At 65.0% G+C, this 53,967-nt stretch carries 41 protein-coding genes, 4 tRNA genes and 1 riboswitch; of the genes, 11 read left to right on the top strand and 34 right to left on the bottom strand.

The genetic code is table 11. From position 1 onward, the window contains the following. Positions 1-58: 58 nt before the first annotated feature. The 18 genes from ACFDR9_RS07470 to ACFDR9_RS07385 all read right to left on the bottom strand — a co-directional run bounded on the left by ACFDR9_RS07470 (position 59) and on the right by ACFDR9_RS07385 (position 20,459). On the bottom strand, positions 59-445 hold the full coding sequence (locus ACFDR9_RS07470; protein WP_409030582.1) for a hypothetical protein: 387 nt from the start codon (positions 443-445) through the stop codon (positions 59-61). Then, complete coding sequence (locus ACFDR9_RS07465; RefSeq protein WP_409030581.1) at positions 379-642, bottom strand: hypothetical protein; 264 nt, start codon at positions 640-642, stop codon at positions 379-381. The genes ACFDR9_RS07470 and ACFDR9_RS07465 overlap by 67 nt, the downstream gene beginning before the upstream one ends. 564 nt (positions 643-1,206) lie before the next feature. After that, positions 1,207-5,445 (bottom strand): DNA-directed RNA polymerase subunit beta', encoded by a 4,239-nt coding sequence (rpoC, locus tag ACFDR9_RS07460; RefSeq protein WP_017877896.1) that lies wholly within the window; start codon positions 5,443-5,445, stop codon positions 1,207-1,209. 105 nt (positions 5,446-5,550) lie between these two features. After that, positions 5,551-9,657 (bottom strand): DNA-directed RNA polymerase subunit beta, encoded by a 4,107-nt coding sequence (gene rpoB / locus ACFDR9_RS07455; protein WP_409030580.1) that lies wholly within the window; start codon positions 9,655-9,657, stop codon positions 5,551-5,553. Positions 9,658-9,895: 238 nt separating this feature from the next. After that, entirely contained in the window at positions 9,896-10,267 is a 372-nt protein-coding gene (gene rplL / locus ACFDR9_RS07450) for a 50S ribosomal protein L7/L12 (protein WP_017877898.1), read from the bottom strand. Between the two features lie 69 nt (positions 10,268-10,336). Next, positions 10,337-10,882, bottom strand: coding sequence for a 50S ribosomal protein L10 (rplJ, locus tag ACFDR9_RS07445; protein ID WP_026133145.1), 546 nt, complete (start codon positions 10,880-10,882; stop codon positions 10,337-10,339). A 321-nt stretch (positions 10,883-11,203) separates the two neighbouring features. After that, entirely contained in the window at positions 11,204-11,899 is a 696-nt protein-coding gene (rplA, locus tag ACFDR9_RS07440) for a 50S ribosomal protein L1 (RefSeq protein ID WP_017877900.1), read from the bottom strand. After that, the gene (rplK, locus tag ACFDR9_RS07435) at positions 11,899-12,330 is read right to left on the bottom strand and encodes a 50S ribosomal protein L11 (RefSeq protein WP_017877901.1); all 432 of its coding nucleotides are present in this window, start codon (positions 12,328-12,330) and stop codon (positions 11,899-11,901) included. Before rplK ends, rplA begins: the two co-directional genes overlap by 1 nt. Positions 12,331-12,448: 118 nt before the next feature. Further along, the gene (gene nusG / locus ACFDR9_RS07430) at positions 12,449-13,063 is read right to left on the bottom strand and encodes a transcription termination/antitermination protein NusG (RefSeq protein WP_017877902.1); all 615 of its coding nucleotides are present in this window, start codon (positions 13,061-13,063) and stop codon (positions 12,449-12,451) included. After that, entirely contained in the window at positions 13,064-13,447 is a 384-nt protein-coding gene (gene secE / locus ACFDR9_RS07425; protein ID WP_026133146.1) for a preprotein translocase subunit SecE, read from the bottom strand. 35 nt (positions 13,448-13,482) lie between these two features. After that, positions 13,483-13,558 (bottom strand) — tRNA-Trp (locus ACFDR9_RS07420). Between the two features lie 69 nt (positions 13,559-13,627). Further along, positions 13,628-14,818: an elongation factor Tu gene (tuf, locus tag ACFDR9_RS07415; RefSeq protein ID WP_017877864.1), complete on the bottom strand. Its 1,191-nt coding sequence runs from the start codon at positions 14,816-14,818 to the stop codon at positions 13,628-13,630. Between the two features lie 99 nt (positions 14,819-14,917). Next, a tRNA-Thr gene (locus tag ACFDR9_RS07410) sits at positions 14,918-14,992 on the bottom strand. Positions 14,993-15,033: 41 nt separating this feature from the next. After that, positions 15,034-15,107: transfer RNA gene (locus ACFDR9_RS07405), tRNA-Gly, on the bottom strand. A gap of 43 nt (positions 15,108-15,150) precedes the next feature. Continuing rightward, positions 15,151-15,235 (bottom strand) — tRNA-Tyr (locus tag ACFDR9_RS07400). 225 nt (positions 15,236-15,460) lie between these two features. After that, positions 15,461-16,993: an HDOD domain-containing protein gene (locus ACFDR9_RS07395; RefSeq protein ID WP_409030579.1), complete on the bottom strand. Its 1,533-nt coding sequence runs from the start codon at positions 16,991-16,993 to the stop codon at positions 15,461-15,463. Between the two features lie 121 nt (positions 16,994-17,114). Next, positions 17,115-18,761, bottom strand: coding sequence for a response regulator (locus ACFDR9_RS07390; RefSeq protein ID WP_409030578.1), 1,647 nt, complete (start codon positions 18,759-18,761; stop codon positions 17,115-17,117). A 111-nt stretch (positions 18,762-18,872) separates the two neighbouring features. Beyond that, entirely contained in the window at positions 18,873-20,459 is a 1,587-nt protein-coding gene (locus tag ACFDR9_RS07385) for a DUF3369 domain-containing protein (protein WP_017877905.1), read from the bottom strand. A 269-nt stretch (positions 20,460-20,728) separates the two neighbouring features. On the opposite strand from ACFDR9_RS07385, the gene ACFDR9_RS07380 reads away from it, so the two are divergent. After that, positions 20,729-21,232 carry a chemotaxis protein CheW gene (locus tag ACFDR9_RS07380; protein WP_409030577.1) on the top strand — a complete coding sequence of 168 codons (504 nt, stop codon included), beginning with the start codon at positions 20,729-20,731 and terminating at the stop codon, positions 21,230-21,232. Positions 21,233-21,256: 24 nt separating this feature from the next. Here ACFDR9_RS07380 and ACFDR9_RS07375 read toward each other — a convergent pair whose 3' ends face one another. Together ACFDR9_RS07375 and ACFDR9_RS07370 are read right to left on the bottom strand one after the other, a co-directional pair. Continuing rightward, the gene (locus ACFDR9_RS07375; protein WP_409030576.1) at positions 21,257-22,204 is read right to left on the bottom strand and encodes a J domain-containing protein; all 948 of its coding nucleotides are present in this window, start codon (positions 22,202-22,204) and stop codon (positions 21,257-21,259) included. 101 nt (positions 22,205-22,305) lie between these two features. Next, the gene (locus tag ACFDR9_RS07370; protein WP_017877908.1) at positions 22,306-23,457 is read right to left on the bottom strand and encodes a class I SAM-dependent methyltransferase; all 1,152 of its coding nucleotides are present in this window, start codon (positions 23,455-23,457) and stop codon (positions 22,306-22,308) included. Positions 23,458-23,547: 90 nt separating this feature from the next. Between ACFDR9_RS07370 and ACFDR9_RS07365 the strand changes: the two genes are divergently transcribed. Genes ACFDR9_RS07365 through ttcA form a run of 3 tightly spaced genes read left to right on the top strand, consistent with a single transcriptional unit; the run spans position 23,548 to position 25,715 of the window. Continuing rightward, the gene (locus ACFDR9_RS07365) at positions 23,548-24,336 is read left to right on the top strand and encodes an SDR family oxidoreductase (protein ID WP_409030575.1); all 789 of its coding nucleotides are present in this window, start codon (positions 23,548-23,550) and stop codon (positions 24,334-24,336) included. A 45-nt stretch (positions 24,337-24,381) separates the two neighbouring features. After that, positions 24,382-24,780, top strand: a complete 399-nt coding sequence (locus ACFDR9_RS07360; protein WP_409030574.1) for a dihydroneopterin aldolase — start codon at positions 24,382-24,384, stop codon at positions 24,778-24,780. Beyond that, positions 24,777-25,715 carry a tRNA 2-thiocytidine(32) synthetase TtcA gene (gene ttcA / locus ACFDR9_RS07355; RefSeq protein ID WP_409030573.1) on the top strand — a complete coding sequence of 313 codons (939 nt, stop codon included), beginning with the start codon at positions 24,777-24,779 and terminating at the stop codon, positions 25,713-25,715. The genes ACFDR9_RS07360 and ttcA overlap by 4 nt, the downstream gene beginning before the upstream one ends. A 130-nt stretch (positions 25,716-25,845) precedes the next feature. Here ttcA and ACFDR9_RS07350 read toward each other — a convergent pair whose 3' ends face one another. The 3 genes from ACFDR9_RS07350 to ACFDR9_RS07340 all read right to left on the bottom strand — a co-directional run bounded on the left by ACFDR9_RS07350 (position 25,846) and on the right by ACFDR9_RS07340 (position 31,604). Further along, a complete protein-coding gene (locus tag ACFDR9_RS07350; RefSeq protein WP_409030572.1) occupies positions 25,846-27,609 on the bottom strand; it encodes a M14 family zinc carboxypeptidase in 1,764 nt (587 codons plus the stop codon). A gap of 148 nt (positions 27,610-27,757) precedes the next feature. Further along, entirely contained in the window at positions 27,758-28,930 is a 1,173-nt protein-coding gene (locus tag ACFDR9_RS07345) for an ATP-binding protein (RefSeq protein ID WP_035788817.1), read from the bottom strand. Then, positions 28,911-31,604 (bottom strand): ATP-binding protein, encoded by a 2,694-nt coding sequence (locus ACFDR9_RS07340; protein ID WP_409030571.1) that lies wholly within the window; start codon positions 31,602-31,604, stop codon positions 28,911-28,913. The genes ACFDR9_RS07345 and ACFDR9_RS07340 overlap by 20 nt, the downstream gene beginning before the upstream one ends. Before the next feature lie 195 nt (positions 31,605-31,799). Here ACFDR9_RS07340 and ACFDR9_RS07335 point away from each other — a divergent pair, with 195 nt between their 5' ends. Continuing rightward, entirely contained in the window at positions 31,800-32,489 is a 690-nt protein-coding gene (locus ACFDR9_RS07335; RefSeq protein ID WP_409030570.1) for a helix-turn-helix transcriptional regulator, read from the top strand. A 151-nt stretch (positions 32,490-32,640) separates the two neighbouring features. Then, positions 32,641-33,024, top strand: coding sequence for a VOC family protein (locus tag ACFDR9_RS07330; protein ID WP_017877916.1), 384 nt, complete (start codon positions 32,641-32,643; stop codon positions 33,022-33,024). 62 nt (positions 33,025-33,086) lie between these two features. On the opposite strand, the gene ACFDR9_RS07325 is transcribed toward ACFDR9_RS07330, so the two are convergent. Together ACFDR9_RS07325 and ACFDR9_RS07320 are read right to left on the bottom strand one after the other, a co-directional pair. Next, entirely contained in the window at positions 33,087-35,777 is a 2,691-nt protein-coding gene (locus ACFDR9_RS07325) for a TonB-dependent receptor plug domain-containing protein (protein ID WP_409030569.1), read from the bottom strand. Between the two features lie 260 nt (positions 35,778-36,037). Continuing rightward, positions 36,038-39,607 (bottom strand): indolepyruvate ferredoxin oxidoreductase family protein, encoded by a 3,570-nt coding sequence (locus tag ACFDR9_RS07320; RefSeq protein WP_409030568.1) that lies wholly within the window; start codon positions 39,605-39,607, stop codon positions 36,038-36,040. A 328-nt stretch (positions 39,608-39,935) separates the two neighbouring features. Here ACFDR9_RS07320 and ACFDR9_RS07315 point away from each other — a divergent pair, with 328 nt between their 5' ends. Next, positions 39,936-40,454: an Lrp/AsnC family transcriptional regulator gene (locus ACFDR9_RS07315; protein ID WP_017877919.1), complete on the top strand. Its 519-nt coding sequence runs from the start codon at positions 39,936-39,938 to the stop codon at positions 40,452-40,454. 137 nt (positions 40,455-40,591) lie between these two features. Here ACFDR9_RS07315 and ACFDR9_RS07310 read toward each other — a convergent pair whose 3' ends face one another. From ACFDR9_RS07310 to ACFDR9_RS07290, 5 genes are all read right to left on the bottom strand, one after another. Beyond that, positions 40,592-41,251, bottom strand: a complete 660-nt coding sequence (locus ACFDR9_RS07310; RefSeq protein WP_017877920.1) for a GNAT family N-acetyltransferase — start codon at positions 41,249-41,251, stop codon at positions 40,592-40,594. 292 nt (positions 41,252-41,543) lie between these two features. After that, on the bottom strand, positions 41,544-42,791 hold the full coding sequence (locus ACFDR9_RS07305; protein ID WP_409030567.1) for a multifunctional CCA addition/repair protein: 1,248 nt from the start codon (positions 42,789-42,791) through the stop codon (positions 41,544-41,546). A 5-nt stretch (positions 42,792-42,796) separates the two neighbouring features. Next, on the bottom strand, positions 42,797-43,513 hold the full coding sequence (locus ACFDR9_RS07300; protein WP_409030566.1) for a glutathione S-transferase family protein: 717 nt from the start codon (positions 43,511-43,513) through the stop codon (positions 42,797-42,799). Between the two features lie 46 nt (positions 43,514-43,559). Next, on the bottom strand, positions 43,560-44,555 hold the full coding sequence (locus ACFDR9_RS07295) for a complex I NDUFA9 subunit family protein (RefSeq protein ID WP_232429728.1): 996 nt from the start codon (positions 44,553-44,555) through the stop codon (positions 43,560-43,562). A gap of 40 nt (positions 44,556-44,595) precedes the next feature. After that, a complete protein-coding gene (locus ACFDR9_RS07290; RefSeq protein ID WP_409030565.1) occupies positions 44,596-46,542 on the bottom strand; it encodes a transglycosylase SLT domain-containing protein in 1,947 nt (648 codons plus the stop codon). 55 nt (positions 46,543-46,597) lie between these two features. Here ACFDR9_RS07290 and ACFDR9_RS07285 point away from each other — a divergent pair, with 55 nt between their 5' ends. Then, on the top strand, positions 46,598-47,197 hold the full coding sequence (locus tag ACFDR9_RS07285) for a 5-formyltetrahydrofolate cyclo-ligase (protein ID WP_409030564.1): 600 nt from the start codon (positions 46,598-46,600) through the stop codon (positions 47,195-47,197). 171 nt (positions 47,198-47,368) lie between these two features. Here the strand turns inward: ACFDR9_RS07285 and metF are convergent, their stop codons facing one another. The 4 genes from metF to metK form a co-directional block, all read right to left on the bottom strand. Next, on the bottom strand, positions 47,369-48,196 hold the full coding sequence (gene metF, locus ACFDR9_RS07280; protein WP_409030563.1) for a methylenetetrahydrofolate reductase [NAD(P)H]: 828 nt from the start codon (positions 48,194-48,196) through the stop codon (positions 47,369-47,371). Then, positions 48,183-48,539 carry a phage holin family protein gene (locus tag ACFDR9_RS07275; protein WP_017877927.1) on the bottom strand — a complete coding sequence of 119 codons (357 nt, stop codon included), beginning with the start codon at positions 48,537-48,539 and terminating at the stop codon, positions 48,183-48,185. The genes metF and ACFDR9_RS07275 overlap by 14 nt, the downstream gene beginning before the upstream one ends. Positions 48,540-48,631: 92 nt before the next feature. Further along, positions 48,632-50,056, bottom strand: a complete 1,425-nt coding sequence (gene ahcY, locus ACFDR9_RS07270; RefSeq protein WP_409030562.1) for an adenosylhomocysteinase — start codon at positions 50,054-50,056, stop codon at positions 48,632-48,634. A gap of 26 nt (positions 50,057-50,082) precedes the next feature. Beyond that, positions 50,083-50,157: riboswitch (S-adenosyl-L-homocysteine riboswitch) on the bottom strand. A 154-nt stretch (positions 50,158-50,311) separates the two neighbouring features. Next, positions 50,312-51,478: a methionine adenosyltransferase gene (metK, locus tag ACFDR9_RS07265; protein ID WP_017877929.1), complete on the bottom strand. Its 1,167-nt coding sequence runs from the start codon at positions 51,476-51,478 to the stop codon at positions 50,312-50,314. 184 nt (positions 51,479-51,662) lie between these two features. On the opposite strand from metK, the gene ACFDR9_RS07260 reads away from it, so the two are divergent. The 3 genes from ACFDR9_RS07260 to dapF all read left to right on the top strand — a co-directional run. Continuing rightward, a complete protein-coding gene (locus ACFDR9_RS07260; RefSeq protein ID WP_051068328.1) occupies positions 51,663-52,544 on the top strand; it encodes a lysophospholipid acyltransferase family protein in 882 nt (293 codons plus the stop codon). Continuing rightward, positions 52,541-53,413, top strand: coding sequence for a lipid A biosynthesis acyltransferase (locus tag ACFDR9_RS07255; RefSeq protein WP_017877931.1), 873 nt, complete (start codon positions 52,541-52,543; stop codon positions 53,411-53,413). The genes ACFDR9_RS07260 and ACFDR9_RS07255 overlap by 4 nt, the downstream gene beginning before the upstream one ends. Before the next feature lie 20 nt (positions 53,414-53,433). After that, a partial coding sequence (dapF, locus tag ACFDR9_RS07250; protein ID WP_409030561.1) for a diaminopimelate epimerase occupies positions 53,434-53,967 on the top strand: 534 nt, incomplete at its 3' end.

The raw sequence follows: 53,967 nt of genomic DNA, 5'->3' as shown, positions 1-53,967 counted from the left end.
CTACGCAAGCAAGGCCATGGCATGCTTGAGGTTCTGCTCCGGGCCTTCAACGGTAATCCTATCCCGCTTGCCGCATAGCGGCTGAACAGTCACCATATATTTTAGGTTGCTGCAATACCTGCGTCAAAAACGGTTGTTCCTCGCGCAGGCGCCGTTTAAAGTCGGCAATCGAATACAGATTGGGATTAATCTTCCGCCTCAACATCCGTTCCCCGGGCGCAAGGCTAGACAGCAAATCACCATAATTGGTATCGTCGCCTATCAACAACAAATCGATATTACTGCCCGCCGCATCCTGTCCTTTTGCGGTTGCGCCATAAACAAAAGCGATCCGAATCTGTTTCGACAAGGGTGCCAAGGTTCCATGCAGCACGCCAATCAGGCCGAAGGTTTTTGCACCAGTCCGCTTAACTCTGGATACACCAAGCTTTCCTTGTTCGGCCAAAAACGCCGCACATTGCCGATACGCTCGGACGTGATCAAGCCGGAGTCGTGCAGGCGCCGCAACTCGCGCTGGGCCGACGCGCTGCCCAAACCGGTCAGGCGCATAATTTCGTTCAAGTGGAAGCCCTCGTTGACGCGCACGAAGAGCAGCCCGAGGAGTTTTTGCTGTGCTGGAGTGAAGAGGGCTTGGGCAATCATGAACCAAATCTTAGCACAGTTATGCCAAATATTGACTTACACGCCACGTCCCGACAGGGCGTGGATACCACACCTTCCAGCCGATCGTGGCAGCGTAGGTCATCACCACGCCGGAGATCGCCGAACCCCGTAAGGAGGCGAGCGGTGGTTCAGCAACGTTAAAGAAGGGTCAGCAACAACATATATATATGTGGCGAATATTTTGGTGCGTTAAGCAGAAATATGGAAACCATCCTCAAATAAAGCTTCCGCCATATATTCCAGTAATTTTTGTTTATTCGCGAAAATTCTATCCTACCTGCCGGAAAAAACTAATGGCTTTAAGGATCGCAGTTCGATTTCGATATTCTTACATTAGCGGGCCGGCGACTTTAAACATCAACCCAAGGCAAAGAGCCGGGGTCAGAGTTTAAGGTCTCCCCCCCGGATTACGCCGTGGGTTTTAATGATTCCACCGCCGAAGCCGCGTGACGTAACGTCCACCATTCCAGAATATGTTCAGGCATAAAAAAACGGCACCGAGGATTGCTCCCTGGTGCCGTTTTCTATGCGATTAAAGCTGGATTACGCTTCGCCGCCGTGTTGTTGCTCTTCGATGTCCTGCAAGGCTTCCGCCGCTTCGCCGGCCATTGCGGCCTTCTCGGCGAGCAACAGCGCATTGCGCTCTTCGACTTCCCACGCTTCTTTTTCCTTGCGGGCGCGATGGAAGGCCAGACCGGTACCGCCTGGTATCAGGCGGCCGACGATGACGTTTTCCTTCAAGCCGCGCAGACCGTCGCGCTTGCCCATGATCGCAGCTTCCGTCAGCACGCGGGTGGTTTCCTGGAACGAAGCGGCCGAGATGAACGAATCGGTCGACAACGATGCCTTGGTAATACCCAGCAGTACGTTTTCGTAGGTTGCGGCGATCTTGTTGCCGGCGTTCATACGGTCGTTTTCGTCCAGCAGTTCCGAACGCTCAACCTGCTCGCCAACGATGTAGTTGGTGTCGCCGGCGTTGACGATCTGAACGCGACGCAGCATCTGACGCACGATCACTTCGATGTGCTTGTCATTGATCTTCACGCCCTGCAGACGATACACGTCCTGCACTTCGTCGACGATGTAACGCGCCAACGCTTCGATACCCAGCAGGCGCAGGATGTCTTGCGGATCGGCCGGGCCGTCCACGATCATCTCGCCCTTGTTCACGACTTGGCCGTCATGCACCAGCACTTGTTTGTCCTTGGTAATCAAGAACTCATGCTTGTTGCCGTCCATGTCCGTGATTTCCAGACGCTGCTTACCCTTGGTTTCTTTACCGAACGCAACCGTACCCGTGACTTCCGCCAGCATACCGGCGTCTTTCGGCGAACGCGCTTCGAACAGCTCGGCAACCCGCGGCAGACCCCCGGTAATATCGCGCGTCTTCTGCGATTCGGTAGGGATACGCGCCAGCACTTCACCGACCGACACTGCCTGGCCGTCTTTGACCATGATCAGCGCGCCGACTTGGAAGCCGATCGCCACCGAATGTTCGGTGCCGGCGATCTTCACTTCTTCGCCCGCTTCGTTCAACAGTTTGACCTGTGGACGCAGCGTTTTGGTCAAGGAACCGCGACGTTTCGCATCGATCGCGACCAAAGTCGACAGACCGGTGACTTCATCGACCTGACGGGCCACGGTGACGCCTTCTTCCACATTCTCAAAGCGCACCAGACCGGCGTACTCGGTAATGATAGGACGGGTCAGCGGATCCCATGTTGCCAGGGCGGTGCCGGCCTTGATGACCATGCCGTCCTTGACGATCAGGGTCGCGCCGTACGGCACTTTATGACGCTCGCGCTCACGACCGTGGTCGTCGGTAATCAGCACTTCGCCCGAACGGGAAATGACGATTTGCGCGCCCTTGCCGTTGGTAACGTAACGCATGGTTGCCGTGAAGCGGATGGTACCGTTCGATTTCGCTTCCACCGACGATGCCACCGCCGCACGCGACGCCGCACCACCAATGTGGAAGGTACGCATGGTCAGCTGGGTACCCGGCTCACCAATCGACTGCGCCGCCACCACACCGACGGCTTCGCCGGCGTTGACCATCGAGCCGCGGCCAAGGTCGCGGCCGTAGCACATTGCGCACAAGCCGAAGCGGGTGTCGCAAGTGAGCGGGGTGCGGACTTTGACTTCGTCGATCGACAGGCGCTCGATTTCCTCGACCATGTCTTCGTCCAGCAGCGAGCCGGCTTCGTACAGGGTTTCCTGGGTTTCAGGATGGACGACATCGTGCACGGTAACGCGGCCCAGGATACGGTCGCGCAGCGCTTCGATGACTTCACCACCTTCAACCAGCGCCTTCATCAGCGCGCCGTTCATGGTGCCGCAATCGTCTTCGATCACCACCAAATCTTGCGTCACGTCGACCAGACGACGGGTCAGGTAACCCGAGTTCGCGGTTTTCAGCGCGGTATCGGCCAGACCTTTACGCGCACCGTGGGTCGAAATGAAGTACTGCAAAACGTTCAGACCTTCGCGGAAGTTCGCGGTAATCGGCGTTTCGATAATCGAGCCATCCGGTTTCGCCATCAGACCACGCATACCGGCCAACTGGCGAATCTGGGCTGCGGAACCGCGCGCGCCGGAGTCGGCCATCATGTAAATGGCGTTGAACGATTCCTGCGTCGACTTGGTGCCGTCGCGGCGGATCACGTCTTCGACTTTGAGCTGGTCCATCATGGCCTTGCCGACTTCGTCCGAGGTTTTGCCCCAGATATCGACGACCTTGTTGTAACGCTCGCCGGCGGTGACCAGACCGGACGCGTATTGCTGTTCGATCTGTTTGACTTCTTGTTCGGCGGCCGCGATCAGCGTGACTTTTTGCGGCGGTACCAGCATGTCGTCGACGCAGATCGAGATACCGGCGCGGGTTGCCAGGCGGAAGCCCGACTGCATCAGCTTGTCGGCGAACACCACCGTCGCGCGCAGGCCGCACTTACGGAAGGATGTGTTGATCAGCTTGGAAATTTCTTTCTTTTTCAGCGCGCGGTTCAGCACCGAGAAAGGCAGGCCCTTCGGCAGGATTTCCGACAGGATGGCGCGGCCGATGGTCGTTTCGTAGCGGGTGATCGTTTTCACGAACTCGCCCGTTTCGGCGTCCTTCGGGTACTCGGTGATACGCACGGTCACGCGGGTCGTCAGTTCGACTTCCTTGTTGTCGTAGGCGCGGATCACTTCGGACACGTCGGGGAACATCATCCCTTCGTTCTTCGCGTTGATCGCTTCGCGGGTCGCGTAGTACAGACCCAACACGATATCCTGCGAAGGCACGATCGACGGTTCGCCGTTCGACGGGAACAGAATGTTGTTCGACGCCAGCATCAGCGTACGCGCTTCCATCTGCGCTTCGATCGACAGTGGAACGTGGACCGCCATTTGATCGCCGTCGAAGTCGGCGTTGAACGCGGCGCAGACCAGCGGATGCAGCTGGATCGCCTTGCCTTCAATCAGCACCGGCTCGAAGGCCTGGATACCCAGGCGATGCAAGGTTGGCGCGCGGTTCAACATGATCGGATGTTCGCGGATCACGTCTTCCAGGATGTCCCAGACCACCGGTTCCTGGATCTCGACGAGCTTCTTGGCGGCCTTGATCGTGGTCGCCAGGCCCATCAGTTCAAGCTTGTTGAAAATGAACGGTTTGAACAGTTCCAAGGCCATCAGTTTCGGCAAGCCGCACTGGTGCAGTTTCAATTGCGGACCCACGACGATGACGGAACGACCCGAGTAATCGACGCGTTTACCCAACAAGTTCTGACGGAAACGGCCGCCCTTACCCTTGATCATTTCAGCCAGCGATTTCAGCGGACGCTTGTTGGCGCCGGTCATCGCTTTGCCGCGACGGCCGTTGTCCAGCAACGAATCGACCGCTTCTTGCAGCATGCGCTTTTCGTTGCGCGTGATGATCTCTGGAGCGCGCAGCTCCATCAGGCGTTTCAGGCGGTTGTTGCGGTTGATGACGCGGCGATACAGGTCGTTCAGGTCGGAGGTCGCGAAGCGGCCGCCGTCCAGCGGTACCAGCGGACGCAGCTCGGGCGGCAGCACCGGCAGCACTTCCATGATCATCCAGTCCGGCTTGATGCCCGAACGCTGGAACGCTTCCAAGACCTTCAGGCGCTTGGCGTATTTCTTGATCTTCGCTTCGGACTTCGATTCCTTCAGTTCCACGCGCAGGGTTTCGGCATCGCGGTGGATGTCGATCGAGCGCAGCAGTTCACGGATACCTTCGGCGCCCATGAAGGCGGTGAAGTCGTCGCCGTACTCTTCGTACTTGGCGGCGTAGTCGTCTTCCGACATGATCTGGCATTTTTTCAGCGGGGTCATGCCGGGATCGGTCACGACGTACGCTTCAAAGTACAACACGCGTTCGATGTCCCGCAGCGTCATGTCCAGCACCATACCCAGGCGCGACGGCAGCGACTTCAGGAACCAGATGTGGGCGGTCGGCGAGGCCAGCTCGATGTGGCCCATGCGCTCGCGGCGCACTTTCGCCAGCGTCACTTCGACGCCGCACTTTTCGCAGATCACGCCGCGGTGTTTCAGGCGCTTGTACTTGCCGCACAGGCACTCGTAGTCCTTGATAGGACCAAAAATCTTGGCGCAGAACAGGCCGTCGCGCTCAGGCTTGAAGGTGCGGTAGTTGATGGTTTCCGGCTTTTTTACTTCGCCGTAGGACCACGAACGGATTTTCTCGGGCGACGCCAGACCAATTTTGATCGCGTCGAACGTTTCGTTTTGCTGAACTTGCTTGAATAGATCGAGCAGTGCTTTCATGTATCACTCCAGGTGATTAAATTTCATTTCTGAGACGAAGTTGCCCGGCGAGGTTTCCCTGCCGGGCGGCTCCATCACAAACCAATAGTCGAGGGTTTCTCGTTATCAGTTTCTTTCGAGGTCGATATCAATACCCAGCGAACGGATTTCCTTCACCAACACGTTGAAGGATTCCGGCATACCGGCGTCGATCACATGGTCGCCCTTGACCAGGTTTTCGTACACCTTGGTACGGCCGTTCACGTCATCTGACTTGACAGTCAACATCTCTTGCAGCACGTACGATGCGCCGTAAGCTTCCAGGGCCCACACTTCCATCTCACCGAAACGCTGGCCACCGAACTGGGCTTTACCGCCCAGTGGCTGCTGCGTTACCAGCGAGTAAGGGCCGGTCGAACGGGCGTGCATCTTGTCATCAACCAAGTGATGCAGTTTCAACATGTGCATCACGCCAACGGTAACCTTGCGCTCGAACGCTTCGCCGGTGCGGCCGTCATACATCGTCACCTGGTTCTTGGACGGTGTCATGCCCAAGTTCTTGGCGATGTCGTCCGGATACGCCAGGTCCAGCATGCGGCGGATTTCCTCTTCATTGGCGCCGTCAAACACCGGGGTCGCGAACGGCACGCCCTTTTTCAGGTTTTCCGCCAGCTTCATGATCTCTTCGTCGTCGAAGGCGTCGAGGTCTTCGGCGCGGCCGTTTTCATTGTAGATCACGGTCAGGTACTTGCGCATTTCCACGGCCTGCGTGTGCGCCTTCAACATTTCGCCGATGCGGATACCCAGACCCTTGGCTGCCCAGCCCAAGTGAGTCTCGAGGATCTGACCGACGTTCATGCGCGAAGGAACGCCCAACGGATTCAGCACCACGTCGGCCGGCGTGCCGTCGGCCATGTACGGCATGTCTTCCACGGGAACAATACGGGAAACCACACCCTTGTTACCATGGCGACCCGCCATCTTGTCGCCCGATTGCAGGCGGCGTTTCACGGCCAGATACACTTTGACCATTTTCTGCACGCCAGGTTGCAGTTCATCTCCCTGGGTCAGCTTCTTGCGCTTCTCTTCGAAGGCCAGGTCGAACTGGTGGCGCTTCTCGTTGATCGATTCTTTGATCGCTTCCAGCGCTACCGCCGCGTCGTCGTCCGCCGGGCGGATGTCGAACCAGTGGTATTTGTCCAGATCGGCCAGGTATTCCTTGGTGATCTTGGCGCCCTTGGCCAGCTTTTTAGGGCCGCCGTTGACGACTTTGCCGATCAGCATTTTTTCCAGACGCTGGAAGGCATCGCCCTCGACAATACGCATCTGGTCGTTCAAATCGAGGCGGAAACGCTTCAATTCGTCATCGATAATCTGCTGGGCGCGCTTGTCGCGGACGATGCCCTCGCGGGTGAACACCTGGACGTCGATGACGGTGCCGATCATGCCGGAAGGCACGCGCAGCGAGGTGTCTTTCACGTCCGACGCTTTTTCGCCGAAAATCGCGCGCAGCAGCTTCTCTTCAGGCGTCAGCTGGGTTTCGCCTTTTGGCGTCACTTTGCCGACCAGGGTGTCGCCAGCCTGGACTTCCGCGCCGATGTAGACGATACCGGACTCGTCCAGACGGGCCAGTTGGTTCTCGGCCAGGTTCGAAATGTCGCGGGTGATTTCTTCCGCGCCCAGCTTGGTGTCGCGCGCAACCACCGACAACTCTTCGATATGAATCGAGGTGTAGCGGTCGTCCTTGACGACGTTTTCCGAGATCAGGATCGAATCTTCGAAGTTCAGACCATTCCATGGCATAAACGCCACGGTCATGTTCTGGCCCAGGGCCAACTCGCCCAAGTCGGTCGATGCGCCGTCGGCGATGACGTCGCGCTTCGAGACGCGGTCGCCAACCTTGACGATAGGACGTTGGTTGATGTTGGTGTTCTGGTTCGAACGGGTGTACTTGATCAGGTTGTAGATATCCACACCGACTTCGCCGGCGGTCGCTTCGTCATCGTTGACACGAATGACGACGCGGCCCGCATCGATGTAGTCGACGATACCGCCGCGCAGGGCCTGCACGGTGGTACCCGAGTCGACCGCCACGGTGCGTTCGATACCGGTACCGACCAGCGCCTTTTCAGGACGCAGGCAAGGCACGGCCTGGCGCTGCATGTTGGCACCCATCAAAGCGCGGTTCGCATCATCGTGTTCAAGGAACGGAATCAGCGACGCGGCGACGGAGACGATCTGGCCCGGCGCAACGTCCATGTACTGGATGCGCTCTGGGGATACCAAGATCGTTTCGCCGGCTTCACGCGCGGAAACCAGTTCATCGGACAAGGTGCCGCTCTTGTCGATGGTCGCGTTCGCCTGGGCGATGATGTAGCGGCCTTCTTCAATGGCGGACAGGTAATCGATCTGGTCGGTGATCTTGGAGCCTTCGACCTTGCGGTACGGGGTTTCCAGGAAGCCGTATTCATTCAAGCGGGCGTACAGTGCCAGCGAGTTGATCAGACCAATGTTCGGACCCTCGGGCGTCTCGATCGGACAGACGCGGCCGTAGTGGGTCGGATGCACGTCGCGCACCTCGAAGCCGGCGCGTTCGCGGGTCAGACCGCCGGGTCCCAGCGCCGATACGCGGCGCTTGTGGGTAATTTCCGACAATGGATTGGTCTGATCCATAAACTGCGACAACTGCGACGAACCGAAGAACTCGCGGATCGCGGCCGAAATCGGCTTCGAATTGATCAGGTCGTGCGGCATCAGGTTGTCGGCTTCGGCTTGGCCGAGGCGTTCCTTGACGGCGCGCTCGACGCGCACCAGGCCGGCGCGGAACTGGTTTTCGGCCAGTTCGCCGACGCAACGTACGCGGCGGTTACCCAGGTGATCGATATCGTCGACTTCGCCGCGGCCATTGCGCAGTTCCACCAGGATCTTGATCACGGCCAGCACGTCTTCGTTCGACAGCGTCATGGCGCCGGTCAGTTCATCGCGGCCAATGCGGCGGTTGAACTTCATGCGGCCCACGGCCGACAGGTCGTAACGGTCCGAATTGTAGAACAGGCCGTTAAACAGCGCCTCGACCGAATCTTCGGTCGGCGGCTCGCCTGGACGCATCATGCGGTAGATCGCCACTTTCGCGGCCATCTGGTCGGCGGTGTCGTCGATGCGCAGGGTTTGCGAAATGTAGGCGCCCTGGTCCAGGTCGTTCGTGTACAGCGTCTGGATTTCGCTGATGTGCGCTTCGCGCAGACGACCCAACAGGTCTTCGGTCAGCTCGTCGTTGGCCGAGGCGACCACTTCGCCGGTGTCGGCGTCGACGATGTTCTTGGCCAGCACGCGGCCCAGCAGGTAGTCTTCAGGCACGGAGATGTGCTTGATGCCAGCCGCTTCGATATCGCGCACGTGCTTGGCGTTGATACGCTTGTCTTTCAGCACCAGCGTCTTGCCCGACTTGTCGACGATGTCGAAACGCGCCACTTCGCCGCGCAGACGCTCGGAGACGAATTCCATTTCCGCGCCTTCGGAGCGCAGGTTGAAATTGTCGAAGACAAAGAAGTTGGCCAGGATCTGCTCGTGCGACATGCCGATTGCCTTGAGCAAGATCGTCACGGGCATTTTGCGGCGGCGGTCGACGCGGAAGAACAGGATGTCTTTCGGGTCGAACTCGAAGTCCAGCCACGAACCGCGGTAAGGAATGATACGCGCGGAGAACAACAGCTTGCCCGACGAGTGGGTCTTGCCGCGGTCGTGTTCGAAGAACACGCCCGGGGAGCGGTGCAACTGCGACACGATGACGCGCTCGGTGCCGTTGATAACGAAGGAACCGGTGGTCGTCATGAGCGGCAATTCGCCCATGTAGACTTCTTGTTCTTTCATTTCCTTGACGACCGGCTTGGTCGGCGATTCCTTGTCCAGAATCACCAGGCGCACCTTGGCGCGCAGCGGCGAAGCGAAGGTCAGTCCGCGCTGTTGGCATTCTTTGACGTCAAAGGCGGGGTCGCCCAGGACGTACGACAAGAATTCGAGGCGCGCAAAACCATTGTGCGACACGATAGGGAAAATCGAGGTGAAGGCGGACTGCAAGCCATCGTTTTTACGGGTAGACGGTGCAATGTCTTCCTGCAAAAAGCTATGATAGGACTCGAGCTGGGTCGCCAGCAGGAACGGAACGTGGTGAACGTTGGCGCGCTTCGCGAATGACTTGCGAATGCGTTTCTTCTCAGTAAATGAGTAGTGCATGGACACTCCGTGAGTGACAGAAAGGATAGAAAATTCAGGTTTTGCAAGTGCTCAGAAGCAACATCGCGGCTGCGTGTGACACAGACGAAACCTCAAGGCTCTACTTTCCGGCTTGAATCGAAACAACATGACGAATACAAATACGACAAAGACGACAAAGGAGCCAAAGCCGGGTTTTTCCCTTTAACAGGAAAACCACAGACTTTGACTCGGGCGCGAACTGCCGCCGGTAATACTATTACTTGATCGAAGCGGTTGCGCCGGCTTCTACCAGTTTCTTCTGTGCTGCTTCAGCGTCCGCTTTCGACACTGCTTCTTTCACAGTTTTTGGTGCGCCATCGACCAGGTCTTTAGCTTCTTTCAAGCCCAGGCCGGTGATTTCGCGAACTGCTTTAATGACGCCAACTTTGTTAGCGCCGAAGCTGTCCAGGATGACGTTGAATTCGGTCTGCTCTTCAACAACGGCCGCTGGGCCAGCTGCTGGGCCGCCCGACGACATTGCTGCTGCCGACACGCCGAATTTTTCTTCGAATGCTTTAACCAGGTCGTTCAGGTCCATTACGGACATGGCGCTAACTGCTTCCAGGATATCGTCTTTGCTAATTGCCATTTTGAAACTCCTAAATTTATTACGTAAGTTACATCAGATTGGTACTGCGAGAAAAAAGCGTCGAGGCAATTAAGCTTCGACTGGCGCTTCTTCCGCTGCGGCTGCTTCAACGGCAGGGGCGGCGGATTCAGCATCTTTTTTCGCTGCCAGGGCAGCCAGACCACGTGCAAAGCCCGACACCGGAGCCAGCATAACGCCCAACAACTGCGCGATGAGGACTTCACGGCTAGGAATGCTAGCCAACGCTACGACAGCCGCTTTATCAAGCGGTTTGCCGGCGAAGTTACCTGCCGTGATGACCAGTTTGTCGTTGGTTTTAGCGAAGTCAGCGATGACTTTGGCTGCTGCAACGGCGTCTTCCGAGATCGAGTAGATCAACGGACCGGTCATGGAATCGGCGAGGCTAGCGAACGCGGTGCCTTCGACGGCGCGACGAGCCAATGTGTTTTTCAACACACGCAGGTATACGCCTTGGGCACGCGCTTTAGCACGCAGTTGCGTCAAGTGACCAACCTGGATGCCACGATATTCGGCCACGACGATAGTTTGCGCTGCTGCTACTTGCGCGGAAACTTCGGCGACTACGGCCTTTTTGTCATTCAGATTGAGACTCACGGTCAACCTCCTTAAATGATGTTCGGCAATCACAACCGAGTGGTTGAGCGCCTCGCATCGGTTCGAACACGGCGTCCGAAGTTAAGAAGTTCAAAAACTGAGCGGTTACATTCACGCAGCATGAGGACTACAAAACTTGTTCGGGTACACCATCTGCGTTGGGCGCCCCCGCTTGCGCGGCGGCGATTAACCTCATGCACGTGTTGTCACACTCGGCCCAACGGTCTTTGATTGTCCGGCGCCGCCGTGCGGAACACGACGACACCAGCCCAAAGATTCGCCGGCCGTGTCGCGGGGACACGGCCGGACTTCATTTCTTACTTAAGCAGCCAGGCTAGCCTGGTCGACACGGACGCCAGCGCCCATGGTCGACGACAGCGAGACCTTGCGCAGGTAAACACCCTTGCTCGATGCTGGCTTGGCTTTGTTCAGCGCTTCGATCAGTGCGACCAAGTTCGATTTCAGGTCCGCATCAGCGAACGACTTGCGGCCGATCGTTGCGTGGATGATACCGGATTTGTCGGTACGGTATTGGACTTGACCGGCTTTCGCGTTTTTCACGGCGGTAGCGACGTCAGGAGTAACAGTACCAACCTTCGGGTTAGGCATCAGGCCGCGTGGGCCCAGGATCTGACCCAGGGTACCGACGATACGCATGGTGTCTGGCGAAGCGATGACGATATCGAAAGGCATGTTACCGGCTTTGATCGACTCGGCCAGGTCTTCCATACCAACGATGTCGGCGCCGGCGGCTTTAGCCTGCTCGGCTTTTTCGCCGGTTGCGAACACAGCAACGCGAACCGATTTGCCGGTGCCAGCTGGCAGCACGACGGAACCGCGGACGACTTGGTCCGATTTCTTCGGATCCACACCCAGTTGTACCGATACGTCGATCGATTCATTGAACTTGGCGGTAGCGCACTCTTTGATCAGAGCGACGGCGCTGTCGAACTCGTAAGCCTTGGTGCGGTCGACTTTGGCTTTGAAAGCCTTGATACGTTTGGATAACTTAGCCATTACACACCCTCTACCGTGATGCCCATCGAACGCGCGGAACCGGCGATGGTGCGCACTGCGGCATCCATGTCGGCAGCGGTCAGATCCGGCGATTTCAATTTAGCGATTTCTTCAGCTTGTGCGCGGGTCAACTTACCGACTTTGTCGGTATGTGGCTTCGGCGAACCTTTGGTGATCGCTGCAGCTTTTTTGATCAGGTACGTTGCAGGAGGCGTCTTCATCACGAAGGTGAAGGACTTGTCTGCGAACGCGGTGATCACGACTGGGATTGGCATGCCTGGCTCAACGCCTTGGGTCTGCGCGTTGAACGCTTTGCAGAATTCCATGATGTTCAGACCGCGCTGACCCAGTGCTGGACCGATTGGTGGGGATGGGTTTGCTTTACCAGCTGGAACTTGCAGCTTGATAAAACCAATGATTTTCTTTGCCATGATGGCTCCTATCTTGGATTGAGTAGTAGCGCCCCGCCGATGTTGCCCTGGCGGGGCTCCTCTGACCGGATTTCGCGGAACCTTGCGACGCTCCGGATGGGCGCTTGCCGCACACTACTTATACTTTTTCGACTTGGCCGAATTCCAGCTCTACCGGGGTGGCGCGGCCGAAAATGGTGACCGAGACGCGCACCTTGGATTTCTCGTAGTTGACTTCTTCGACGTTGCCGTTGAAGTCGGTGAACGGACCATCCTTGATACGCACCTGCTCGCCCACTTCGTACAGCGTCTTCGGACGCGGCTTCTCGATGCCCTCTTGCATTTGCTGCATGATCTTGTCGATTTCGCGCGCGGGAATCGGCGTCGGCTTGTTCGACTTGCCACCGATAAAGCCGGTGACCTTGCTGGTGTTCTTGACCAAATGCCAGGTCTCGTCCGTCATTTCCATTTCAACCAGCACGTAGCCCGGGAAGAAACGACGCTCGGTGACCGACTTGACGCCGTTCTTGACTTCGACCACTTCCTCGATCGGCACCAGGATCTGGCCAAACTGGTCTTGCATGCCGGCGCGCTCGACGCGCTCGGTCAACGCGCGCATCACACTTTTTTCCATACCGGAATAGGCGTGCACGACATACCAGCGCTTGTTGCTGACTGGCACGCTCAGCGGTGCCGCACCAACATCGGATGCCGGGACATCGCCCGGCACATCGTCTTGCACGTTTTCGCTCATTTATTTACCTACACCCAGAATCAAGTCGTACAACAAAAACTCAAGCAACTTATCCGTGCCCCAGAGGAAGATTGCCATCACCAAAACGAAGGCAAATACGATAGCCGTAATTTGCGACGCTTCTTTGCGTGTAGGCCACACCACTTTTTTCGTTTCGCGCACTGCTTCTTTGGCGAAATTCAGGAATTCACGGCCGGTCGTCGAAGTCCACAAGATGCCGACAGAAATAGCCAAACCAGCTACGAGTGCGGCTGCGCGCACCAGAGCTGGCTGGTTGTTCAGGTAATAAAACCCGACTACTCCTGCAATCGCGGCCACTACTGCCAATACGATTTTCATCTTGTCATTCGACGTGCTAACGGTTTGCACGGATTGATTAGACATACTTTTTTTACTTTCGGTGCCCTGCACCAGAACGGTGGCAGGGACGGAGGGCATCGAACCCCCAACCTTCGGTTTTGGAGACCGACGCTCTGCCAATTGAGCTACGTCCCTACGTAAAACTTGAGAAGAATCCCGCTATTCTACCACCCGGGACACCCCGAGTGGAAGGACAGAGTATTCTTAAGCGAGAATTTTTGCAACCACGCCGGCGCCGACGGTACGACCACCTTCACGAATAGCAAAGCGCAAACCTTCTTCCATGGCGATCGGGTTGATCAACTTGACGGTGATCGACACGTTATCGCCTGGCATGACCATTTCTTTGTCTGCTGGCAACTCGATCGAACCGGTCACGTCCGTTGTACGGAAGTAGAACTGGGGACGATAGTTGTTGAAGAACGGCGTATGGCGGCCGCCTTCGTCTTTCGACAAGACATAGATCTCGCCGGTGAAGTGGTTATGTGGCTTGATCGAACCCGGCTTGGCCAACACTTGACCGCGCTGCACGTCTTCGCGCTTGGTACCGCGCAACAGCAAACCAACGTTGTCGCCGGCCATACCCTGGTCCAGCAGCTTGCGGAACATTTCCACGCCGGTGCAAGTGGTTTTGACGGTGTCGGTGATGCCGATGATTTCGATTTCTTCGCCGACTTTGACGATACCGCGCTCGATACGACCGGTCACAACGGTGCCGCGACCCGAGATCGAGAACACGTCTTCGACTGGCATCAGGAATGCACCGTCGACTGCGCGCTCTGGCGTAGGGATGTAGGTGTCGAGCGCATCGGCCAGACGCATAACCGCGTCAACGCCCATTTCGCCCTCAACGCCTTCCAGCGCCATACGTGCCGAACCTTTGATGATAGGCACGTCGTCGCCTGGGAAGTCGTATTTCGACAACAGCTCGCGCACTTCCATTTCAACCAGTTCCAGCAACTCGGCGTCATCGACCAGGTCGCATTTGTTCAGGAACACGATGATGTATGGAACGCCAACTTGGCGGGCCAGCAGGATGTGTTCGCGGGTCTGTGGCATTGGGCCGTCAGCTGCGGAGCACACCAGGATCGCGCCGTCCATCTGCGCTGCGCCGGTGATCATGTTTTTGATGTAATCGGCGTGGCCTGGGCAGTCAACGTGAGCGTAGTGGCGCGCTGCGGTTTCGTACTCGACGTGGGCGGTGTTGATGGTGATACCGCGCGCTTTTTCTTCCGGCGCCGCATCGATCTGGTCGTATGCTTTGGCTTCGCCGCCGAATTTCTTCGCCAGCACGGTTGCGATAGCAGCCGTCAGGGTGGTTTTACCGTGGTCGACGTGGCCAATGGTGCCGACGTTGACGTGCGGCTTGGTCCGTTCGAATTTACCTTTTGCCATTTTGAACTCCTAATGATTTGATTAGATTGCTCAGGCACACGCCCGACGGTCTGGTTGAATATGCTGCTGTTGCTATTCTGTTGCTGATACTACGAATTCTGGTGCCCTTGACGTGGATCGAACACGTGGCCTCTCCCTTACCAAGGGAGTGCTCTACCACTGAGCTACAAGGGCTTTGTCATGCGCGCGATGCAAACCGAGCATCTGAAGGGCACTGGAGCGGGTGAAGGGAATCGAACCCTCGTCGTAAGCTTGGAAGGCTTCTGCTCTACCATTGAGCTACACCCGCGAGTATCGTTCACTTCCACTACTCAGTCTGCCTTGCAAAAACTTGGTGGAGGGGGCTGGATTCGAACCAGCGTACACATAGTGAGCAGATTTACAGTCTGCCGCCTTTAACCACTCGGCCACCCCTCCGCGAGGAACCGCAGAGTATGAAGCATTCAAACACATCTGTCAACCAACTCCGCTGATGCTGCTGCGGAGTAAGAAGAAGTTGGCTGCTTCGGGGCGTGATTATAAGCCTCGGTTCGGCGAATCTGCAAGGGCAAGATTAAAAATATTACTATTTCTTTTTTGCGCGGCTTTTCGCAGGCCGGCTTACTTAGCCCATCGGGCCTGGCCCGACCTGCGACACCTCGCTCACGGCGCCAGCGCCACCAGCACCTGCCCCTTCAGCGCGCGGATCAGCGAGGCCTCGTCCGGCGGCACACCCTCCGGCGCCGGGTGGATGCGGTCGGCGTAGAACAGCCCCAGTTGCACCGACTGCACCACCAGCGGCAGCACGATGAAGCTGCGGGCGTCCGGCAGCAGCGCCCGGTGCCACGGCGGCAGCAGGTCGCGGATCTTTTGCGCGCCGGCGTCGGCGATCATCAGGTCGGCCTCGTTTTCCATCGCCAGGTGGAACAGGTCGTTGGCCGGGGCGATCGGGAACTGGAAGCCGGCCTGGCGTTCGGCGTGCCGTTCGCCAAACGACAGGCGCGCGCGGTACAGGCCGCTCCTGGCGTCCTTCAGGCACACCGTGGCGTAGCGGAAGCCCATGCTGCGGTACAGCGTCTCCAGCACCGTCTGGATCAGCTCGTTCATCTTGCACTGGCCGCCGGCGCGCATCTGCGTCACCTCCTGCACCCCGGCCAGCAACAGTTCGCGGGCGTTGGTCGGCTTGCCGCTCGGATAGGCGGCGTCCTTGCCGGCGTCGCCGGCGTCCATCGTCGCCAGCACCAGCACGTTGGGCAGGCCGCCCTCGCCGTCGTCTTCCGCCTGCGGCGCCAGGTTCATGCTTTCGAGCAGGCTGGCCATTTCCGCGCGCACCGTCTCGAACAGCTTGCGCAGCAGCGCCTGGTCAACCGCCAGCGCCACGCCGAAGCGCGCCAGCAGCGCGCGCGCCTCCGGCGTCTCGGCCGCCTCGCCCGGCCGCCCCAGCAGCTTGGCGGCGTCGATGCTGAAGGTGGCCACCTGGCGCATCCACTCCTGGCGGTTGACGGCGAGCTTCTGCGGACCCGGTGGCAGCGTGCTCAGCGAGCGGACGATGACGTCGGGGATCTTCCATTCGCGCAGCACGGCCGCCGACAGCACGTCGTAGCTGCTGCCCAATATCATCTGCGAGGCCTGGCTCTGGTTGTGTTCGCCGGCCGCGACCAGCGCGCAGATCTCGCGGAAGCGTTCGTGCTCCTGCGAGGCGATCAGCAGCGGGCCGATGTTCTTGAACAGCGCGCCGATCGAGGCTTCCTCGGCGCCCTGGTAAAAGCTCAGGCGCGCCAGCTCGCGCCCCAGCAGGCTGGCGCACAGCGCCGCCTCCAGTTCGGCGCGCACGCTGTGGGCGTGCTTACTGTTGAGCAGGGTGTCGACCAGCAGCATCGCCAGCGCGGTGGTTTTGACGTTGTTAAAGCCCAACAGCGAGATCGCCCGCGAAATCGTCGTCACGGCGGTGCCGTTGGCGGTGCGGTAGGTCGGCGTGTTCGACAGGCGCAGAATCTTTTGCGTCAGCGCCACGTCCGACAGCACGTAATAGGCCAGGCTCTGCGTCCCCTCGTCGTCCGACGAGGCCAGTTGCACCACCCGCGCGACCGAGGCGCCGAGCGCGAACAGGCCCTCGTCGCCGCAGAGTTTGTGCAGCAACTGGCCGCGCACCGGGCGCTCGGCGCCGCCGGACCCGCTGGATGAAGCTGTAAACATAGGCGTGACTCCCGTTCGATATGGTAGGTCGGACGCGGGGGCCGCCGGGGCGAACGCGCGATTCGACGCCGCGCCGCCGCCGCCGACGCCGGCCCGGTTACGCCGTTCCGGCCAACCCGAGCTACGCGCCGGCGCCGGCGTCGCGCCAGCGGCCGGCGCGGATGTTGTATTTTTGCAAAATCTGCTGGTGCAGCCCGGCCAGCGCCGGCAGCTTGGCGTTGAGCGGGTCGAGCCGCCGCACCGCGCCGATGTAGTCCAGCGCCAGCTGGCCCAGGCGCTCCTCCCAGCCGGTGTTTTCCAGGCATTTGAGCACCGCGACGGCGGCGTTGAATACCACCTGCGGGTTGTCGGGCAGTGTCACGGCGGCTTCGACCATCAAGTCGACGGCGGCGCGGAAGTCGCCCTCCTTGGCCTTGGCGGCGCCGGCGGCGACCATGTCGGCCACCTGCTGCCGGCTTTCGTGCGCCAGCGCCACGGCCAACTCGGCGCGGCCGGCGTTCTCGAACACCGCCATCGCCCGGGCCATCTCGGCGCTGCTGCCGGCGTTGCGCATGACGTCGCGCATGACGTCGGCGGCGCCGTCCTCCTTGCCGTTGTCGAGGCAGTTGCGCGCCAGTTCGATCTTCAGGCCGCTCGACACGCCCACGCTGTGGCGGCAGGCCGTCAGCGCGGCGTCGAGCGACTCGCCCAGGCGCGCCTCGTTGCCGGTGAACTCGTGCAGCATGGCCGAGGCGACCGCGCTGCACAGGCCGCTGTTCTTTTGCCCCGCCATCGACTTGTCGAGGTCGCGGATCACCGCCGCCGCCTGCACCGGGTCGCCCTTCAGCACCAGGCTCTGCACCAGCCGCGCGTGGTCCTCCGGGTCGCGGAATTCGGAGTACTTGGCCTTGCTGACGACCTGCTTCAGCGCCTTTTCGGCGGCGTCGACGTCGCCCGCCTCCAGCGCCACCTGGCCCAGCCGGCGCAAGCGCCGCAGCGCGTGCGGCGACAGGGCCACGGCCTCGCTCAGCGCCGCCTGGGCGCGCGCCGGCTGGCCCAGCGCCTCGTGGGTGCGGGCCAGCCAGTCGTAGGCGTCGAGGAATTTCTTGTTGTGTTCCAGCAGCGACTCGAGCATCTCGCGGGCCTGCTCGAACTGGCCGCGCATGAACAACGTGCGGGCCTGGCCCAGGCGCGCCCAGCCGATCGCCTTGCCGCTGTACAGCTCGGCGTAGATCGGCTCGGCCTCGGCCGGCTCGCCCAGCAGCACGTGCAGCTCGGCGCGCAGGCGCAGGAAGTCGGTGGCGTAGCGCGGCGCGGCGACGGCGGCGCCGACGCAGGCGGCAATGGCGCCGCGCTCGTCGCCCAGCTCGATACGCTGGTATACCGGCAGCAAGGCGTTGCGCTTGTCGAGCGCGCGGCCTATGCGCTCGAGCATGTTATCGGCCGTGAAAGGTTTCAGGATATAGTCGGTGGGCGCCAGTTCGACCGCGCTGACCACCTTGTCGAAGCTGCCCTCGCCGGTGACGATGATAAACATCGTGGTGGCGTGGATCAGCTTGTGGTGGCGCAGGTCCTCCAGCAGTTGCTGGCCGTCCTGGCCGCCCTCGAGGTCGTATTCGCACAGGATCAGGTCGAAGCTTTTGACGCCGAGCTGGCGGATCGCCTGGCTGGAGTTGGCGGCGTCGTCGATGCGCGCCAGGCCGCACAGGTTGAGCATATTGTGCAGGCTGGCGCGCATGCCCGGGTGCGGCTCGACGATCAGCGCGCTCAGGCCCTTGAATTGGTTCATGTCATCGGTTCCGAAAAAGCCGCCGGCGCCGCGCCGGCGCCCTCCCCTCCAGTGTATAGGAGCGCGCCGCGCCCGGCTGCATTTTCCGTCATGGCCGGGACCGGTAGCGACCTATTGGCGCTCGGGATGCCACAGCGCCGGTTCGCCGTCGATCAGATGCGCCAGCGCCGCCACCACCTCCGGATCGAACTGCGTGCCGGAACGCTCCTCGATATAGCTGCGCACCTGCGGGTACGGCCACGGTTCCTTGTAGGGGCGTTCGTGCAGCAGCGCGTCGAAGACGTCGACCACGGCGACGATGCGCGCGGCCACCGGGATGGCGCGCCCCTTCAGACCCTGCGGATAGCCGGCGCCGTCGAAGTGCTCGTGGTGGTTGCCGGCGATTTGCGCGCCGTAGCTCAGGTAGCTGACGCCGTCGACCATGCCGGCGGCGCGCTCGAGGATGGTCTGGCCCACGCGCGCGTGCAACTGCATCTGCGCCCGCTCCTCGGCGGTGTGCGGGCCCGGCTTGAGCAGGATGCGGTCCGGCGTGGCGACCTTGCCGACGTCGTGCAGGATGCTGGCCAGGCCGATCATGTCGACCAGCTGCGGCGTGACCTCGTCCTCGTAGACGGCGCGCGCGCGCAGCACGCCGGCGATGGCGCTCGAGAGCGCCTGCACCCGGCGCACGTGGCCGCCGGTGTCGCCGTCGCGGAACTCGGCCAGGTCGGCCAGCGCCACCACGGTCGCCTCCTGCGCCTTGCGCAGCTGGCCGAACATATACAGGTTGTCGAAGGCGGCGGCGATGCGCTGGCAAAACACTTCAAGCAGGTCGCGCTGGATCTGCGCCAGCGGCCACGGCGGCGTGACCGAGATGGCCAGCTCGCGGTCGCCCTCGGTGTGGATGAACAGCACGTTGGCCGGGTGCTCGAACTGGCTGCACTTCTCGGCGAAGGCCTTGTTGATGGTCGGCGCCAGCGGATGCTCGGGCGGCAGGCGCTCGGCGTCGGCCAGCGCGGCGTAGCCGCCGGTGGCGGCGACCACGGTCGGCACCCCGGTGCCGCCCTGCATCAGGCACAGCACGCCGTCGGCACCGACGTCGAGGATGGCGCTGACCTGGTTCAGCACGCCGGAGGCGAATTCGCGCAGCGAGTGGATCTGGTACAGATTGGTGGCGCCGGCCAGGATCTTGCCCAGGCCGATGCGGCTGCGCTCGAGCATCATCAGGCTTTCATAGGCGCGCAGCGCCGAGATCACCGTGGTAAACAGCTTCTGCGTGGTCAGCTCGGTTTTCGCCTTGTAGTCGTTGATGTCGTATTCGATGATGACGCGCTGCTCCGGCGCCTGGCCCGGCTGGCCGGTGCGCAGCACCACGCGGACGATGGCGTTGTTCAAGTCGGCGCGGATGCGCTTGGCCAGGATCAGGCCGGCGTCGTCGGTTTCCATCACCACGTCCAGCAGCACCAGCGCGATGTCGGCGGTGTCGCGCAGGATCTCGAAGGCTTCCTTGCCGCTGTAGGCCGAAAACAGCTCCAGCTCGCGGCCCTTGAAGCTGACGTTGCGCAGCGCCAGCCGGGTCACCGCGTGCACGTCGACGTCGTCGTCGACGATCAAGACGCGCCACAGGCGTTGGTCCGGCGCGGCCAGACCGACTGGCTTTTGCTGCTCGTCGTCCTCGTCAAGCAGCCAGTTCTCGTCTGCGGCGTTGGGGTCGGTCATCACTGCTCCTTAGGGGTGAACGCGGCGTCTGCGACTGCACGCTCTGGCACCCCAGCATAATCAGATTTTGTCAGGGTTACAACCCCCATTCTATTGGATCGGCGCGCGCGCGGCCGAACTGGCGCGGCGCCGCCTATTTTTTCGCAAAGCGCCGCCGCCGGCCTCGTAATATGCTGGATACTCTGCTACCCTTTTACAACCATGAGCCAGCCGCGCCGGCGGCGCCGGCGCGACGCCCCCACCGGCGTTTTTTACAAGGACACCACACTATGCAAGAAAGCGCATCCGCCGCGTCCCACGCGCGCCCGGGCAAGGACATCGCCGGCCAGGAATACCTGGCCTTCACGCTCGGCTCCGAAGAGTACGGCATCGACATCCTGAAGGTGCAGGAAATCCGCGGCTACGAGCAGGTCACGCGCATCGCCAACGCGCCCGACTTCGTCAAGGGCGTCATCAACCTGCGCGGCATCATCATCCCGGTGGTCGACATGCGCATCAAGTTCAAGCTGGGCACGCCGGTGTACGACCAGTTCACCGTCGTCATCATCCTCAACATCGGCGGGCGCATCGCCGGCATGGTGGTCGACAGCGTCTCCGACGTCACCACGCTGACGCCGGACCAGGTCAAGGCGGCGCCGGAAATGGGCGCCGCCTTCAGCAGCGACTTCCTGATCGGCCTGGGCACCATCGACGAGCGCATGCTGATCCTGATCGACATCGACAAGCTGATGTCGAGCGACGAGATGGGCTTGAGCGACACCATCGCGGCCTAGACCGGCCCCGGCCCCGCGGCCGGCCTATTGCGCGGCCGCCTTGTCGCAGCCGCCGCCGTCCTGGGCGATTTCCTGGTAGCGCACCTCGTACTTGCCGAAGGCCAGCTGGTCGACGACGAGCTTCTCGTGCGCCAGGATAAACAGGTAGCGCACGTTCGAGCGCCGCTCCAGGTCGTACAATTTGATGAACACCGGGACGTCGTTGTTGCCGTTGTCGAGCGTCAGTTGCAGCTCCGCGCCCTTGTTGGCGACCGGGAAGCCGTCGAGGTAACCCGACTTGCGCGGCCACGGCTCGCCGTTCGGCGCCGTCTGCGCGCGCGGGTCGGCGTCGCAGGCCGGCGCGGCGCTGGCGGCGGCCGGCAGCACCAGTTGCGACACCGCCATGATCTTGATGTCGGCCGGCCGCGGCGCGGCCGGCTCGGGCGCATAGGGTTTGCCGACGGCCCAGCGGTCGACCGCCGCCGCGTCCTTCGCCGCGTCCTTCGCCTCGTCCTTCGGCTCGGCCTTGGCGGCGGGCGTCGGCCCGGCCGCGCCGGCGCCGCGCGCGGACGCGCCCCACGGCGCCGCCTCGCCGCGCTGCAGCATCAGCATCGCCCCCAGCCAGCCCAGCGCCAGGCACAACGCCAGGCTGAGCCACCAACTCCAGGCGCGCCACAGCGGCGCCGGCGCGGCCGCCGCCTCCCCGGGCGGCGCGGCGTCGTGGCGGTGCTCGTCCTGGTGGGTGCTTTCCAGCCAATTGATCTCCCACTCCTCGGCGGCGATCCACTCGTCGTGTTCCTTGCGGCGCTGCGGATCGGCCAGCGTGCCGTAGGCGCTGTTGAGGATGGCCATAATGCGCGCGGCCTTCTCGTCGCCGGGATTCTTGTCGGGATGGTATTTCTGGCTGAGCGCTTTGTAGGCGGCACGTATGACTTCCTGCGGCGCCATGCGCGCCACCTTCAGGTTGTCATAGTGAGTGTGTATCTTTCCCATCGTTCCAATGTGTAAGCAAGCACAAGCGCGTCGCGACGGCTGGTCGCGCCCAGTCAGTCATCATAGCCGATTTGGCAAGCCAACAGCGCCATTGGCTGGTCCTACAGCCGGTGGCTGCGGTCGCCCGCCAGCAGCGCCGCCGGCAGTTGCACGCCGCGGCCCACCGCCAGCACCTTGAACAGCTCGCCCATCTCGGCCGGCGAGACCAGTTTTTGCAGCGCGTTGGCCTGCGGCAGATAGGCCATCGCGTCGGCCGGGTCGGTGCGCAGCAGCAGCTCGCCGACGCCGGCGCCGAGCAGGAAGGCGGCCTGGCTCATATACCCGAGCACGTCCAGGCCGGCGTCCTGCGCCGCCAGCGCCATCGCCGTGAAATCGACGTGGGCGGTAATGTCCTGCAGGCCCGGCAGGTAAAACGGGTCGGCGTGGGCGTGGTGGCGGTAATGGCACATCAGGGTGCCGGCGGCGCGCTGGCCCAGATAGTATTCGTGCGCCGGGAAGCCGTAGTCGAGCAGCACCGCCGCGCCGCCCGCGCCGGCCCCCAGCATCCGCGCCAGCGAGCGCATGAAGCCGCAGGCGACGCCGTGGATTTCGCTGACGTAGCCGACCGGCAACGCCTCCGGCTGCGGTATCTGGGCGGCGATCTGCGCCAGCGCGGCGGCGCCGGCCGGCCGCTCGACGAAGGCGAAACGGCCGTCCTCGATACCGACGTCGAGTTCGCACCAGCCGGCCGGGGTCTTGCTGACCAGGTCGACCGGCATCGCGTCGAGCACCTCGTTGCCGAACACCGCGCCGCTGAAGGCGTCGGGGAAGTTGTCCAGCCAGCGCACCTGCGGGAAGGCGGCCAGCGCCAGCTCCTGGCGCGCCCGCAGCTCGCCCGACAGCTCGACGATGGCGTACTGCTCGACGTGCACGCCGGCGCGCGCCAGCTCGGTCAGCATGTCGTGCGCCAGCTTGCCGGTGCCGGCGCCGAATTCGAGAATGCGCGGCGCGCTTTGCGCCATAATAGCGGCTGCGACCTGGGCCAGCGCCGCGCCGAACAGCGCCGTCAGCTCGGGCGCCGTTGTAAAATCGCCATCCTTGCCGAGCTTGGCCGCGCCGCCGCTGTAATAGCCGAGGTCGGGCGCGTACAGCGCCAGCTCCATGAAACGGCGGAAGGGGATGGCGCCCGATTGCCGCTCGATCTCGGCGGCGATCCGGTGCTGCAGGGCGTGGGACGCGGCCAGCGCGTCGCTAGTGGGTGCGGGAAGGGACATTCCGGCATTGTAGCGAATCGGCGCGCCGCGCCGCCACTTTATATCGGGATACGCATCAACCCGTCCAATCATTTACGTAAGCGAACCGCCATGACGCAGCACACCACAGCGCAGCACCCCGGCCCGGCCAAGGTCGCCCTCGTCACGGGCGCGGCGCGGCGCATCGGCCGCGCCATCGCGCTCGGCCTGGCGCGCGACGGCTGGGACGTCGCCGTCCACTACCGCCATTCCGAGGCCGAGGCGCTGGCCACCGTGGCCGAGATCGAGGCGCTGGGCCGGCGCGCCGTCGCGCTGCGCTGCGACCTGGCCGAGCAGGCCCAGGTGCGCCAGTTGCTGGCGCGCGCCGCCGCCGCGCTGGGGCCGGTCGGCTGCGTCGTCAACAGCGCCTCGCTGTTCGACTACGACAGCGCCGCCGACTTCGGCACCGCCCGGCTGGACGCCCACATGCACGCCAACCTGGCCGCGCCCATCCTGCTGGCGCAGGCGCTGCACGCGGCCACGCCGGCCGGCGCCCAGGCCGTGGTGGTCAACCTGCTCGACCAAAAACTGTACAATCTGAATCCTGATTTTTTGTCGTACACCTTGTCCAAGGCCGCGCTGCACGCCGCCACCACGCTGCTGGCCCAGGCGCTGGCGCCGACCGTGCGGGTGGTCGGCATCGCCCCGGGCATCACGCTGGTGTCCGGCGAGCAGTCCGCCGCCGGCTTCGAAAAAGCGCACCAGGCCACGCCGCTGGGGCGCTCCAGCACGCCCGAGGACGTGGCCGACAGCGTCTGTTACGTGGCGCGGGCGCGCGCGCTGACCGGCACCACCCTGCTGGTCGATGGCGGCCAGCACCTGACGCCGCTGGCGCGCGACGTGATGTTCGGCGCCCAGTAGATCCACCCCATGTGTATTCCCGCATTCCGATAAAAGGTAAAAACTATGTTGTCCGCCCTGTCCCACCCCCGTCTGACCGACTGCCGCCGCCTGTTCCTGCGCAACTACGAAGTGCTGATCAACATCGGCGTGCACGACTTCGAGAAAAAGGGCGAGCAGCGCGTCCTGATCAACGTCGACCTGTACATCCCGCTGGCGCTGTCGACGCCGCGCGCCGACCACCTCGACGAGGTGGTCGACTACGACTTCATGCGCGAAACCATCGCCAAGCGCATGGCGCAGGGCCATGTGCACCTGCAGGAAAGCCTGGTCGACGACGTCGTCGCGGCCATGCTGGCGCACCCGCGCGTGCGCGCCGCGCGCGTTTCGACGATGAAGCCGGACGTCTACCCGGACTGCGAAGGCGTCGGCGTCGAAGTGTTCCAGATCAAGGACAACGTATGAACGCCGAAGCCCTGGCGATGGACGCGGCCGCAGCCGCCGCGCCGAGCGCCAAGCAGGTCGAAAAGATCGCGCTGGAAAACAACAAGCTGCACAAGCGCCTGTGCCGCCTGGTCGGCCAGGCCATCGGCGACTTCAACATGATCGAAGAGGGCGACAAGGTGATGGTCTGCCTGTCCGGCGGCAAGGACAGCTACGCCCTGCTCGACATCCTGATGACGCTGCGCGAGCGGGCGCCGATCCATTTCGAGATCATCGCCGTCAACCTCGACCAGAAGCAGCCGAACTTCCCGGCCGACATCCTGCCGGCCTACCTGACCAAGCTGGGCGTCGCCTTCCACATCGAGAACCAGGACACCTACAGCATCGTCAAGCGCCTGATCCCCGAGGGCAAGACCACCTGCTCGCTGTGCTCGCGCCTGCGCCGCGGCATCCTGTACCGCGTCGCCGACGAGCTGGGCGCGACCAAGATCGCGCTGGGCCACCACCGCGACGACATCCTCGAAACCTTCTTCCTCAACATGTTCTTCGGCGGCAAACTGAAAAGCATGCCGGCCAAACTGCAATCGGACGACGGCCGCCACATCGTGATCCGGCCGATGGCCTACGTGAAGGAAGCCGACAGCGAGCGCTACGCCGAGGTCAAGGGCTTCCCGATCATCCCTTGCGACCTGTGCGGCTCGCAGGAAAACCTGCAGCGCAAGCAGATCAAAAACCTGATGCGCGAATGGGACAAGAAGCACCCGGGCCGGGTCGACAGCATCTTCTCGGCGCTGTCGAACGTGGCGCCGTCGCACCTGCTCGACCGCGACCTGTTCGCCTTCGGCGACCTGAAGGCGGACGGCGTCGCCAGCCCGCTGGGCGACATCGCCTTCGACGAAGAGCCGTGCTCGACGCCGACCACCTTCGGCGCCACCATCGCGCTGCGGGCGCTGTAGTCGATGCGCGCAAGCCGGCAACGCTAACGGGACCAACCCAAGGCGAAGCGCCGGGGTGGCGCCCTTTCCTTGCCGCGCCAGCGCCGCGATAAAGGCCCACCGCGGAGCCGTCGGCGCGGGCGCGTCCGCGTCAATACACCGTGGCGCTGCGCATCACCGGGTACAGCTTGAAGCGCTCGTCCCACGAGGCGTGCCGGCGGGCGAAAAACTCCAGCCGGTCGGCGGCGCTTTGGGCGAACGCCGGCTCGCTCTCCAGCTTGGCCTTGAAGGCGGCGGCGAGCGCCGGGTCGGCCGCCATCTGCTCGCGCGCGACCTCCTCGGCGACATAGTCTTCCATGTATTCCTTGCGCTCGAAGGCGCTGTTGAAGTCCCCCCAGGCCAGCATCGAATCGGGCGCCTGCGGCTCCAGCAGCGCCATCACCAGGCGCGCCTTCGGCTGGGCGATCGGCACGAACAGCGCGCCGGCGCCGACCTCGCGCCTCTGCGCCTTCCACGCCCCCGTCACGGCGAGCGTCTGGCGCCCCTCGAACGACTGCGCGCCGAACTTGGCCTGCTCGGCGCGGAAGGTCTCGACCTCAACGCTGCCGGGCGCCGCCGCCAGCGTCGTGAAGGCGATGCCGTGCTGCCCCAGCTTGGCGCCGACCCGCGCCGCGTGCGCCGCCGGCACCAGGTAGCCGCCGGCCGGCGCCGTCACCGACAAGTCGGCCAGGATCTGCTCGCGCAGCGGCACCCGCCAGGTTTGCGGCGTGCTCTCGTCGTAGCGCGTCATCAAGGCGCCGGACACCTCCGACGGCGTGCGCGTGTAGGCGTAGCCGCGGAAGTCGATCATGCGGCTTTGCTCGCCGGTTTTGTAGCTGAGCGGCACCGCGGCGCCGGCCAGCGCGCTGGCGCGCGCGTCGGCTTCATGCACCTCCTTCAACCAGCCGGCGCCGTGCGCGGCGACCCGCTCCAGCAGCGAGACGATGGCGTTGCGCGTCACCCGTACCCGGGTCGGGTAGTCCTTCCACGAATGGATCTCGACCAGCATGGCGAAGCGGTTGCGCAGCTGGAAATAGCCGCTGGAGAAGCGCGGGGTGGCAACCGCGTCGACAAAGCCCGACTGTGGCTCGTCGGTGCGGGCGAAGGACATGTAGAACGGCTTCGGGTCGGAACCCTGCCTGGCCAGGTCGGCCATGACGCCGTCGCGCAACGCCACGCCGAGCGGCAGCAGCGCGGCGTCGCCGGCGCGGGTCGGCTCGACCTGGATCGAGACGTCGGCCTCGAACTTGGCGCCGTCGGTGACGTGCAGGTCGACGTAGGCGAGCGGGTCCCAGGCGTTCACCAGCGCCAGCATGGCCTGCATCTCGGGCGCGTCGGCCTTGGCGTAGTCGCGGTTCAGGTTGTAGTTCTGCGCCGTCGTGCGCCAGCCCATTTCCACCGGGCCGCGCTGGTTCGGCCGGTTCCACCGGCCGAAGCGCTCGTGGCCGTCGACATTGAAGACCGGTACGAACAGCAGCACCTGCCGCTCCAGCGCGCCGGCCGCGGCGCGGCCCGCGAGCGCCTCGCGCAGCGCCAGGAAGCCGGCGTCCTTGCCGTCGATTTCGCCGGCGTGGATGCCGCCCTGCACCAGCAGCACCGGCAGGCCGCGGCGGCGGGCCGCGGCCGGCGTCAGCGCGCCGCTGCGCGAGACCGCCAGCGCCAGCATCGGCCGGCCCTCCGGGGTACGGCCGAACTCGACGCAGCGCACCGCCTTCGGATAGGCTTTCTGGAAGGCGCCGCACAGTTGCACCACCTCGTCGTAGCGGCCGGTGCGCTGGAAGCCGGAGCGCTCGGACACGCTGCTCAGCGGATCGGGCGCGGCGGCCGATACCAGGGGATTGGCGAACAGGGCAAGCAACAACGCAGAACGCATCATGGGACGGACTCCGAAAGCAGTATGGTTAGAAAGGCAAGCATGGCGGAGGGGAAATTATAGACGGCTTATGCCCGCCCTGCCGGCGCGCCGCAACACCAAACCAGCGGCGTAACCCGGCGAGAAGGTCCGACCCCGGCCTTGTGGCGGCTCAGGCGGCCGGCAGGTCGATCCAAAATTCGCTGCCCTCGCCCGGCGCGCTGGCCGCGCCGATGGCGCCGCCCATCAACTCGACCAGGCGGCGCGTCACCACCAGGCCGATGCCGGTGCCCTCCTCGCTGCCGCCTTCCTGGCCGAGCCGGTTGAAGGGCTGGAACAGCCCGGCGATCTGGTCCGGCCGCAACCCGGGGCCGGTGTCGAGCACGCTGATGCGCACGCGCGCGCCGATACGCCGGCACTGCAGCCCCACGCTGCCGTGCTCGCGGTTGTATTTGGCGGCGTTCGAGAGCAGGTTCAGCAGGATTTGCTTGAGCCGGGTCGGGTCGGCGCGCACGCCCAGCTCGGTCGGCGCCAGCGCGTCCAGGCGCACGCTGCGCGCCGCGCACAACGGCTCGATCAGCGCCGTGCATTCGCGGATCAGCTCCTGCAGCGGCACCGTCTGCACGTCCAGTTCCATGGTGCCCGATTCGACTTTGGCGAGGTCGAGGATTTCGTTGATCAGCACCAGCAGGTGCTTCGACGATTTCAGGATGTGCGCGGCGAATTCGCGCTTTTGCGCCGGCGTCGACGGCAGCGTGGCCGAGCTGAGGATGTGGGAAAAGCCGAGGATCGCGTTGAGCGGCGTGCGCAGCTCGTGGCTCATGCTGGAGATGAAGGACGACTTGGCGCGGCTGGCCAGCTCCGCCTGCGCCCGCGCCAGGTCGAGCGCGCGGTTCGCCTCGGCCAGCTCGGCCGCTCGCTCGCGCAGGCTCTGCTCGACCCGCGCCTTGTCGACGCGCAGCTGGCGCATCGCCAGCGCGCGCTTGAGCACCGGCAGGATCACGCTCAGCTTGAACGGTTTCAGGATGTAGTCGAGCGCGCCCAGTTGCATCGCCTCGACCGCGCTGGTGATGGTGCCGGCGCCGGTCATGATCAGGCAGGCCAGGTCGGGGTCGGCCAGCAGCGCCTGCTGCAGCAGCGTGATGCCGTCCATGCCCGGCATCATCAGGTCGGCCAGCAGCAGCTGGTAGCGGCCCTCGGCCAGCGCCGCCAGCGCCGGCTCGCCGGCGGTGAAGCCGAGCGTCTGGTAGCCGTAGTCGCGCAGCGTGTCGCACAGCGCCTGCATGTGCGCGGCCTCGTCGTCGACCACCAGCACGCGGATGCTCTCAGGTGCGGGCGTCGTCATGGTCCTCCCCCTGGACGGCGGCGCGCGGGTCGTGGCCGGCCAGCGCGGCGCGCAGTTCGCGCAGCTTGGGCGGCTTGCTCAGCACGTGGTCGACGTGGGCCGGAATGTCGCCGTCCTCGATCAATTGCGCGCCCCAGCCGGTCAGCAGGATCACCGGCGTGTCCGGGGCGCAGCGCTTGATGGCGGCGGCCACCTGGCGGCCGTCGACGTAGGGCATGCCCAGGTCGGTGACGACGGCGGCGAACGGCGTCGGCCCGGCCTGCGCCGCCTCGAACGCGGCCACGCCGTCGGCGCCGCCGTGCGCGGTGCTGACCACGTGGCCGTCGGTTTCGAGGATGTTGCGCAGCGACTTGAGCAGCACCGGGTCGTCGTCGATCACCAGCAGGCGCAGCCGCGGCGGCAACGCATACGCCAGCGCCGCCGGCGCGCCGGCCGGCGCCACCTCGGCCACGCGCACCGGCGCGAACAGCAGGCGCAGCACGCTGCCGGCGCCCTCCCAGCTGTCGATTTCAATCTCGGCTTTGTGGCGCTGCGCCACGCCGTACACCATCGCCAGGCCCAGGCCGGTGCCGCGCTCGCCCTTGGTGGTGAAGAACGGTTCCAGGCAGCGCCGGCGCGTGTCCGGGTCCATGCCGACGCCGGTGTCGGCCACCTCGACGCAGACGCGCGGCGCCGGCTTGCCGTCCGGTCCGGCCAGCGTCGCCACGCGCGTGCGCAGCGTCAGCACGCCGCCCTCGGGCATCGCGTCGACGGCGTTGAAGACCAGGTTGATGAGCGCCTCGCGGATCTCGCTCTCGACCCCCATCACGGCCGGCAGCTCCGGCGCCAGCAGCGTCGCCAGTTCGATAACGACGCCGCTTTGCTGCGGCATGTCCTGCCAGCGCACCCGCGTCAGGCCCAGCACCTGGCCCACCAGCAGGTTCAGTTGCACCGGCGCCAGGCGCATCTGCGGCTCTTGCTGGCGGTAGAACTCGCGCATCCGCGCCACCGTCTGGGCGACGTCGTCGATGGCGCGCTGGATCGTTTCCAGGTAGGCGCGGGCGCGCGCGCTCAGCCCCGGCTCGGTTTCCAGCAGCGACTCGGTGTACAGCGCCACCGGCGAGATGGCGTTGTTGATGTCGTGGGCGATACCGCTGGCCATCTGCCCCAGCGCGCGCAGGCGCTCCTGCTGCAGCACGATCTGCTGGGTACGGCGCAGCTCGTCGAACGACTGCTGCAGCGCCGAGTGCAACTGGGCCTGGTGCGCCGCCAGCGCGACGTGCTCGCTGAGCTGGCGCAGGAATTCGCAGTCGCCGCCGCTGAAGCTGGCTTCGGCGCGGCGCGCCGTCACCAGCACGCCGAAGACGGTGCTCTCGACCAGCAGCGGCGCCACCACCAGCGCGCGCAGGCCGCCGCCGGCCAGCCGCTGGGCGAACGGGAACGCCACCAGGGCGATGTCGGGTTCGTACACCAGCTCGCCGTGGACGCAGCGTCCCAGGCCGTTCTGGTCGACGCCGACGACGGCTTGCTCGCCCATCGCCAGCGCCAGCGCCAGCTCGGCGCTGTGGACGCCGACGCAACTGACGGTGAGCTGCTCGGCGTGGCCGTCGTACAGGCAGATGCAGCAAAAATCGATCTGCAGCTTGTCCTCCAGGCTGCGCACCACCACCTGCAAAATGCTTTTCAGGTCGAGCCGCTCGCCGATGGCGCGGGTAATGTGGTTCAGCAGGTCGAGCCGGCTGAGCTGGGTCTCGAGCGTGCGCTCGGCCCGCAGCCGCACCGCGATCTGGCCCTGCAGCGACTGGTTGGCCAGTTCCAGCTGGGCGGTGCGCTCGGAGACGCGCTGCTCGAGGATCAGGTTCAGCTGGGCCAGTTCGCGCTCGGCGCGGCTGCGCTCGAGCATGTCGGTGGCGGCGTGGCGCATCAGCGAAAACAGCAAGGTCAGGTAGGCCGCCACGATCACCAGGTGCGCCGCCATCGCCGGCGTGTCGGCCGTCTCGCGCGAATACACCATCGCCGTGTGCGCGCCCACCAGCACCGCCGCCATCAACGCCAGCGACGGCAGCAGGCGGTCGGCGCCGCGCTGGCGCCAGCAGGCCCAGGCCACCACGGCCCACAACAGCGGCACGAACAGCAGGGTCGGCCGGGTCACGCCCAGGCCGATCGGCTCGGTGTACTTGGGCAGCAGGAAAAACGGCGGCATCAGCGCCGCGCCGCCCACCAGCAGCAGCAGGCCCAGGCGCGCCGGCGGCAGCACGCCGCGGCGCAGCCACAGCGCGCACAGGATGCCGATCGGCAGGATGTAGGCGGCCGGCGGCCAGGTCGCCGGCCGCAGCCAGTGCTCGGCGTGGGCGATCGGTTCGAGCACGCCGAACCATTCGACTTCGACGATGGCGTGGACGAATTGGAACAGCGACGATACCGCCAGGCTGATGGCGATGGGGCGCAGCAGCGGCCGCCCGGCGCCGGCGCCCATGTCCCACAGCAGCAGCGCCAGCACGCCGGCGGCCAGGAACACGCCGGTGTTGAGGATGGTGTGCAGGAAGGGGTAGACGCGGTAGCCGAGCATAAACAGCAGCAGGGCGATCAGGCCGAAACTGCTCAGCACGACGACGCTGCTGCGCGACAGGTTCAGGCGCAGGCTGTGTTCGGGGCTGGCCGTCGGGGGGCTGACTGCGTCTGATCGCTGCGACATTTCCACCTCTTTGGCGAGACAACAGAGTGGCGGCGGGAACCGTATGTGACGAAAATTAGGGAATTAACAAGAAAGTCGATTATATTCTCTTTTTTTGCGGAAACCCACGCAAGCGCGAGCAATTTGCGCTAACGCAAGGGCGAACCTGACAACGGCGCTTGCGCCGGGTTTGCCCGTCTTTTCCAGGAGTGTGCCTTGTCCCGTGCCGAACGCCTATTACAACTGATGCAAGCGCTGCGCCGCCGGCGCCAGCCGGTCAGCGGCGCGACCCTGGCCGCCGAACTCAAGATCAGCCTGCGCACGCTGTACCGCGACATCGCCTCGCTGCAGGCGCAGGGCGCGCGCATCGACGCCGAGCCGGGCCTGGGCTATTTGCTGCGGCCCGGTTTCATGCTGCCGCCGCTGATGTTTTCCGAGGAGGAGATCGAGGCGCTGGTGCTGGGCTCGCGCTGGGTCGCCGCGCACGCCGACCGGCGCCTGGGCGAAGCAGCGCGCAACCTGCTGGCGAAGGTCGCGGCGGTACTGCCGGCCGAGCTGCGCCACGAACTCGACGCCGCCGCGCTGCTGATTGGCACGGCCGAGGCCGAGCCGGCCGGCGACCGCGAACTGGCGCAGGTGCGCGCCGCCATCCGCGCCGAGCGCAAGCTCGACATCGTCTACCGCGACCAACAGGGCCGCCGATCCAGCCGCACGGTCTGGCCCTTCGCCGTCGGCTTCTTCGACGGCGCCCGCGTGGTGGCGGCCTGGTGCGAGCTGCGCGGCGGCTTCCGCCACTTCCGCACCGACCGCATCGTCGCCCTGGGCGCGACGGCGCAGCGCTATCCGCGCCGGCGCCAGGCCCTGCTCAAGGAGTGGCGGCGGATCGAGGGCGTCGCCGAGCAATAGCCGGGCCGATCCGGCGGGCCGGCGCGCCCCCGCCCGCGTCACCACTGACAGAAACTGACAGCGCGCGCCGCTAACATGGCTTCAACGGTTCGGCGTCGCCGCAGCACGGCGGCGCCACCGCACCCCCTTCCCCCCATTTTGGAGCCACGCCATGTCGCCAGCAACCGTCAGCCATCCCAACTTCTTCATCCTCTACGTCGACCGGCCGCTGGCCAGCGCCGACTTCTACGCCGCCCTGCTGGGCCGCGCCCCGGTCGAAGCGTCGGCCACCTTCGCCATGTTCGCGCTGGACTCCGGCGTCATGCTCGGCCTGTGGTCGAAGCACACGGTCGAACCGGCGGCGGCGGCCGGCGGCGGCGGCGCCGAAGTGGCCTTCGCGCAGGGCGGCAAGGACGCCGTCGACGCCGTGCACGCCGACTGGCTCGGCAAAGGCGTGCCGATACTGCAGGCGCCGCTGCACATGGACTTTGGCTACACCTTCGTCGCGCAAGACCCTGACGGCCACCGCCTGCGGGTGTTCGCCGCCGGCGCCTGAGCCGCATGCCGTCAAGTTAGACGCGGCCGCCGCCGTGGCGCCGCATCCCATCCATTCCGGGCTCAGCTGTCGAAGTGGTAGTTGAACTCGACCCAGCCGAGGCGGCCGAGCGGGCTGTAGCGCCCGACCGGGTAGTTCGGCCAGCCGTCCGTCGTGTCGGTCTTGATCTTGTTGAAGACATTGTTGACGATCAGCGACAGCGTGGCGTTCTTGCCGACCCGGTACACCGTGCTGATGTTGGCGAGGTAGGTCGGCGTCAGGTAGGCCTTCTGCTGCGCGTCCGGCGTCTTGCCGAAGCGCGTGACGAACAGCGTGTGCGACCAGTCGCCGATGTTCCAGTTCAGGCTGGTGTTCAACTTGTCCGGCCAGTCCGTGCCCTCCAGGCTGTGCAAATCGTCGCTGACGCTGTCGCCGGCGAATTGCTTCGAGCGCTGAGTCACGGTGCGCGAATAGGCGCCCTTCCACACAAACCGCCCGTAATCGGCCGTGCCCCACTGGAGCTTCGCGCTCAGGTCGAAGCCGCTGCTGCTGCTGTGCGCGGCGTTGATCGGATTGACCCAGATTTCCCGGATCTCGCCCGGCTTGTTCAAGGCCGTCAACGGATAGCGCTTGACGCGGTCGAGCGTGTCGACGCAGGACGGCGAGTTGATGTCGTCCTTGCCCAGGCGGCAGTTGGCCTCGTCGCGCAGCAACTTGTCGCCGCTCAGGTTGGTGACCAGGTCGTCGATCTTGATGTTCCAGTAGTCGGCCGACAGGTCGAAGTTCGCGCTGGGCGACCAGACGGCGCCCAGGCCAAACGACTTGCCCTTTTCCGACTTCAAGTCCTTGCTGCCGAACTGCACGTAGTCGGCGCCCGGCGAGACGTTGCCGTAGTCGCAGTCGTCCGCCTTTTGGCGCGCCAGCGCGCAGCGGTAGTAATCGGTGCTCGACGAGTAATAGCCGGTGCCGCGCGCCTTGTAGATATAGTTCATGTCGGGCGCGCGGAAGCTGGTCGCGTAGTTCCCGCGCAGCAGCACCTGCTGTACCGGGCGGATTTCCAGCCCGCCGTTGTAGGTGAACTTGCTGTCGCCGCGGCCGGCGAAGTCATAGCGGTCGTAGCGGCCGGCCAGCGTGCCCGTGACCTCCTTCAGCAACGGCACGTTCAGCTCGGCGCCGACGGCGTAGCGCTTGCGCGTGCCGGCGGTGACGACGGACGCCGCGCTGGTGTTGAAAAAACCCGCGTTGATGCGCGCGTCGGGGCTGTTGCTAAAGCCCTGCCGCCCGGCCTCCGCCACCGTCGCCACCTTGGCCACGCCGGCCGGCAGCGTGAACGCGTCGCCGCTGGTGGTCACGCTGAAGGTATGGGTCCAGGATTTATCGTCGCTGACCGAGTTGCCGGTGATGCCGTCGAACTCGGCGGGCGTCAGGCGCTGGCTCAGGCGCGCCGGGTCCGGCGCGTAGATCGCCACGCCGGCGCTGTCGACGCCCAGCTTGGGACCGAGGAAGAAGGCGTCGATATTGCTCAGGGCGCGCGGCGCGTGGTTCTTGCTGCGGTACAGCGAGGCGCTGTAGCCGGCGTCGTAGTTCCAGCCGGTGCCCGGGATGCGACCCTTGGCGCCGAAGGACAGCGAAGCGGCCAGGTCTTCCCAGCGGCGGTTGTAGCGGCCGGCGCCACCGATCTCCTCGGGCGAGATGTAGCGGGTCCAGGCCTCGTAGGCGTTGCTGTTCTGGTTCAGGAAATAACTGCCGTTGGTCGAGGCCGAGGTCCAGGACGGTCCGCGCGTGCTGTTTTCCGTCTTGTTCTTGCCCAGCAGGACGTCGCCGTACAGCGCCGTTTCCGGCGCCAGCTCGTAATTCACGCTGCCGGAAAAGTTCTGGCTCTTGTTTTGCGCCTGCGTGGTCCAGTAAGTCGCGCCCGCCTTCTGGCTGGCGCAGTAACTGCCCTTCTTGGCGCTGTACTTGACGACGCTGCCGTCGAACAAATCGCCCAGCTTGTCGCAGGTGTCGCCCAGGTCTTGGAACCGGCCGCCCTTGACGGTTTTGCGCGAGAGCACACTGGTCGGGTTGCCGGTGCGGTAGGTCATGAAGTCGCGCTGATTGCTCCACAACATGTCGCGCTCGCTCAGCTCCACGCTGAACACCCCGTGCAGCTTGTCGTAATTGGCGCCGCCGGTGAGCTGCGCGCGCTTGCTGCCGCCGCCGCCGCGCGAACTGTCGCCGAGCTTGACGTTGACGTCGACGCCCTGCGCCTCCTTTTTCAGGATGATGTTGACGACCCCGGCGATGGCGTCCGAGCCGTACACGGCCGAGGCGCCGCCGCTGAGGATTTCCACCCGCTCGACGATGCTGGCGGGGATGTTGGTCAGGTTGGTGAAGTTGACCGTGCCGGTGTAGGCCACCGGGAAGTCGGCCATGCGCCTGCCGTTGATCAGCACCAGCGTGTGGTTGGGCCCCAGGCCGCGCAGGCTGACCGTGTTGGCCGACGGCGTGAAGGTGTTGCCGAAGTCCTCGCCCTGGACGAAGCCGGAGTTTTGCACCTGGTTGCTGAGGGCGTCGAAGACGTTCTTATAGCCTTGCCGGGTGATCTCCTCGGCGGTGATGACGGTGACCGCCGACGGCCCCTCCAGCGCGGCGCGGGCGATGCGCGAGCCGGTGACGACGACGGCCTGTGGCGCGGGGGCGGCCGTTTGCGCGGCGGCCTGCCAACTGGCGCCGCTCAACACGGCGAGTACGGCGAGGGTAAGGGGGTGCGGTTTTTCTGTTGTCGGGGACATTGTTGTTCTCACAATCGGAAAGAACGACAACAGTATCAAATATTTAATAATGCGCAAACGAATATATGTGTTTTTTCATATGCTACTAGCGACGTTTGGAAACAAAAAATGGCGCCCTTGAGAGGCGCCATGTAACTACGGTATCAGCGTCGCAGGTCGGATCAGCGTAGCCTGATCCGACGCCGAGCCGCTGTCGACGCCAGTCGGGTTACGCCGTTCCGGCTAACCCGACCTACGCAAATCGCGCTAACTGAACGGCGTCAGGCCACGCGGTGCGCGGCGCCGCCAGGCGCGGCCGGCGAGTTGAAGTTGGCCAGCAGCGCCGCCTCCTTCTCTTTGGCCGCCTTCAGGTGGCGCTCCTTGACGTGGCCATAGCCGCGGATGTCCTCGGGGATGCTGGCGATCGCCACCAGTTGCGCCAGGTTGTCCGCCGTCAGCTTCGGCAGCAGCGCGCCGACGGTGTCGCGGTAGGCGCCGATCAGCGCGCGCTCCATCTTGCGTTCGGCGGTGTAGCCGAACACGTCGAACGCGCCGCCGCGCAAGCCCTTCAGCTTGGCCAGCACGCCGAAGGCCTTCATCATCCACGGGCCGAATTCCTGCTTGACCAGGTGGCCCTTCGAGTCGGTCTTGGCCAGCAGCGGCGGCGCCAGGTGGAACTTGAGGGTGACGTCGCCTTCGAACATGGCGGCGATCTTCTCCTTGAACGCGCCGTCGGTGTACAGGCGCGCCACTTCATACTCGTCCTTGTACGCCATCAGCTTGTAGAAGTAGCGCGCCACCGCCTCCGCCAGGCGGGTACCCTTGCCCAGCTTCGCCTCGGCGGCGCGGACCTGGTCGACGAAGCCCTTGTACTGCTGCGCGTAGCCGGCGTCCTGGTAGGCGGTCAGCAAGTCGATGCGCTTGTTGACGATGTCGTCGAGGGTCTGGGTGCGCTTGAACTCGATCACTTTCGACGGCGTGGTCAACTTGACCACCGACGCCGGGTCGTGCGCGGCCGAGCGGCCCCAGTTGAAGGCGGCCTTGTTGAACGCCACCGAGACGTTGTTCAAGTCGATCGCCTTCATGATGGCCGCCTCGCCCAGCGGCACGCGGCCTTTTTGCCAGGCGTAGCCGAGCATGAACATATTCGTCGCGATCGAGTCGCCCATCAGCGCGGTGGCGATCTGGCCGGCGTCGATGAAGTCGACCATGCCGGCGCCGCAGGCCTTCTGGATTTCCTGCTGCGACGAGGCGCCCGGGAACTGCCAGTCCGGGTTCTTGACGAAGGCGGCGGTCGACGAGCCGGTCGAGTTGATCATCGCGTGGGTGCGGCCCTCGCCCATGCGCGAGAGCGCGTCGCGGCTGGCCGTGACGATCAGGTCGCAGCCGATCACCAGGTCGGCCGCGCCGGTGCCGACGCGGGTCGAGTGGATGTCTTCCTGGCGGTCGGCCAGGCGCACGTGCGACATCACCGGGCCGCCTTTTTGCGCCAGCCCGCTCATGTCGAGCACCGAACAGCCCTTGCCCTCGACGTGCGCCGCCATCGCCAAAATCTGGCCGACGGTGACCACGCCGGTGCCGCCGATACCGGTGACGAGGATGCCGAACGGCTCGGCGGTCGACGGAATCCGCGGCGTCGGCAGCACCGGCATGGCGCTATCGCCGGGCGCGGCCTTCTTCGGCTTTTTCAAGGAGCCGCCCTCGACCGTCACGAAGCTCGGGCAGAAGCCGGTGACGCAGGAGAAGTCCTTGTTGCACGAGGATTGGTTGATCTGCCGCTTGCGCCCCAGTTCCGTCTCCAGCGGTTCGACCGACAGGCAGTTCGACTGCACGCTGCAGTCGCCGCAGCCGTCGCAGACGGCCTCGTTGATGACGGCGCGCTTGGCCGGGTCCGGGTACTCGTTGCGTTTCCGGCGGCGCCGCTTCTCGGACGCGCAGGTCTGGTCGTAGATCATCGCCGACACGCCCGGCTGCTCGCGCAGTTCGCGCTGCACGGCGTCCAGCTCGGAGCGGTGGCGCACGGTGACGCCCTCGGCCCAGGCGTAGTCGGACGGGTATTTGTCCGGCTCGTCGGTGACGACGATGATCGGGCCGACGCCCTCGGCGGCGATCTGGCGCGAGATGATGGCCGGCGACAGCGGGCCGTCGAACTCCTGGCCGCCGGTCATCGCGACGGCGTCGTTGAACAGGATCTTGTAGGTGATGTTGACCTTGGCCGACACCGCCGCGCGGATCGCCAGGATGCCGGAGTGGAAATAGGTGCCGTCGCCCAGGTTGGTGAAGACGTGCTTCTCGTTGGTGAACGGCGCCTGGCCGACCCAGGTCACGCCCTCCGCGCCCATGTGCGTGAAGGTCGAGGTTTCGCGGTCCATCCACAGCACCATGTAGTGGCAGCCGATGCCGGCCAGCGCGCGCGAGCCTTCCGGCACCTTGGTCGAGCTGTTGTGCGGGCAGCCGGAGCAGAAGTACGGCGTGCGGTCCTTGCTCGGATCGGGCTTGACGCTGATGGTCTTGAGGACGTTTTCCTTCGCCTCCAGGAAGGCGATGCGTTCCTTGACGCGCTGCTCGACCGGATGGCCGGCGTAGTAGCGCGAGATGCGGCTGGCGATGGCGCGGGCGATCAAGGCGGGATTTAACTCATAAGTGGCCGGCAACAGCCAGTCGCCGTGGCCGCTGCGGTGCTCGTTGCTCCACTCGCCGGTGTCGTCGAACTTGCCGACCACGCGCGGGCGTTCGCCGTCCTTCAGGTTGTACAACTCCTCCTTCAAGGCGTATTCGAGGATCTGGCGCTTCTCCTCGACCACCAGGATCTCGTCGAGGCCCTTGGCGAAGTTGTGCACGCCGTCCGACTCCAGCGGCCAGGTCATGCCGATCTTGTACAGGCGGATGCCGATGTCGGAGGCGACCTGCTCGTCGATGCCGAGGTCGGCCAGCGCCTGGCGCGTGTCGAGGTAGCTCTTGCCGGCGGTGATGATGCCGATGCGCGCCTTCGGGCTGTCCCAGATGATTTTATTGAGCTTGTTGGCGCGCGCGTAGGCCAGCGCGGCGTACCACTTGTAGCTGTTCATCCGCACTTCCATGTCGAGCACGGTGTCCGGCCAGCGGATGTTCAGGCCGCCCGGCGGCAGCTCGAAGTCGTCCGGCATGACGATTTGCACGCGGTCCGGGTCGAAGTCGACGGCGGCGCCGGACTCGATGATGTCGGTGACGCACTTCATCGACACCCACAGGCCGGTGTAGCGGCTCATGGCCCAGGCGTGCAGGCCGTAGTCGATGTATTCCTGCACCGACGACGGGTACAGCACCGGAATGCCGCAGGCGTTCAGGATATGGTCGCTCTGGTGCGCCGTCGACGAGGATTTCGCCGCGTGGTCGTCGCCGGCCAGCACCAGCACGCCGCCGTGCTTGGCGCTGCCGGCGTTGTTGGCGTGCTTGAAGACGTCGCCGCAGCGGTCGACCCCCGGCCCCTTGCCGTACCACATGCCGAAGACGCCGTCGTACTTGGCGTCCTGGAACAGGTTGGTCTGCTGGGTGCCCCAGACGGCGGTGGCGGCCAAGTCCTCGTTCAAGCCCGGGTGGAACTTGACGTGGTGTTCGTCGAGGTATTTCTTGGCCTTCACCGCCGTCATGTCGACGCTGGTCACCGGCGAGCCGCGGTAGCCGGTGATGTAACCGGCCGTGTTCAGACCGGCCTTCAGGTCGCGTTCGCGCTGCAGCATCGGCAGGCGGATCAGCGCCTGGGTGCCGGTCATGAAGGCGCGGCCGCGCTCGAGCGTGTATTTATCGTTGAGCGAAATCTCGTTCGACGGTTGGCCTGGCTCCAGGTGCGAGCCTTTGCTTGGTGCGTTCATTGCTTGTCTCCATTATTCTCATATGCATTGCGCGAAAGCCGGATGGACCGTACGCGCGCGAACCGGATAGCCTTGTGGGCTGGCCGGTACGGAAAAAATGACTGCTTTTCACAGGTTAGCACAAGCTTGCGCGCCTTTCTGGATGACGCTACAAGCGCATGGTGTTCGGTCTTGCCGGGGCCGACGGCGTCCGCCCGCTCCGCTTTACCCCCTCCTGCAATGAGCGCCCAGTATAGTCCCGCAGGGCCAGCATATAATGCCAAAGACTTCCCATCGCCTGACCATTTGAGCAATAATATTGCGTGTGCTTTGCCTTATCGAGAGATTCATGACCAAGATTACCCTGGACAAAACCGACCGCAAGATTCTGGCGATCCTGCAGGCCGACGGCCGCCTGTCGAATCAGGACGTGGCCGAGCAGGTCAGCCTGTCGCCGTCGCCGTGCCTGCGGCGCATCAAGCGGCTAGAGGAAGCCGGCGTGATCCGCCAGTACGTCGCCCTGCTCGACCCCGACAAGCTCGGCCTGGGCCTGCTGGCCTACGTCAACGTGCGCCTGGAAAAGCACAGCGAGGCCGGCGCCCAGAGCAACGCGCGGGCGCTGCAACTGGCGCCGCAAACCTCGCCGCGGGCCGACTTCGCCGTGTCGGTCGAGCAGTGGCCGGAGGTGGTGGCCTGCTATGCGATGACCGGCGAAATGGACTACCTGCTGCGCGTGCACGTCGAGGACATGGAGCATTTCTCGCGCTTCATGATGGCCACGCTGCTGCGCCACCCGGCCGTGCTGGACGTCAAATCCAGTTTCGCGCTGCAACGCGTCAAGGACACCACGGCGCTGCCGCTGGTCTGAGCGGGCAGCGCGGCGCTAAGCAGCTAAGCAGCTAAGCAGCTAAGCAGCTAATCGTCGCCATGCCGGTCAACTGCGACCTGGCCGGCGCGCGCCCGCTGGTCGAACGCACCCGCGGCGCTATCGAGGCGGCGGCGGCCTCAGTCCGGCTTGCGCCCCGGCAGGCGGTCGAACCATTTGACGGCGGCGCGGGTGTTGGCCTTGAAGGTGTAGTCGAGCGTGGCGAACTGTTCCTCGACCGCCTCTTGCAGCACGCTGGCCGGATTCGGCGGCGGCAGCTTCAGGTAGGCGTCGGCCTCGCCGTAGCCGCGCTGGATCGCCATGCCGGCCTTTTTGGCGATATGCATCATGGTCTGGTTCGACGACAGGCAGTGCATATACATGGTGTCGACGTCGTTGTTGCGGCAGTGGATGGCGGCGCGTTCGAACATTTTCGTGCCCACACCCATGCCGCGCATCGAGCGCGCCACCGAGACGCCGAATTCGGCCACCCGCTCCTTGCTCGTGACGAGGTTCTTGGCCGGCGACTTTTCCTTCTGCGCGAACGCCAGGTGGCCGACCGCGACCAGTTTGAAGACGCGGTTGTAGACGCCGTAGACGACGTCGCGCGAAAAGTCGATCTTGTTGACGTAGATTTCCACCAGTTCGTCGGGCAGCTGGGTGCCGAAGCGCAGCAGGCGGTCGCCCTTCTCCAACGCCAGGAAATGCTTGAGCATGCGGCGGCGGTCGCGCTCGTGCAGCTCTTTCACCAGCACGGTCGGGCGCACGCCCTGGCGCTTCCAGCCGCCCAGCCAGCGCAGCAGCGGGTTGGAGGTGGGCCGGTCTTGCTCGGGGGGGTTGGGTTTAGCTAGGGTCACGCCATGCTCCTGATCAGCAGCGGTGTCCGCCTATTGTGCAGCGCACCATCACACCAATTGTATACCATCAACTTGCGCCATTTGGAGCTTTCCCTCTACCGTGTTGGCGCGGTCGGGTTCCGCCAAAAGGCGTAATTACCGCTCATGTCGTAGGTCGGGTGGCTCCAAGGGGCGGAACCTGGCAACGTTGGCCTGGAGCGGCCCGGCCCCCGCGTCCGAGCTACGACACGCTCACTCAAGGCTGCTCTTCGACCGCCGTGGGCACCAGCGCGCGCACCGCCTTCACGCGCGCCGCGTGCACCGCCTCGGCGATCTTCGCCGGTTGCGCGGCGTAGCGCTGCGCCACCTCGCCGGCGTTGACGGCGCGCGCCGCCGCCAGCGCCGACAGCAGGTAGGGCGCCTGCGGAAACGGCTTGTCGCGCAAGCCGTCGGCGGCGCCGCCGCGGCCGCGGAAGTCGCATTCGGTGGCCAGCAGCATCTGCTCGAAGCGGACCGGCTTGCGCAAGCCGTCGCAGCGCTCGAACAGCGTGACGATGGTGTTGGCGCGCAGGCTCAGCGCGCGGCCGATGTTGCCGTGCTCGCGCGCCGTCATCACCGCCAGGTCGCGGCAGTCGTTGGGCACCTTCAGGCGCTGGCACAGTTGCTCGATCAGCTTGACGCCGGCGCCCTCGTGGCCGTGGTGGCTGGGCCAACGCTCGGGCGGCGTCAAGCCCTTGCCGAGGTCGTGCATCAGGCTGGCGAAGCGCACCGCCAGCGCGAAGCCGCGCTCGGCGGCGTAGTCGAGCACCAGCATCATGTGCGCGCCGGTGTCGACCTCGGGGTGGTGCAGCGGCGGTTGCGGCACGCCCCACAGGGCGTCCAGCTCGGGCATCACGCGCGCCAGCGCGCCGCAGTCGCGCAACACCGCCAGCATGCGCGACGGCCGCGCCTCCATCAGCCCGCGCGCCAGCTCCTGCCAGACGCGCTCGGGCACCAGCGCGTCGACCTCGCCGCCGGCCACCATCTGGCGCATCAGCGCCAGCGTCTCGGGCGCCGGCGCGAAGCCGCTGAAGCGCGCGGCGAAGCGCGCCAGCCGCAGTATGCGCACCGGGTCTTCCTTGAAGGCGTCGGAGACGTGGCGGAAGACCCGCTTTTCAATGTCGGCCAGGCCGCCGAACGGGTCCGACAAGGTGCCGTCCTCGGCCTTGGCGATGGCGTTGATGGTCAGGTCGCGCCGCACCAGGTCCTGCTCCAGCGTGACGTCGGGCGCGGTGTGGAAGACGAAGCCGCGGTAGCCGGGCGCGGTCTTGCGCTCGGTGCGCGCCAGCGCGTATTCCTCCTGCGTGTCCGGATGCAGGAACACCGGGAAGTCCTTGCCGACCGGGCGGAAGCCGCGCCGCAGCATGTCCTCCGGGGTGGCGCCGACGACCACGTAGTCGCGGTCCTTGACGGGCAGCCCCAGCAACTCGTCGCGCACGGCGCCGCCGACGGTGTAGATGCGCATTGCGCTCAAACCGGCATCTCGCCGTCGTGCTTGGGCGCGCGCTCCGGCTCGGCGATGCCTTCGCTGACCCAGCGCGCCACCGCCGGATGCGCCAGCACCCGCTCGCAGTAGGCGTTCAGCGCCGGCGCCAGCGACACGCCGTAGGTGCGGAAGCGCGCCACGACGGGCGCGAAATAGGCGTCGGCGATGGAGAATTCGCCGAACAGGAATTGGTGGTGGCCGAAGCGCGACAGGCACTCTTCCCAGATTTCGCTGATGCGGCCGATGTCGGCCTGGGCGGCGGTGGTGCGGCCCTTGCCGGGAAAGCTCATGCGCAGGTTCATCGACATGGCGCTGCGCAGGCCGCCGAAGCCGGAGTGCATTTCGGCGCAGATCGAGCGGGCGGTGGCGCGCGCGGCGACGTCCCGCGGCCACAGGTGCTTCTCGGGGAACTGCTCGGCCAGGTATTCGCAGATCGCCAGGCTGTCCCAGATCGTCATTTCGCCGGCCAGCAGCACCGGCACGCGCCCGCTGGCGCTGTAGGCGGCGATCTTGCTGCCGGTGTCGTCGCGGTCGAGCAGCACCCGCACTTCCTGGAACGGGATGCCGAACGCGGTCATCGCCACCCACGGCCGCATCGACCACGACGAGTAGTTCTTGTTGCCGATGATGAGGGTCAGGCCGGGTTGCTGGGCGTCCGACAGGGCTTGCGACAAGGTCGGATCGAGTTCGGTGGTTTGCATGGGTCAGGTCCGTGGTGAAAGAAAGGGGGGAAAGGTTATCGGGCGTTCAGCGGCCGGCGCGGCTGCGGTAGTCGTCGAAGCGCGGCCGGGCGCCGAGGTAGCGGCGCGCCTCGGCCTCCAGCGCGGCCGGGCGGATGCCCAGGTCGGCCAGCGTCAGCGCCCGCGCGGCCGGGTCGATGACGTTGTCGACGCGCATCGAGTCGAGGTTGTCGCGGCTCATCAGGGGCTCGCCGGGCAAGCACTCCAGCAGCCGCGCCTGCAGCCGGCCCAGCGTCGCCGGCAGCGCGACGACGGGGCGCGCGTGGCCGGCGTAGGCGCCGGCCAGTTCGACCAGTTGGCGCAGCGTGTAGACCCGCGGCCCGGCCAGTTCGTAGACCTGGCCGCGGCTGGGCGCCGGCGCCAGCGCCAGCGAGCTAACGAAGGCTTGCGCGACGTCGCCGACGAAGACCGGCTGGAAGCGCGCGTCGGCGCCGGCCAGCGGTATCCACGGCAGGAACTTCTGCATGCGCGCGAACAGGTTGAGGAATTGGTCTTCCGGGCCGAACACCACCGAGGGCCGGAAAATGGTCGCGGCCACCGCCGGCTCGGCGGCGGCGGCCAGCTCGCCGGCGGCCTTCGAGCGCAGGTACATCGACGGCGCGTCGGCCGCCGCGCCCAGCGCGCTCATGTGCAGGTAGCGCGGCACGCCGTGGGCGGCGCAGGCGGCGGCGACGCGCCGCGGCAGCTCGACGTGGGCGCGGGCGAACGCGCGCCCGTACGGCGCGCCGACGTCGGAATGCAAGCGCCCGACCAGGTTGACGACGGCGTCGAGCTGTTGGCCGGCCATCAAGTGGCGCAGCGCGCCGTCCTGCTGCGGGTCGGCCTCGAGCACTTCAACGCGCGGCAGGAAAATCAGGTGCTTGGCGCGCTCGAAGCGCCGCGTCGGCACCAGCACGCGGGCGCCGGCGGCCGCCAGCCGCGCCACCAGGTGGCTGCCGATGAAGCCGGAGCCGCCCAGCACCAGCACCGTCGGGATCCGCAATGCCATTTCGGGTATCAGCATGGTTTTCCTCGCTCGTGTGGGCCGGCGCCACGCGCCGGCGCTATGGCAATTCGGCCGCCGCCGCGCTCACCGCGCCCTGCGGTGTGACGTTGCCCAGGCGCGCCTTCAGCGACTGCGGCCGGTTCTCGAACAGCGCCGCGTAGTAGGTGGCGTTGGCCATGACGTTTTTGACGTAGGTGCGGGTCTCGGTGAAGGGGATGGTTTCGGCGAACACCGCGCCCTCCATCGCCCGCGGCATGGTACGGCGCCAGCTGCGCAGCCGGCCCGGGCCGGCGTTGTAGGCGGCCGAGGCCAGCACCTGCGAGCCGTCCAGGCCGCCGATCACCATGTTCATGTAGTTGGTGCCCAGCAGGATGTTGGTGCGCACGTCGCTCAGCATGTCCTGGGCGAAATCGGTCAGGCCGATCTTCTTGGCGACCCAGCGCCCGGTCGACGGCATCACCTGCATCAGGCCGGCGGCGCCGACGTGCGACTGGGCGTCCATGATGAAGCGCGATTCCTGGCGGATCAGGCCGTAGACCCAGGCCTTGTCGAGCCCCAGCGTCTGCGTCGCCGGGTGCATGATGTCGTCGTGCGGCGACGGGTAGCGCTGGGTGTAGTCGACCTCGCTGCGGGTGCGGTCCGAGGTGTTCACCATGCGGTCGAGGATATTGTTCTGGCGCGCGAACTCGGCCGCGGCCAGGTGCTCGCGCTCGCTCATCCGGCGCAGCTCCCAGTTCCATTCGCGCGTGCCCTCGAAGCGCAGGCGCAGCGAGAAGAACTTCAGCGCGCGCTGGAAGCCGGGGTTGGCGGCGATGGCGGCGATTTCCGGCGCCGTGATGGCGGCGCCGGGCGCCGGCAGCGCCAGGTGGCGGCCCAATTCCTCCTGCGCCAGCAAACCGTAGAAATTGCCCTGCTCGGCGATGCCGCGGAACAGCTGCGCCGCCTCGGTGCTGACCTGGCCGGGCGCCTCGGCCTGCAAGGCGCGGCCCAGCCAGTAAGTCCAGGCCGGGTCCTGCCGCAACTCGGGCGGCATGGCCTTGATGCTGGACTTGACCAGCGCCCAATTGCCGTCGCGCAGGGCGATGCGGGTCTGCCACTGCATCTGCTCCTGCGACAGCGGCGCGCCGCGCGCGCCCTGCCAGTACTCGGCGCTTTCCGGCGCCAGCGCATACGACGCCTGCAGCGCGATGTTGCCCCAGCCGATGGCGCGTTCCTGCTCGCTCAGACCCGACTCGGCGCGGCGCAGCGCCAGCGCCGCCAGCTTGACGCTGGTCTTGGCCATGCGCCCGAGCGCCACCAGATAGGTTTCATGCTCGACGCGGCCGGCGCCGGCGCCCTTGGCCAGCGTCAGCGCCGGCGTGTCGATGGCGCGCGCGATGGCGCTGTCGGAGCCGCCCAGCAGCAGCATCACGCGGCGCGCCGGGCCGGTGGCGTTGCTCTGTCCGGCCAGGCGCAACTGCGCCCACAAGTCGTTGGCGTCGAACTGGCCGCTTTGCGCCAGCGCCGTGATCAGGCCGCCGCACGCCTCGCCGTAGCCGGGCGGCGCCAGCAGCAGCGCGCGCGCCTCGGCGGCCACGCGCTGGCCCTTGAGCACGCGCGACGTCAGCGCATAGCATTTAAGCTGGATGTCGTCGTCGAGCACGAACTGCGGATACTGCTCGTCGAAGTTGAGCCAGTCGCGCTTGCGGCCCAGTTCCAGCAACCAGTCGTTGCGGAAGCGGTCGGCGATGGCGCTGCCTTCGTAGCGCTTCAAAAAATCGCGGAACTGCTCGACGCTGAGCGTTTTGATGCGCGGTTTGAGCCGATAATAGTCGACATACGAGGCGATCGGGTAGGCGCCGAGCCGGTCGGCGTAAAAATCGGCCTTGGCCGGGTCGTCCTGGCGTACCGCGTCGCGCAACAATAAAAACGCGTCGTCGTCGGCGCGCGTTTCGGCGCCGGCCGCGCATACCGCCGGCGCCAGCGCGCAGGCGGCCGCGACGACCGCGCGGGCAAACCATTTCAATGTGGAACTCAATGTACGACTCTCAATTCAAAACGGGCGACCGGATACGGGAAATATGAACAGCAAGCCTAGAATAACACGCGATCCGGGCGCGCCACCAGCGCTTGCGACAAACCCGAAAGCGCAACTGCGGCGCGATTTGCTGGCGGCGCGCCGCGCCCTCGGCGGCGCCCAGCGCGCCGGCTGGGACGAACTGATCGGCGCGCGCGTGCTGGCCTGGTGCGAGGCCGCCGGGGTCGGGGCGCTGGCGGTGTACTGGCCGCTGCAAGGCGAGCCCGACTTGCAGCGCGCCTACGCGGCGCTGGCGGCGCGCGGCGTGCGCCTGGCCCTGCCGGTGGTGTTGGAAAAAGCCGCGCCGCTGGCGTTCTCGGCCTGGACGCCGGGCGAGCCGATGCAGAAGGATGGCATGGGCGTGGCGGTGCCGGCGGCGCTGCGCATCGACGCCTGCCCGGCGGCGATCCTGGTACCCTGCCTGGGCTACAACGCCGGCCGCTTCCGGCTCGGCTACGGCGGCGGCTATTACGACCGCACGCTGGCGCGCGCGCCGCGCCCGGTGGCGGTCGGCGTGGCCTACTCCTGCCTGGCGGCGCAGTTCGCCAGCGACGCGCACGACATCGCCCTCGACCATATTGTCACCGAGAACGGGATGATTTGAGTTTTTAGGGGGGGCTTCCGATAGCGTTCGGTGAGCGCGACTTGCGCAGGTCGGGTTGGCCTGGACGGCGTAAGCCGACAACGTTGGCCTGGAGCAGCGCGTTTCGCCGCGGCCAACATTGTCGGATTACGCGCGCCGCCGAACCGACCCAGGACACGCTATTCGGCGCGCTTAAACCAGGCGCTGCCACAGCGCGGTGGTCGCCTGCGCCTGGTTCATGCTGTAGAAATGCAGCCCCGGCGCGCCGCCGGCCAGCAGGCGCTGGCACAACTGCGTCACCACGTCCAGGCCGAAGGCCTTGATCGAGGCGGTGTCGTCGCCGTAGCTGGCCAGTTTCAGCCGCACCCAGCGTGGAATTTCCGCGCCGCACATATCGGAAAAGCGCATCAGTTGCGTGCAGTTGGTGATCGGCATGATGCCCGGTATCACCGGCACGTCCAGACCGATCTTGCGCGTCTCGTCGAGGAACTGGAAGTAGGCGTCGGCGTTGTAGAAGTACTGGGTAATGGCGGAATTGGCGCCGGCGCGCACCTTGCGCGCGAAGTTTTGCAAGTCGTCCTGCGGCGAGCGCGCCTGCGGGTGCACCTCGGGATAGGCCGCCACCTCGATGTGGAAGGTGTCGCCGGTTTCGGCGCGGATGAATTCCACCAGCTCGCTGGCGTAGCGGAACTCGCCGGAGGCGCCGTAACCGCTCGGCAAGTCGCCGCGCAGGGCCACCAGGCGCTTGATGCCGTGCGACTTGAATTCGGCCAGGATGGCGCGGATCGATTCGCGCGAACCGCCGACGCAGGACAGGTGCGGCGCGGCGTCTTCGCCGGCGGCGAGGATCTCCAGCACCGTGCTCAGCGTGCCGCCCTGGGTGCTGCCGCCGGCGCCGAAGGTGACCGAGAAATACTTCGGATGCAATTCGGACAGCTTGTGGCGCACCACGCGCAGCTTTTCGGCCCCGTCCACCGTCTTCGGCGGATAAAACTCGATACTAAAATTAGGTGTTTGCATTGTCATTTTTCAAAAGTAAGGTTGACAGGGCCCAGGAAATCACGCTGTACAGCAAGGCGCCGCCGATCGCCGCCCAAAAGCTGTCGACATGAAAACCGTCGACCAGTTTCGCCACCAGCCAGAACATGAAACCGTTCAGCACGAAGATGAACAGGCCCAGCGTCAGCACCGTCACCGGCAGCGTCAGCAGTACCAGCAGCGGGCGCACCAGGGTGTTCACCAGGCCCAGCACCAGCGCCGCGAGCAGCGCCGCGGCGACGTTGCTGACGCTGACGGAATGCATCAGGTAGGGTACGGCGAACAGGGCCGCCGCGTTGATAAGCCACGTCAGGATTAATCGCATGTCGAATCGCCAATCAGATAAAAAAAGGCCGGCGGCATGCGCCGGCCCTGGAGTGCCGCTATCTTGCTATGTTCCGCTGGCGCGGCCCATGCTTAGTAACGATAGTGCTCCGGTTTGTACGGACCCTGCTGCGACACGCCGATGTAATTGGCTTGCTCTTCGGTCAGCACGGTCAGTTGCGCGTTGAGTTTTTTCAACTGCAGGCGCGCGACTTTCTCGTCCAGGTGCTTGGGCAAGGTGTACACGCCGACCGGGTAGCTGGCGGTGTTGGCGAACAGCTCGATCTGGGCGATGGTCTGGTTGGCGAACGACGAGCTCATCACGTAGGACGGATGGCCGGTGCCGCAACCGAGGTTGACCAGGCGGCCTTCGGCCAGCAAGATGATGCGGCGGCCAGAGGGGAAGATGATGTGGTCGACTTGCGGCTTGATGTTTTCCCACTCGTATTGCTTGAGCGAGGCGACGTCGATTTCATTGTCGAAATGGCCGATGTTGCAGACGATCGCCTGGTCCTTCATGCGCGTCAGGTGCTCGTGCGTCAGGATGTGGTAATTGCCGGTGCAGGTGACGAAAATGTCGCCGTGCTCGCAGGCGTAGTCCATCGTCACGACGCGGTAGCCTTCCATCGCCGCCTGCAGCGCGCAGATCGGGTCGACTTCGGTGACCCAGACCTGGGCCGACAGCGCGCGCATGGCCTGGGCCGAGCCCTTGCCGACGTCGCCGTAGCCGGCGATGACGGCGACCTTGCCGGCGATCATCACGTCGGTGGCGCGCTTGATACCGTCGACCAGCGACTCGCGGCAACCGTACAGGTTGTCGAACTTCGACTTGGTGACGGAATCGTTGACGTTAATCGCCGGGAAGGCCAGCTTGCCTTCCTTGTGCATCTGGTACAGGCGGTGCACGCCGGTGGTGGTTTCCTCGGTGACGCCGAGGATTTCCGGCAGGCGCTTTGAATACCAGGTCGCATCGACCGCCAGGCGCTTCTTGATCGAGTTGAACAGGCAGATTTCCTCTTCCGAACCGGGCGCGGCCAGCACCGACAGGTCGGTTTCGGCGCGCACGCCCAGGTGCAGCAGCAAGGTGGCGTCGCCGCCGTCGTCGAGGATCATGTTCGAATACACCGGCGCGCCGGCGGCGCTTGGCCATTCGAAGATGCGGTGGGTGAATTCCCAGTAGTCGTCGAGCGACTCGCCCTTGAACGCGAACACCGGCGTGCCGGCGGCGGCGATGGCGGCGGCGGCGTGGTCCTGGGTCGAATAGATGTTGCACGAAGCCCAACGCACATCGGCGCCCAGCGCTTCCAGCGTCTGGATCAGCACGGCGGTCTGGATCGTCATGTGGATCGAACCGGTGATGCGCGCGCCCTTCAGCGGCTGGGCGGCGGCGAATTCCTCGCGGATCGCCATCAGGCCCGGCATTTCGGTTTCGGCGATCTTGATTTCTTTGTTACCCCATGGCGCCAAGCTGATGTCGGCAACGAAGTAGTCCTGCAGGTCTTTGAGTACGGCGTTCATCACGCCCTCCTTTCAGTTAGAAAAAAGTAACGTGAGCGCAGTTGCGGGAGAAAATTCCCGAGCCTGGCGAAAATGAATTCGTCGCAACGCTCCTCGGGTCTTCCATATTAGCATTGCGGTTGCCGCTTCGCCAGCCCGATTTGCAACTAAACCGCCATGCCGGGACCCGGCCCCGGGGTGGTTGCGTTGGCGGGAGGCGAAAAAAATGCGCCGCGGCGGCAGCCGGGCGCATCGTCGCGGGCGCGGGGCCGGCGTTTATTTCAAGCCGGCGGCGTCGCGCAGCAGGGCCACCTTGTCGGTGCGCTCCCACGTGAATTCCGGCTCTTCGCGGCCGAAGTGGCCGTAGGCGGCGCTCTTTTGGTAGATCGGGCGCAGCAGGTCGAGCATGTGCACGATGCCTTTCGGGCGCAGGTCGAAGTGCTCCTGCACCAGCGCGGCGATGTGCTCGTCGGGGATGACGCCGGTGCCCTCGGTGTAGACGGTGATGTTGATCGGCTTGGCCACGCCGATGGCGTAGCTGATCTGGATCTGGCATTGCCGCGCCAGGCCGGCGGCGACGATGTTTTTCGCCACGTAGCGCGCCGCGTAGGCCGCCGAGCGGTCCACTTTCGACGGGTCCTTGCCGGAGAACGCGCCGCCGCCGTGCGGGCTGGCGCCGCCGTAGGTGTCGACGATGATTTTACGCCCGGTCAGGCCGCAGTCGCCCTGCGGTCCGCCGATGACGAAACGGCCGGTCGGGTTGACCAGGTAGCGCGTGTTGCTCAGCCATTCGCGCGGCAGCACCTGCTTGATGATCTCTTCGATCACCGCCTCTTCAATCTGCTTGTGCGAGATGTCCGGCGAGTGCTGGGTCGACAGCACCACGGTGTCGACGCCGACCGGACGGCCGTCGACGTAGCGCAGCGTGACCTGGGATTTGGCGTCCGGGCGCAACCACGGCAGGCGGCCGTCCTTGCGCAGCTGCGACTGGCGCTCGACCAGGCGGTGGGCGTAGTGGATCGCCGCCGGCATCAGCTCGGCGGTTTCGTCGCAGGCGTAGCCGAACATCAGGCCCTGGTCGCCGGCGCCCTGGTCGAGGTCGATGCCGGCGCCTTCGTCAACGCCCTGGGCGATGTCGGGCGACTGCTTGTCGTAGCACACCATCACGGCGCAGCCGCGGTAGTCGATGCCGAAGTCGGTGTTGTCGTAGCCGATGCGTTTAATGGTTTCGCGCGCCACTTGAATATAATCGACGTTGGCGTGCGTGGTAATCTCGCCGGCCAGCACCACCAGACCGGTGTTGCACAAGGTTTCGGCGGCCACGCGGGCGGTCGGGTCTTGCGCCAGGATGGCGTCGAGGATGGCGTCGGAAATTTGGTCGGCGACCTTGTCCGGGTGGCCTTCGGAAACGGATTCGGACGTGAAAAGATATTCGCTTGACATAGCAGGCTCCTGTTACTGTTAGAGAATGTTCTGTCGCAGTAAGGGCTGCCTGCGACGCTTTAGCGATATTTATATTCCGCTTCGCAAGTTGTCTGTTAACTCAGCGGATGTTCCTAACGTGTTATTTTACGCTTCTTAATTTTTTTTGGCCAAGCAACTTCGCCATTTTCGTTGAAACCTACCTATGCTTGTACCTCTCTTCCGATTTTTATCAACGTTTCCGCTGCCTGTGTTGCACGCCCTCGGCGCCGGGCTCGGCTGGCTGGTGTACCTGGCCTCGCCGTCGTACCGCCGGCGCATGCGCGAGAACATGGCGCGCGCCGGCTACGCGCGCCACCTGCGCGCCGCCGTCGCCGAATCGGGCAAGAGCATCGTCGAGCTGCCCTTCATCTGGTGCGCCGCGCCCGAGCGCGTGGCGCGCCACGCCAGCGAAGAGAATTGGGCGCTGGTCCAGCGCACCCTCGACAGCGGCCGCGGCATCGTGTTCCTGACGCCGCACCTGGGCTGCTTTGAAATCGTCGCCCAGCAGATCGCGCTGCGCACGCCGTTGACGGTGATGTACCGGCCGCCGCGCAAGGCCGCGCTGAAGCCGCTGATCGAGGGCGCCCGCGCGCGCCACAACCTGCACTTGGCGCCGGCGACTATGTCGGGCGTGCGCATGCTGGCCAAGTGCCTCAAGCGCGGCCAGCCGATCGGCCTGCTGCCCGACCAGGTGCCGCAGGAGGGCGAAGGCGTGTGGGCCGAGTTCTTCGGCCGCAGCGCCTACACGATGACGCTGCCGGCCAAGCTGGCGCAGATGGGCGACGCCCAGGTCATCGTCACCTACGCCGAGCGCCTGCCCGGCGGGCGCGGCTTCAAGGTGCATTTCGTCGCGCTCGAGGCCAGCCTCGAGGGCACGCCGGCGCAGCAGGCGCAGACCATCAACACGGCGATGGAGCAGTTGATCGCGCGCAGCCCGGCGCAGTATTTCTGGAGCTACAACCGCTACAAGGTGCCGCGCGGCGCCACCCCGCCCGGCCCCGGCGCCGACCCGCTCGCCGGCGCCGCCGCGGAGGGCCGGCCATGAGGGCGCTGATCGCCTTCATGTGGCTGCTGCACTGGTTGCCGCTGCCGCTGCTGGGGCGTTTCGGCGACGCCGTCGGCGGCCTGCTGTTCGCGCTGCTGCGGCGGCGCCGCGCGATCGCGCTGACCAATTTGCGCCTGTGCATGCCGGAACTGTCCGAGGCCGAGCGGATCGCCCTGGCGCGCCGCCATTTCCAGGCTTATTCGCGCAGCGTGTGGGAGCGCGGCATCCTGTGGTGGGCTTCCGAGGCGCGCCTGAAGCGCCTGATCCGCGTCGAACCGGGCTTCCCCGGCGCGCAGATCGGCGCCGCGCCGACCATTCTGCTGTGTCCGCATTTCGTCTGCCTCGACGTCGCCGGCGTGGCGACGGCGATGCAGATCAGCGCCTCGTCCATGTATGTGCAGCAGAAAAACGCCGCCTTCGACCAGGTGCTGCGCAGCGGCCGCTCGCGCTTCAAGCCGGTGCGCCTGTTCACGCGCCAGGACGGCATCAAGCCTATCCTGCGCGCGCTGCGCGAGGGGCTGCCGTACTTCATGCTGCCGGACATGGATTTCGGCGCCAAGGACGCCGAGTTCGTGCCCTTCTTCGGCGTCCCGGCCGCCACGCTGACGGCCACCGCGCGCATCGCCGCCGCCACCGGCGCCCAGGTGATCCCGGTGATCTCGACCTTCCTGCCCGGCTACCAGGGCTGGAGCGTGCGCTACTACCCGGCCTGGGACGACTATCCCGGCCCCGACATCACCGCCGCCACCGCCCGCATGAACGCGTTCATCGAGGCGCGCGCGCGCGAACACCCGGCCGAGTATTTCTGGACCCACAAGCGCTTCAAAACCCGTCCCGACGGCGCGGCGTCGCCGTACCAGGCCCGCTGAAACCACTTATACTCGATGCCATGAAAATCAAATTCACCAAAATGCACGGCGCCGGCAACGACTTCATCGTCGTCGACGCCATCAACCAGACGATCGATTTCACGCCGGCGCAGTGGCAGCGTCTGGCGGACCGGCGTTTCGGCATCGGCGCCGACCAGATCCTGGTGGTCGAGCGCTCTGCCAACCCGGCCTGCGACTTCCGCTACCGCATCTACAACAACGACGGCGGCGAGGTCGAGCAGTGCGGCAACGGCTCGCGCGCCTTCGTCAAGTTCGTCGTCGAAAAGGGCCTGACGACGCGCTCGAGCATTCGCGTCGAGACCATGGCCGGGGTGATCTCGCCGCGGCTGGAGGCGGACGGCAGCGTCACGGTCGACATGGGCGCGCCGGTGCTGGACGCGGCCGCCGTGCCGTTCGACAGCGCCGGGGGGGGGGGGAGGGGACCACAAATTCCACCCCCAGCGAAAAAGGCAAAAGCGGAACCGGCAACCAAAAGGGCCAGGAGGGGAGGACCAGGAATCCCCAGGAACCCCCGAAAAAAGAAGAGAAACGAA

It is taken from the genome of Janthinobacterium sp. CG_23.3, from assembly GCF_046115965.1.
GTDB lineage: Bacteria > Pseudomonadota > Gammaproteobacteria > Burkholderiales > Burkholderiaceae_D > Janthinobacterium.
Note: the sequence above shows the minus strand (reverse complement) of the source record. Positions and strands in the feature narration are given on the sequence as shown.

Bases quoted from the DNA above. Each gene is read 5' to 3' on its own strand.
- ACFDR9_RS07465 (WP_409030581.1), bottom strand. From the start codon at position 642: ATGATTGCCCAAGCCCTCTTCACTCCAGCACAGCAAAAACTCCTCGGG.
- rpoC (WP_017877896.1), bottom strand. From the start codon at position 5,445: ATGAAAGCACTGCTCGATCTATTCAAGCAAGTTCAGCAAAACGAAACG.
- rpoB (WP_409030580.1), bottom strand. From the start codon at position 9,657: ATGCACTACTCATTTACTGAGAAGAAACGCATTCGCAAGTCATTCGCG.
- rplL (WP_017877898.1), bottom strand. From the start codon at position 10,267: ATGGCAATTAGCAAAGACGATATCCTGGAAGCAGTTAGCGCCATGTCC.
- rplA (WP_017877900.1), bottom strand. From the start codon at position 11,899: ATGGCTAAGTTATCCAAACGTATCAAGGCTTTCAAAGCCAAAGTCGAC.
- rplK (WP_017877901.1), bottom strand. From the start codon at position 12,330: ATGGCAAAGAAAATCATTGGTTTTATCAAGCTGCAAGTTCCAGCTGGT.
- nusG (WP_017877902.1), bottom strand. From the start codon at position 13,063: ATGAGCGAAAACGTGCAAGACGATGTGCCGGGCGATGTCCCGGCATCC.
- secE (WP_026133146.1), bottom strand. From the start codon at position 13,447: ATGTCTAATCAATCCGTGCAAACCGTTAGCACGTCGAATGACAAGATG.
- tuf (WP_017877864.1), bottom strand. From the start codon at position 14,818: ATGGCAAAAGGTAAATTCGAACGGACCAAGCCGCACGTCAACGTCGGC.
- ACFDR9_RS07395 (WP_409030579.1), bottom strand. From the start codon at position 16,993: ATGTTTACAGCTTCATCCAGCGGGTCCGGCGGCGCCGAGCGCCCGGTG.
- ACFDR9_RS07390 (WP_409030578.1), bottom strand. From the start codon at position 18,761: ATGAACCAATTCAAGGGCCTGAGCGCGCTGATCGTCGAGCCGCACCCG.
- ACFDR9_RS07385 (WP_017877905.1), bottom strand. From the start codon at position 20,459: ATGACCGACCCCAACGCCGCAGACGAGAACTGGCTGCTTGACGAGGAC.
- ACFDR9_RS07380 (WP_409030577.1), top strand. From the start codon at position 20,729: ATGCAAGAAAGCGCATCCGCCGCGTCCCACGCGCGCCCGGGCAAGGAC.
- ACFDR9_RS07375 (WP_409030576.1), bottom strand. From the start codon at position 22,204: ATGGGAAAGATACACACTCACTATGACAACCTGAAGGTGGCGCGCATG.
- ACFDR9_RS07370 (WP_017877908.1), bottom strand. From the start codon at position 23,457: ATGTCCCTTCCCGCACCCACTAGCGACGCGCTGGCCGCGTCCCACGCC.
- ACFDR9_RS07365 (WP_409030575.1), top strand. From the start codon at position 23,548: ATGACGCAGCACACCACAGCGCAGCACCCCGGCCCGGCCAAGGTCGCC.
- ACFDR9_RS07360 (WP_409030574.1), top strand. From the start codon at position 24,382: ATGTTGTCCGCCCTGTCCCACCCCCGTCTGACCGACTGCCGCCGCCTG.
- ttcA (WP_409030573.1), top strand. From the start codon at position 24,777: ATGAACGCCGAAGCCCTGGCGATGGACGCGGCCGCAGCCGCCGCGCCG.
- ACFDR9_RS07350 (WP_409030572.1), bottom strand. From the start codon at position 27,609: ATGATGCGTTCTGCGTTGTTGCTTGCCCTGTTCGCCAATCCCCTGGTA.
- ACFDR9_RS07345 (WP_035788817.1), bottom strand. From the start codon at position 28,930: ATGACGACGCCCGCACCTGAGAGCATCCGCGTGCTGGTGGTCGACGAC.
- ACFDR9_RS07340 (WP_409030571.1), bottom strand. From the start codon at position 31,604: ATGTCGCAGCGATCAGACGCAGTCAGCCCCCCGACGGCCAGCCCCGAA.
- ACFDR9_RS07330 (WP_017877916.1), top strand. From the start codon at position 32,641: ATGTCGCCAGCAACCGTCAGCCATCCCAACTTCTTCATCCTCTACGTC.
- ACFDR9_RS07325 (WP_409030569.1), bottom strand. From the start codon at position 35,777: ATGTCCCCGACAACAGAAAAACCGCACCCCCTTACCCTCGCCGTACTC.
- ACFDR9_RS07320 (WP_409030568.1), bottom strand. From the start codon at position 39,607: ATGAACGCACCAAGCAAAGGCTCGCACCTGGAGCCAGGCCAACCGTCG.
- ACFDR9_RS07315 (WP_017877919.1), top strand. From the start codon at position 39,936: ATGACCAAGATTACCCTGGACAAAACCGACCGCAAGATTCTGGCGATC.
- ACFDR9_RS07305 (WP_409030567.1), bottom strand. From the start codon at position 42,791: ATGCGCATCTACACCGTCGGCGGCGCCGTGCGCGACGAGTTGCTGGGG.
- ACFDR9_RS07300 (WP_409030566.1), bottom strand. From the start codon at position 43,513: ATGCAAACCACCGAACTCGATCCGACCTTGTCGCAAGCCCTGTCGGAC.
- ACFDR9_RS07295 (WP_232429728.1), bottom strand. From the start codon at position 44,555: ATGCTGATACCCGAAATGGCATTGCGGATCCCGACGGTGCTGGTGCTG.
- ACFDR9_RS07285 (WP_409030564.1), top strand. From the start codon at position 46,598: ATGAACAGCAAGCCTAGAATAACACGCGATCCGGGCGCGCCACCAGCG.
- metF (WP_409030563.1), bottom strand. From the start codon at position 48,196: ATGCAAACACCTAATTTTAGTATCGAGTTTTATCCGCCGAAGACGGTG.
- ACFDR9_RS07275 (WP_017877927.1), bottom strand. From the start codon at position 48,539: ATGCGATTAATCCTGACGTGGCTTATCAACGCGGCGGCCCTGTTCGCC.
- ahcY (WP_409030562.1), bottom strand. From the start codon at position 50,056: ATGAACGCCGTACTCAAAGACCTGCAGGACTACTTCGTTGCCGACATC.
- metK (WP_017877929.1), bottom strand. From the start codon at position 51,478: ATGTCAAGCGAATATCTTTTCACGTCCGAATCCGTTTCCGAAGGCCAC.
- ACFDR9_RS07260 (WP_051068328.1), top strand. From the start codon at position 51,663: ATGCTTGTACCTCTCTTCCGATTTTTATCAACGTTTCCGCTGCCTGTG.
- ACFDR9_RS07255 (WP_017877931.1), top strand. From the start codon at position 52,541: ATGAGGGCGCTGATCGCCTTCATGTGGCTGCTGCACTGGTTGCCGCTG.